The organism is Pigmentiphaga humi, assembly GCF_900606115.1.
Taxonomy (GTDB): domain Bacteria; phylum Pseudomonadota; class Gammaproteobacteria; order Burkholderiales; family Burkholderiaceae_B; genus Pigmentiphaga; species Pigmentiphaga humi.
This window is the reverse complement of the sequence record NZ_UWPJ01000007.1, coordinates 1-55,646: the sequence shown is the minus strand read 5'-3', so window position 1 is coordinate 55,646 and position 55,646 is coordinate 1. Positions and strand designations below refer to the sequence as shown.

General features: G+C 67.8%; 52 protein-coding genes (1 of these 52 running past the window's edge). 31 read left to right on the top strand and 21 right to left on the bottom strand.

All coding sequences use genetic code 11. The annotated features are described in order from the left end of the window. From PIGHUM_RS03600 to PIGHUM_RS03545, 13 genes are all read left to right on the top strand, one after another. Positions 1–491, top strand: partial view of an SDR family NAD(P)-dependent oxidoreductase gene (locus tag PIGHUM_RS03600; protein ID WP_160142140.1) — the 3' portion only. Its footprint begins 280 nt before the window's first position; 491 of the gene's 771 nt are visible here — the last part of the coding sequence; its start codon lies off the left edge, out of view; its stop codon occupies positions 489–491. A 69-nt stretch (positions 492–560) separates the two neighbouring features. After that, positions 561–1,541 (top strand): Bug family tripartite tricarboxylate transporter substrate binding protein, encoded by a 981-nt coding sequence (locus tag PIGHUM_RS03595; protein ID WP_160142139.1) that lies wholly within the window; start codon positions 561–563, stop codon positions 1,539–1,541. Positions 1,542–1,654: 113 nt separating this feature from the next. Next, positions 1,655–2,584, top strand: a complete 930-nt coding sequence (gene gcvA, locus PIGHUM_RS03590) for a transcriptional regulator GcvA (RefSeq protein WP_124077889.1) — start codon at positions 1,655–1,657, stop codon at positions 2,582–2,584. Positions 2,585–2,754: 170 nt separating this feature from the next. Continuing rightward, complete coding sequence (locus PIGHUM_RS03585; RefSeq protein ID WP_124077888.1) at positions 2,755–3,285, top strand: sigma-70 family RNA polymerase sigma factor; 531 nt, start codon at positions 2,755–2,757, stop codon at positions 3,283–3,285. 28 nt (positions 3,286–3,313) lie between these two features. Next, complete coding sequence (locus tag PIGHUM_RS03580) at positions 3,314–4,291, top strand: FecR domain-containing protein (RefSeq protein WP_160142137.1); 978 nt, start codon at positions 3,314–3,316, stop codon at positions 4,289–4,291. Positions 4,292–4,490: 199 nt separating this feature from the next. Further along, complete coding sequence (locus PIGHUM_RS03575) at positions 4,491–7,025, top strand: TonB-dependent receptor (protein ID WP_160142136.1); 2,535 nt, start codon at positions 4,491–4,493, stop codon at positions 7,023–7,025. A gap of 16 nt (positions 7,026–7,041) precedes the next feature. Beyond that, entirely contained in the window at positions 7,042–8,724 is a 1,683-nt protein-coding gene (locus tag PIGHUM_RS03570) for a choice-of-anchor tandem repeat GloVer-containing protein (protein ID WP_124077885.1), read from the top strand. Then, positions 8,721–9,959, top strand: coding sequence for a tetratricopeptide repeat protein (locus tag PIGHUM_RS03565; RefSeq protein WP_124077884.1), 1,239 nt, complete (start codon positions 8,721–8,723; stop codon positions 9,957–9,959). Before PIGHUM_RS03570 ends, PIGHUM_RS03565 begins: the two co-directional genes overlap by 4 nt. 303 nt (positions 9,960–10,262) lie before the next feature. Further along, positions 10,263–10,526: a sulfurtransferase TusA family protein gene (locus tag PIGHUM_RS03560; RefSeq protein ID WP_124077883.1), complete on the top strand. Its 264-nt coding sequence runs from the start codon at positions 10,263–10,265 to the stop codon at positions 10,524–10,526. Positions 10,527–10,568: 42 nt separating this feature from the next. Beyond that, on the top strand, positions 10,569–10,928 hold the full coding sequence (locus PIGHUM_RS03555; protein WP_124077882.1) for a DsrE family protein: 360 nt from the start codon (positions 10,569–10,571) through the stop codon (positions 10,926–10,928). 43 nt (positions 10,929–10,971) lie between these two features. Then, positions 10,972–11,514: a hypothetical protein gene (locus PIGHUM_RS24070; RefSeq protein WP_222929209.1), complete on the top strand. Its 543-nt coding sequence runs from the start codon at positions 10,972–10,974 to the stop codon at positions 11,512–11,514. Between the two features lie 44 nt (positions 11,515–11,558). After that, positions 11,559–13,118 carry a hypothetical protein gene (locus PIGHUM_RS03550; protein WP_222929208.1) on the top strand — a complete coding sequence of 520 codons (1,560 nt, stop codon included), beginning with the start codon at positions 11,559–11,561 and terminating at the stop codon, positions 13,116–13,118. A gap of 26 nt (positions 13,119–13,144) precedes the next feature. Next, positions 13,145–14,647 (top strand): 5-methyltetrahydropteroyltriglutamate--homocysteine methyltransferase, encoded by a 1,503-nt coding sequence (locus PIGHUM_RS03545; RefSeq protein WP_124077881.1) that lies wholly within the window; start codon positions 13,145–13,147, stop codon positions 14,645–14,647. 23 nt (positions 14,648–14,670) lie between these two features. Here PIGHUM_RS03545 and PIGHUM_RS03540 read toward each other — a convergent pair whose 3' ends face one another. Further along, positions 14,671–15,651, bottom strand: a complete 981-nt coding sequence (locus PIGHUM_RS03540) for a Bug family tripartite tricarboxylate transporter substrate binding protein (RefSeq protein WP_124077880.1) — start codon at positions 15,649–15,651, stop codon at positions 14,671–14,673. A 320-nt stretch (positions 15,652–15,971) separates the two neighbouring features. Between PIGHUM_RS03540 and PIGHUM_RS03535 the strand changes: the two genes are divergently transcribed. Then, on the top strand, positions 15,972–17,639 hold the full coding sequence (locus PIGHUM_RS03535; protein ID WP_160142135.1) for an amidohydrolase: 1,668 nt from the start codon (positions 15,972–15,974) through the stop codon (positions 17,637–17,639). A gap of 31 nt (positions 17,640–17,670) precedes the next feature. Then, positions 17,671–19,251, top strand: coding sequence for a gamma-glutamyltransferase family protein (locus PIGHUM_RS03530; RefSeq protein WP_124077878.1), 1,581 nt, complete (start codon positions 17,671–17,673; stop codon positions 19,249–19,251). Positions 19,252–19,273: 22 nt separating this feature from the next. On the opposite strand, the gene PIGHUM_RS03525 is transcribed toward PIGHUM_RS03530, so the two are convergent. Then, the gene (locus tag PIGHUM_RS03525) at positions 19,274–20,269 is read right to left on the bottom strand and encodes a Bug family tripartite tricarboxylate transporter substrate binding protein (RefSeq protein WP_124077877.1); all 996 of its coding nucleotides are present in this window, start codon (positions 20,267–20,269) and stop codon (positions 19,274–19,276) included. A gap of 240 nt (positions 20,270–20,509) precedes the next feature. On the opposite strand from PIGHUM_RS03525, the gene PIGHUM_RS03520 reads away from it, so the two are divergent. From PIGHUM_RS03520 to PIGHUM_RS03500, 5 genes are read left to right on the top strand one after another with little or no spacing between them, the layout of a single operon-like run. Next, positions 20,510–21,043: a 3-hydroxyanthranilate 3,4-dioxygenase gene (locus PIGHUM_RS03520; protein WP_246012888.1), complete on the top strand. Its 534-nt coding sequence runs from the start codon at positions 20,510–20,512 to the stop codon at positions 21,041–21,043. Between the two features lie 17 nt (positions 21,044–21,060). Next, on the top strand, positions 21,061–21,720 hold the full coding sequence (locus PIGHUM_RS03515) for a cysteine hydrolase family protein (RefSeq protein WP_124077876.1): 660 nt from the start codon (positions 21,061–21,063) through the stop codon (positions 21,718–21,720). Positions 21,721–21,734: 14 nt separating this feature from the next. Next, a complete protein-coding gene (locus PIGHUM_RS03510) occupies positions 21,735–22,700 on the top strand; it encodes a Bug family tripartite tricarboxylate transporter substrate binding protein (RefSeq protein ID WP_124077875.1) in 966 nt (321 codons plus the stop codon). A gap of 25 nt (positions 22,701–22,725) precedes the next feature. Further along, a complete protein-coding gene (locus PIGHUM_RS03505) occupies positions 22,726–23,646 on the top strand; it encodes an MBL fold metallo-hydrolase (protein ID WP_124077874.1) in 921 nt (306 codons plus the stop codon). A gap of 18 nt (positions 23,647–23,664) precedes the next feature. Continuing rightward, entirely contained in the window at positions 23,665–24,894 is a 1,230-nt protein-coding gene (locus PIGHUM_RS03500) for a LysR substrate-binding domain-containing protein (RefSeq protein ID WP_124077873.1), read from the top strand. Between the two features lie 28 nt (positions 24,895–24,922). On the opposite strand, the gene PIGHUM_RS03495 is transcribed toward PIGHUM_RS03500, so the two are convergent. Continuing rightward, positions 24,923–26,386: a catalase gene (locus PIGHUM_RS03495; RefSeq protein ID WP_124077872.1), complete on the bottom strand. Its 1,464-nt coding sequence runs from the start codon at positions 26,384–26,386 to the stop codon at positions 24,923–24,925. Positions 26,387–26,681: 295 nt separating this feature from the next. Between PIGHUM_RS03495 and PIGHUM_RS03490 the strand changes: the two genes are divergently transcribed. The 6 genes from PIGHUM_RS03490 (at position 26,682) to PIGHUM_RS03465 (ending at position 31,996) form a co-directional block, all read left to right on the top strand. Beyond that, a complete protein-coding gene (locus PIGHUM_RS03490; protein ID WP_124077871.1) occupies positions 26,682–27,653 on the top strand; it encodes a Bug family tripartite tricarboxylate transporter substrate binding protein in 972 nt (323 codons plus the stop codon). Between the two features lie 10 nt (positions 27,654–27,663). After that, positions 27,664–28,383 carry an enoyl-CoA hydratase/isomerase family protein gene (locus PIGHUM_RS03485; RefSeq protein WP_160142134.1) on the top strand — a complete coding sequence of 240 codons (720 nt, stop codon included), beginning with the start codon at positions 27,664–27,666 and terminating at the stop codon, positions 28,381–28,383. 29 nt (positions 28,384–28,412) lie between these two features. Continuing rightward, positions 28,413–29,174 carry an IclR family transcriptional regulator gene (locus tag PIGHUM_RS03480; RefSeq protein ID WP_124077869.1) on the top strand — a complete coding sequence of 254 codons (762 nt, stop codon included), beginning with the start codon at positions 28,413–28,415 and terminating at the stop codon, positions 29,172–29,174. 270 nt (positions 29,175–29,444) lie between these two features. After that, positions 29,445–30,770 carry an LLM class flavin-dependent oxidoreductase gene (locus tag PIGHUM_RS03475; RefSeq protein ID WP_124077868.1) on the top strand — a complete coding sequence of 442 codons (1,326 nt, stop codon included), beginning with the start codon at positions 29,445–29,447 and terminating at the stop codon, positions 30,768–30,770. A gap of 93 nt (positions 30,771–30,863) precedes the next feature. After that, positions 30,864–31,460 carry an NADPH-dependent FMN reductase gene (locus PIGHUM_RS03470; protein ID WP_124077867.1) on the top strand — a complete coding sequence of 199 codons (597 nt, stop codon included), beginning with the start codon at positions 30,864–30,866 and terminating at the stop codon, positions 31,458–31,460. 101 nt (positions 31,461–31,561) lie between these two features. Further along, positions 31,562–31,996, top strand: a complete 435-nt coding sequence (locus PIGHUM_RS03465; protein WP_124077866.1) for a MarR family winged helix-turn-helix transcriptional regulator — start codon at positions 31,562–31,564, stop codon at positions 31,994–31,996. A gap of 57 nt (positions 31,997–32,053) precedes the next feature. Here the strand turns inward: PIGHUM_RS03465 and PIGHUM_RS03460 are convergent, their stop codons facing one another. The 17 genes from PIGHUM_RS03460 to PIGHUM_RS23845 all read right to left on the bottom strand — a co-directional run bounded on the left by PIGHUM_RS03460 (position 32,054) and on the right by PIGHUM_RS23845 (position 48,444). Next, positions 32,054–33,226, bottom strand: coding sequence for an MFS transporter (locus PIGHUM_RS03460; protein WP_124077865.1), 1,173 nt, complete (start codon positions 33,224–33,226; stop codon positions 32,054–32,056). A gap of 48 nt (positions 33,227–33,274) precedes the next feature. Then, positions 33,275–33,790, bottom strand: coding sequence for a MarR family winged helix-turn-helix transcriptional regulator (locus tag PIGHUM_RS03455; RefSeq protein WP_246012887.1), 516 nt, complete (start codon positions 33,788–33,790; stop codon positions 33,275–33,277). Between the two features lie 188 nt (positions 33,791–33,978). Beyond that, positions 33,979–34,596, bottom strand: coding sequence for an isochorismatase family protein (locus PIGHUM_RS03450; RefSeq protein WP_124077863.1), 618 nt, complete (start codon positions 34,594–34,596; stop codon positions 33,979–33,981). A 12-nt stretch (positions 34,597–34,608) separates the two neighbouring features. After that, positions 34,609–35,640 (bottom strand): 2,5-dihydroxypyridine 5,6-dioxygenase NicX family protein, encoded by a 1,032-nt coding sequence (locus PIGHUM_RS03445; protein ID WP_124077862.1) that lies wholly within the window; start codon positions 35,638–35,640, stop codon positions 34,609–34,611. Between the two features lie 2 nt (positions 35,641–35,642). Continuing rightward, a complete protein-coding gene (locus PIGHUM_RS03440; RefSeq protein WP_124077861.1) occupies positions 35,643–36,470 on the bottom strand; it encodes an alpha/beta fold hydrolase in 828 nt (275 codons plus the stop codon). Positions 36,471–36,530: 60 nt separating this feature from the next. After that, on the bottom strand, positions 36,531–37,286 hold the full coding sequence (locus tag PIGHUM_RS03435) for a maleate cis-trans isomerase family protein (RefSeq protein ID WP_124077860.1): 756 nt from the start codon (positions 37,284–37,286) through the stop codon (positions 36,531–36,533). Positions 37,287–37,303: 17 nt separating this feature from the next. Then, the gene (locus PIGHUM_RS03430) at positions 37,304–38,302 is read right to left on the bottom strand and encodes an amidohydrolase family protein (RefSeq protein WP_425466665.1); all 999 of its coding nucleotides are present in this window, start codon (positions 38,300–38,302) and stop codon (positions 37,304–37,306) included. Then, positions 38,280–38,801, bottom strand: coding sequence for an aromatic-ring-hydroxylating dioxygenase subunit beta (locus PIGHUM_RS03425; protein WP_124077858.1), 522 nt, complete (start codon positions 38,799–38,801; stop codon positions 38,280–38,282). Before PIGHUM_RS03425 ends, PIGHUM_RS03430 begins: the two co-directional genes overlap by 23 nt. Before the next feature lie 136 nt (positions 38,802–38,937). Next, entirely contained in the window at positions 38,938–40,239 is a 1,302-nt protein-coding gene (locus PIGHUM_RS03420) for an aromatic ring-hydroxylating dioxygenase subunit alpha (protein WP_124077857.1), read from the bottom strand. A 16-nt stretch (positions 40,240–40,255) separates the two neighbouring features. Beyond that, positions 40,256–41,539, bottom strand: coding sequence for an NAD(P)/FAD-dependent oxidoreductase (locus PIGHUM_RS03415; protein ID WP_124077856.1), 1,284 nt, complete (start codon positions 41,537–41,539; stop codon positions 40,256–40,258). Continuing rightward, positions 41,514–41,822, bottom strand: coding sequence for a non-heme iron oxygenase ferredoxin subunit (locus PIGHUM_RS03410; RefSeq protein ID WP_124077855.1), 309 nt, complete (start codon positions 41,820–41,822; stop codon positions 41,514–41,516). The genes PIGHUM_RS03415 and PIGHUM_RS03410 overlap by 26 nt, the downstream gene beginning before the upstream one ends. Positions 41,823–41,887: 65 nt before the next feature. Then, positions 41,888–42,676 carry an SRPBCC family protein gene (locus tag PIGHUM_RS03405; protein ID WP_187697741.1) on the bottom strand — a complete coding sequence of 263 codons (789 nt, stop codon included), beginning with the start codon at positions 42,674–42,676 and terminating at the stop codon, positions 41,888–41,890. Positions 42,677–42,695: 19 nt separating this feature from the next. Then, entirely contained in the window at positions 42,696–45,059 is a 2,364-nt protein-coding gene (locus tag PIGHUM_RS03400; protein WP_124077854.1) for a xanthine dehydrogenase family protein molybdopterin-binding subunit, read from the bottom strand. Next, the gene (locus tag PIGHUM_RS03395) at positions 45,049–45,561 is read right to left on the bottom strand and encodes a (2Fe-2S)-binding protein (RefSeq protein WP_124077853.1); all 513 of its coding nucleotides are present in this window, start codon (positions 45,559–45,561) and stop codon (positions 45,049–45,051) included. Before PIGHUM_RS03395 ends, PIGHUM_RS03400 begins: the two co-directional genes overlap by 11 nt. Before the next feature lie 4 nt (positions 45,562–45,565). Further along, positions 45,566–46,429 carry an FAD binding domain-containing protein gene (locus PIGHUM_RS03390; RefSeq protein ID WP_124077852.1) on the bottom strand — a complete coding sequence of 288 codons (864 nt, stop codon included), beginning with the start codon at positions 46,427–46,429 and terminating at the stop codon, positions 45,566–45,568. A 6-nt stretch (positions 46,430–46,435) separates the two neighbouring features. Continuing rightward, on the bottom strand, positions 46,436–47,428 hold the full coding sequence (locus PIGHUM_RS03385; protein ID WP_124077851.1) for an ABC transporter substrate-binding protein: 993 nt from the start codon (positions 47,426–47,428) through the stop codon (positions 46,436–46,438). 29 nt (positions 47,429–47,457) lie between these two features. Beyond that, a complete protein-coding gene (locus tag PIGHUM_RS23845) occupies positions 47,458–48,444 on the bottom strand; it encodes a Bug family tripartite tricarboxylate transporter substrate binding protein (protein ID WP_160142133.1) in 987 nt (328 codons plus the stop codon). Between the two features lie 449 nt (positions 48,445–48,893). On the opposite strand from PIGHUM_RS23845, the gene PIGHUM_RS03375 reads away from it, so the two are divergent. Then, positions 48,894–50,711 carry an Ig-like domain-containing protein gene (locus tag PIGHUM_RS03375; protein WP_160142132.1) on the top strand — a complete coding sequence of 606 codons (1,818 nt, stop codon included), beginning with the start codon at positions 48,894–48,896 and terminating at the stop codon, positions 50,709–50,711. 58 nt (positions 50,712–50,769) lie between these two features. On the opposite strand, the gene PIGHUM_RS03370 is transcribed toward PIGHUM_RS03375, so the two are convergent. Beyond that, positions 50,770–51,798, bottom strand: coding sequence for a helix-turn-helix domain-containing protein (locus PIGHUM_RS03370; protein ID WP_160142131.1), 1,029 nt, complete (start codon positions 51,796–51,798; stop codon positions 50,770–50,772). Between the two features lie 513 nt (positions 51,799–52,311). Between PIGHUM_RS03370 and rpsL the strand changes: the two genes are divergently transcribed. From rpsL to PIGHUM_RS03350, 4 genes are all read left to right on the top strand, one after another. Next, positions 52,312–52,689 carry a 30S ribosomal protein S12 gene (gene rpsL / locus PIGHUM_RS03365; protein WP_124077847.1) on the top strand — a complete coding sequence of 126 codons (378 nt, stop codon included), beginning with the start codon at positions 52,312–52,314 and terminating at the stop codon, positions 52,687–52,689. 150 nt (positions 52,690–52,839) lie between these two features. Then, positions 52,840–53,310 (top strand): 30S ribosomal protein S7, encoded by a 471-nt coding sequence (gene rpsG / locus PIGHUM_RS03360; protein WP_087838326.1) that lies wholly within the window; start codon positions 52,840–52,842, stop codon positions 53,308–53,310. A 79-nt stretch (positions 53,311–53,389) separates the two neighbouring features. Next, entirely contained in the window at positions 53,390–55,492 is a 2,103-nt protein-coding gene (gene fusA, locus PIGHUM_RS03355; RefSeq protein WP_124077846.1) for an elongation factor G, read from the top strand. Between the two features lie 56 nt (positions 55,493–55,548). Beyond that, positions 55,549–55,646 (top strand): GTP-binding protein (locus tag PIGHUM_RS03350; protein ID WP_033453371.1); only part of this gene is annotated, 98 nt, incomplete at its 3' end.

Sequence of the window (55,646 nt, the reverse complement as noted above, 5' to 3'; positions counted from 1 at the left end):
GGCCGGGGCTGCTCGAGGACACGACCGAAGCGCAGTACGACCAGGTGATGGACATCCACCTGAAGGCCGGCTTCTTCGGCGCCAAGTATGCCGTGCCGCATTTGCGGCGCGCGGGCGGCGGTTCGATCCTGTTCACCGCGTCGGGCCTGGGCCTGAGGCCGTCCCGGCAGTCGCCGGCGTATTCGGCTTCCAAGGCCGGGCTGCTGATGCTGGCGCGAGCGCTGGCGGTCGCGCTCGGCCCGGACGGCATTCGCGTCAATGCCATCTGCCCGGGCCCCATCGACACTACGCCGCTGTGGCAGGGCGTGCTGGCGCGCCATCCCGGCATCGTTCCCGATTCCTACGCCGAAATGAACCGGCAGGTGCGGTCCATCAAGCGGCTGGGCACGCCGGAGGAGATGGCGCGCGCCGCACTATTTCTCGTGGCACCCGAAAATTCATACATCACCGGCGTGGCGCTGCCTGTCGATGGCGGAGGCGCAATGAGTTGATGCAAAGCATGGCTCCGACCGGGCAAACCCGCATCCGGCCGGACCATGACGATAACGTTGGAGACAAACATGAACGGCAAACGGCGATGGAAGCGCGCCAGCGGCGCACTGGCGATCTGTCTGGCGGTGGTGGCGGCTCCGGCCTTCGGGCAGGACTACCCGAGCAAGCCCGTCACGCTGGTGATAGGTTTTGCGCCGGGCGGCGGCAACGATATCATGGGCAGGCTCGTGGCCGAGCACCTGCGCAAGGTGCTCGGGCAACCGGTGGTCGTGGAGAACAAGGCGGGCGCCGACGGGGCGATCGCGGCGCAGTATGTGGCCAAGTCCGCTCCGGACGGCTATACCCTGCTGAGCGGCTCGAGCGGGATGATGGCCTACAACCCCGGCTTAAATCCGGCATTGGCCTACGATCCGATGAAGGATTTCGTCCCGATCACGATGATCGGGTATAGCCAGCTGCTGTTCTCGGTGCCCCAGAACCTGCCCGTGCATTCGCTGGCCGATCTGGTCCAGCTCGCGAAGTCCAAGCCCGGCCGCCTGTTCTATGCATCGCCGTCGTCGCCGCACCAGGTGGCGTTCGAAGCGTTCAAGCAAAAGACCGGAATCGATATCCAGCAGGTGCCGTACAAGGGGTCGGGGCCCGCGATCCTCGCGGCGGCGGCCGGCGACGTCCAGGTCCTGGTGTCGTCGGTCTCGGACGCGCTGCCGCAGATCCGGGCCGGCAAGCTGCGCGCCCTGGCAGTGACCGGCAAGGAGCGCAGCGGCTTCGTCAAGGACGTCCCCACGGTGATCGAGCAGGGGGTGGACTTCGAGAGCGCCTCGTGGATCGGCCTCTACGCCCCGGCCGGCACGCCGCCCGCGGTCGCGGACAAACTGTATCGCGCGCTGTCCGAGGTGCTGGCCTCGGAGAAATTCAAGGAAGGCTGTGTGGCGGTAGGCTACGAGATGAGCCCGCTCATGCCTCCGGCCGAGTTCGCCGCTTTCCAGCGCGACGAGCTGTCGCGCTGGACGAAGGTGATCAAGGATCTGAACCTGCGGATCGGCAATTGAACGCCACGGGCCCGCGCAGGCGGCGCCCTGAGGCATCCGGCAGGGCGGGGGCGCCGGCCGGATAGGCAGCGCCCATTGGCGGCGCCGGCGGCTCATGGCAATATCCGGCGACCATGAGAAAATTGCCTCCGATGAATGCCGTCCGGATGTTCGAGGTCGCAGCGCGGCACGTCAATTTCACCAAGGCAGCCGAAGAGCTGCACGTCACGCATGGCGCCGTCAGCCGGCAAGTCGCGCTGCTCGAGGCCTGGCTGGGGGTCCCGCTGTTCTTGCGGTCGGCATCGCAGCTGGCGCTCACCGACGCCGGCCGCGATTATCTCGAGCAGATAACGATGGGCCTCGATCTGATCGCGGTCGCGTCCATGCAGGCCCGGCAGCAATCCGCGGGGGCCGGCCTGCGGGTCAACGCGCCGCCGACATTCATGATGCGCTGGCTGATCCCCAGGCTTTCGCGTTTCCAGCGGGCGCGGCCCGAAATCGATGTGCGGCTGACCACGTCCATCGCGCCGGTCAACTTCCAGGACCATGGCTACGATCTGGCGATACGCACCGACTACGCGCCACTGCTGCATTGCTGCTCCATCCCCGTGATGAGCGAAGTGGTCGTGCCCGTCTGCCACGCCGACCTGCTGGAGTGGCCGGGGCTCGCGCAGCCGGAGGATCTGGCGCGCCACACGCTGCTCAGCTATGCCACGGAATCGTATTCCTGGTCCGAATGGCTGCATGGCGTCGGATGCGGCCATGTGCGGCCGGTCAACATACTGAGCTTCGAACAGATGTATTTCTCGCTGCAGGCGACCATGGAAGGCCTGGGCGTCATGCTGGTGCCGCTCTTTCTCGTCCTCGACGACATCATCGCCGGCAGGCTGGTGGTGCCTTTGGACATACCGCCGGTCAAGCGGCGCACGTATTACGTCAGTTATCCCAACCTTCCCGCGGAGCGCCGCGCCGCGCGCGCGTTCCGCGACTGGCTCGTGAGCGAGGGCGCCGACGCCGAGCGGTCTCTCGCCGCCTGGATGCGGTCGCGCGGCTGGTCCGCCTGACCCCGGCCTCGAACCGCCCGCGCGGACCCGCCTGACCGGGCGGCGCGGCATAGGCAGTCCACCGGAATATTTGCAAAATTTTTCGAACGCGCTTTTAATATGAGATTAATTCTCATTACCGATTGAGCGGCCCGGCGCCGGCCCATGGCCATGCCGCGCTCCCGAGCCCCATGTCCAGCGAACAGCTCACGTCCTTCCGCGATGTCGAAGCCCTGTACACCGAGTACGGCGATTGGCTGGACAGGTGGCTGCGCCGCAAGCTCGGGCACGCCGCGGACGCGGCCGACCTGACGCAGGATACCTTCCTGCGCGTGCTGGGACGTCTGCACGCGCAGCCCGCTGCGGCATTGATCGTGCGCGAGCCCTACCGCTACCTCGCCACCATTGCCAACGGCCTGGTGGCCGACCATTGGCGCAGGCAGCGCGTCGAGCAGGCGTACCTGGAGGAACTGGCCCGCCGCCCCGAGGCCCTGGCGCCGTCGCCGGAAGAGCGGCTCGTTGCGGTGCAGACGCTGTGCGAACTGGATGCCATGCTCGATCGCCTGCCGGCCAAGGCGCGGCGCGCCTTCCTGCTGGCCCGGCTCGATGGCCTGGGGTGCGGGGAGATCGCCGGCGTGCTGGGCGTCTCGGACCGCATGGTGCGCAAATACCTGGCGCAGGCCATGTACCAATGCCTGCTGCTGGACGTGGGCGCAGAGTGAACCGCGCATGCCGAATGGGCGATCGTCCGTGACTGCCCCGCCTCGTTCCCCCGACAAGCGCATTCTGCAGGAAGCCGCGCAATGGTTCGCCGTGCTCCATTTCGGCGACGCGCGCGAGGAGGACCGCGCGCGCTGGCGGGCTTGGCTGGGCATGCCGGGCAGCGCCCAGCACGCGGCCTGGCGGCGCGTGGAGGCCATCAGCGGACGGTTCGGCGCGGCGGCCGAGCTGCCCGGCCGCTTCGCATTGCACGCGCGCGGCGGCGCATCGCGCCGAAAGGCCCTGGGCGCGCTGGCGGCGCTGGGCGGTTCCGCCGCCGCGGCCTGGATGGGCAGCCGCACGCAAGCGTGGGAAAGCATGCGGGCGGACCTGAGCACCGCTACCGGCGAGATCCGCGAGCAGACGTTGGCCGACGGGACGCGCATCTGGCTCAATACCGCGAGCGCCATCGACGTGCGCTACGGGGTGCGCGAACGCCGGGTGCGCCTGCTGCACGGCGAGGTCCACGTGGCCACTGCGCCGGACCCGGGCCGCGCGGGGCCGCGGCCGTTCTACCTGGACACCGCGCATGCGCGGCTGCGCCCGTTGGGCACCCGCTTCACCGTCAGGCAGGGGCGGGAAACAAGCCTGTTGTCGGTCGAGGCGGGCGCGGTCGAGATCGCGCCCGCCGGCGGCGGCGCCGCCAAGGTGGTCGAAGCGGGCAGGCGCGCGCGGTTTTCCGCAAGCGGTGTGGACGCGCCCGGGCCGCTGACCGGCGTGGCGCATGGCTGGACCCGTGGCGTGCTGGTGGTCCAGGACGTGCGGCTGGACGACTTCCTCGCCGAACTGGGTCGTTATCGGCGGGGCAGGCTGGGCTGCGATCCGGACGTGGCGGGCTTGCGGCTGGCCGGGGTCTATTCGGTGCGGGACACCGACCATGCGCTGGCGGCCCTGGAGCATGCACTGCCGGTCGAGGTGCGGCGTTACGCGCCCTGGTGGGTAATGGTAGGGTCCACGCCTACGCGCTGACGCGTGTATGGACCGGGGGGACGCTTGCCGACCGGCAAGCCGGATCCGCTATGACCCGGGTCGAATGCAAGGCGGTACGGCAAAAATTTTTTCGCGGGGCGGTTCCGGTTTGACGGACTGGTCCGGCCAACAGGATGAAAGCCGCGCGGCGGTACCGCGACGGCGCTTGTTGCCCTGTTTCCCCATGAGGATCCGCCGGATGCCACGCCACATTGCGTCAACGGGACGCCGCACCCCCGAACCCTTCCACTTGAGCGTGCTGGTCCTGTCCACGCTGCTGGCCTGGGCGCCGGCCGCATGGCCGCAGCAGGCTGCGGGCCAGCAGCGGCCGGCCCCGGCCGACGCGGTGCGCAGCTACGATCTGCCGGCCGCGCCGCTGGCCGAGGCGCTCAATCGTTTTGCCGTCGAGACGGGCATCCTGTTGTCGATCGACAGCCTGCTGGCCGACGGCAAACAGGCGCCCGCGCTGCGTGGGCGCTACAGCGTCGAGGGCGGACTGGCCGCGCTGCTGGCGGGCAGCGGCCTGCAAGCCGAACGCGACGGCCAGGGCGGCTACGCGCTGCGGCGCGGCGGCGCAGTTCTGGCCGGGGAGCAGGCCGGCGGCGTCGCGCCGGGCACCCTGACCTTGCCGTCCGTGCCGGTGATCGGCGAGCGCGAGGCCCAGCGGGATGCCGGAACCGTCGACGTCGTCACCCGCGCCGAACTCGATCGCTTCGCCGTTACCAGCACCAGCGACCTGTTCAAGGGCATACCCGGCGTGACCGCGGCCAATGCCCGCAACGGGGTCTCCTTCGACCTCAACATCCGCGGCATGCAGAGCGACCGCATCAAGGTGCTGGTCGACGGCACCCAGGCCACCAGCAACACCTCCAAGAGCTATGGCGGCGAAAACAACCACAACTATGTCGATGCCGATCTGATCAGCAGCATCGTGGTCGAGAAGGGGCCCAACATCGGCCCGAACGGCGCGGGCACCGGCGGCGCCGTGGTCAACGTGAGCACGCTGACCTCGGACGACCTGATCCGCGACGGCAAAAAGTGGGGCCTGCGCCTGCGCGGCGGCTGGGCCAACCACAACAGTCCCGGCGACGGCTACATGAACTACCAGGGCACCGCGCCGCTCGACGTCAAGACGCCGGACAAGAACCTCTCCGGCAGCGTGGCCGCCGCATGGCGCGGGCTCGACGACAAGCTCGACCTGGTGTTCGCGCACAGCCAGCGGCGCACCAGCAATTACTACGCCGGCGAGCGCGGATCGTCCACCTATGCCGTCACCGGCGCGACCGGCGAGACCCGCTATCCGCTGTCGCTCTACGGGCCCGGCCAGCAGGTTTTCAATACCTCGCAAGAAACGCATTCCACCTTGTTCAAGGCGCGCCTGGAACTGCCCGGCGACCAGTGGGCCGAACTGAGCTACAACCATTTGAACAGCCGCTTCGGCGAGTCGCGGCTGACGGCCTACGACTACAACATCGAGCAGAAGCAGCCGGCCGAAGTGCGCAAGAGCACCTGGCTGGCGCGCTATGGCTGGCGGCCGGCGTCCAACCCATTCTGGAATCTGCGCGCGAACGTCTGGAGCGTCGACCTGGACGAGCTGCATCCCGAAGTGACCTACGGGGTCTCGGGCAGCACGACCACGCGCGGCCTGGAGGCCTGGAACACGTCGGAACTGAGCGTGGCGGGCAGGGAGTTGACCTTGGCCTATGGCGGCTCGGTGCAGACCGACAAGACCACCGGCCTGGGCATTACCGAACCGCGCGGCGAGCGCAAGCTCTACAGCCTGTTCGCGCGGGCCGATGCGAAGCTGACCGAGCGGCTGTCGCTGGAGGGCGGGTTGCGCCGCGAGACCTATACCACCGATGGCACGGGCAGCTTCGTCTCGTCCGTGCCCGGGCAGAACCGCATTCCCTTCAGCGTGGAGGACGGGCATAGCCGCCTCAATCCCACCGTGGGCGTGACCTTCACGCCGTGGCGCTCGACCGATCTCTATGCCCGCTACAGCGAGGGCTGGCGCCCGCCCACGGCCAAGGAGGTCGGCCTGACCTACGGGAACGCGGGCAGCGTGCTCCAGCCCGAGGTGACGCGCAGTATCGAACTGGGCGTGCGCTCCACCCAGCGCGCGCTGTGGACCACGGACGACAGCCTGACCGTGAACCTGGCCTGGTTCAACAACCGGCACAAGAACTATATGGCGCGGATGCTCAGCACGAACAGCAACACGCCGTACTACTACTTCAACATCGACGGCGCGCGTTTTCGCGGCGCGGAGCTTTCCGCCCGCTACGACAACGGCCGTTTCTTCGCCAGCTACGCGCTCACCCAATACAGCAAGGCGCAGTTCTGCGGCTTCATGGAGCCGCAGTGCACCGATTCTTTCACCAGCGATTTCGGCATCGCCATGTTCGGCGTGGTCCTGCCGCCCAAGCGCACGCAGACGCTGGTCCTGGGCGGCCGCTTCTTCGAGCGGCGCCTGACGCTCGGCGTGCGGGCCCATTTCGTCAGCGGCGCGGCCGGCCGCCTGCAGGACAGCCAGGGCAACACCATGAACCTGGGCTGGCAGCCTTATGAAGTCTTCGACCTGTTCGGCAGCTACCGGGTCAACCGGTACCTCGACGTGAACTTCAGCATCGAGAACCTGCGCGACCGCTACTACATCGAGGCCCTGAGCACGCCCGCGCTGGCGATTCCCGCTCCCGGACGCACGGCCAAAGTCACGGTCACCTATCAATTCTGATCCCGGATTCCGCATCATGACCCTACGCGTTTCCACTGTTACCGCCGCGCTGCTGGCGCTGGCCTCGGGCGCGCTCGTCGCCGCGCCGTCCGCCCACGCCGAGCTGCCTTCCGTCGAGGCCGTCATCCATTACACCGGCAACGTTGCCGCCGGCGGCAACGGCGCCTATCCGCCCACCGGCAATGCCACCATCTACTATCCGGTAGCGGCCCTGGTCGAGGGAGAGGGCGGCAGCCTGTACGGTTCGACCGCCAATGGCGGCGGCTATGACGCGGCGTACATGGATTCCGGCGGCATCGGCGGGCTGTTCTACCGCTATGCGCCCGATGCAGGCCAGACGATCCTGGAGCGCGAGGCCGACACGGGCAATGCGCGCCCCGGCCAGCTGACCTATGCCAGCAATGGCAGGCTCTACAGCATCGAGGGCGGCCTGCGGCGCTGGACCGGAAGCGGCTGGGAGCTGCTTGCACCCACCCCCAGCGGCACGCTGAGAAATGCCTGGATCGAGGGCGCCGACGGCCGGTTGTACAACTCCAACCGGGCGCGCATTCTCTACGTGGTGAACAAGGATGGTTCCGGCGGCATGGAGACCCTGTACACCATCGCCACCACCGTGGGTTCGCAGGCGGGCCTGGTGCTGTCCCACAGCAACGGCAGGCTGTATGGAGTGGCGCGCATCCTGAAGGATACGGGCAGCGGCAACGCATGGCGGCCCATGGTTTTCAGCATTCTGCCCGACGGTACGGATTTTCGCGTTCTGGCGGAGAACATCGGCGATGCCGGCAGCTATGCGGGCCTGGAGGTCACCGCGCTGGTCGAGGCAGCCGACGGCATTCTGTACGGCGCCACCTCGATGGGCGGGGCGAACGGCAACGGCACGCTCTTCCGCATCATGCCGGACGGCAGCGATTACCGGGTCCTGTACGAGTTCGGCGCCGAGACGGCCAATATCGACGGCATGCGCCCCTCGTCGCTGGTCAAGGGGGCCGACGGCAATCTGTACGGAACGGCCATGCTCGGCGGGGTGAGTGGCAATGGGCTGATCTTCCGGTTGAATCCGGCAAGCGGCGCATACGATGCCTTGTACGCTTTCAATGCGCTGAGCGCGCACGAGACGGTCGGCAACAACAGCGGCTACAACCCCGATGGCAAGAATCCGCTGGGCCTGATGCGCGCCGGCGACGGCACGCTCTACGGCATGGCGCAACTGGGCGGTTCATACGGCTGGGGCACCGTGTTCAAGTTCAACCCCGGCGACGAAGTGCCGGTGTTCAAGTTCGAACCGGTCGTCAAGCTTTCCGCGACGGCGCCCCACAATGTGGGAGGTGGAGCGGTGGACGCGCGGTCCGTCGCGCTGGGCCAGACCGTCAAGTTCGCCTGGAGCAGCCAGCTCGCGGCCAATTGCGTGGCCAGCAGCACCGAGCCGGGCAGCGCCTGGGCCGGCAGCCGCGACGCGTCGTCCAGCGGCGAGAGCTATACGCCGGGAAGGCTGGGCGCCTGGACCTATACCCTGACCTGCGACAGCACCAGCGCCGACTTTCCCGGCCAGGTGTCGTCCACCTATGCGATCGATGTCGTTCCCGTCGAGGCCGAGCCGGTGTCGGGCGGCAACGGCGGCGCGCTCGGCTGGCTGCTGCTGCCCTTGGCTGTGCTGGGCGCCGTCCTGCGGCGCCGGGCCGCCGCCTCCACGCCGGCATGACGCGCCCGGGGTTTCGCGGCATCGCGGCCGCGGTGCTGGCGGCCGCCGGCATGCTGGCAGCCGCGGCGCCGTGCGCCGCAGCTGCCAGCGGCGAATGGCAATCCCTGTACGAGCGGGCCGGGCGCCATTACGCCGGCGGCGATGCCGCGGCTGCCGAAGCGGCGGCTCGCCAGGCCTTGCGGATGGCGCGCACGGCCCAGCGCCGCAGCGACCCGCACGTGGCCAGCAGCCTGAATCTGCTCGCCCTCGCGAGGCAGGCCCAGGGCGATGCCGCGCAGGCGGCCGAACTGCTGCGCGAGGCGCTCGCGCTGAGCGAACGCGCGCTCGGCGCCCATGCCAATACCGCGGCGCTGGCGCTGAACCTGGGCGGCGCGCTGGAAGCTGCGGGCCGGGGCGAGGAGGCGATCGCTGCCTACGAGCGCTGCCTGGCGATCGGCGAGGCGCTGCCCGGCGGCGCGGACGGGCAGGCAGCCCGTTTGCGCAAGAATGCCTTGTCCGCATTGAGCGCGCTCGCGGCCGGGCTGGGCCGGCCCGAGCAGGCGCGGGCTTACGACCGGCGCTTGCTGGCCGAGGAGGACTCCACCCTGTCCGGGCGCGAGCGGGCAGATGCCCTGGCGCGCCAGGCGCAGGCCCTGCAGGAGCAGGGCGGGGCGGACGAGGCTGCCGGCCTGCACCGTGAAGCCGCGGCGCTGCGCGAGGCCGCCGATCCGGACGACCCCGCCCTGGCGGGCCACTACAACGAACTCGCGCTCTGGCACATGCAGCGGAAGGAATACGGGGAGGCCCGGCAGCGCTTCGAGCAGGCGCTGGCACAGGCGAGGAAGCGCGAAGGCGCCGCGCGCGCCCTTCCCGAGGCCGCGATCCTGGCCAGCATGGCGAAACTGGCCGAGCAGCAGGGCGGGACCGCGCAGGCCCGCCAGGCCTATGGCGCGGCCTTGGACATCTACACAGGGCTCGGCGATGCCGATGAAGCCTTGGCCGGCAGGTCGCAGATCCTCAACCAGTTGGCCGGCCTGGACTATCGGCAACAGCGCTGGGCCGATGCCGAGCGGCGTTTTCTGGAGGCGCTGCGTTTGCTGGAACAGGCGGCCGGGCCGGCTGATCCGCGCCTGCTGCCCGTGCTGGACAACCTGGATACCTACTACGCCAGCCGGGGCCAGCCTGACAAGAGCAGGGAGTTTGCGCGCCGCGCGGCCGAGCTGAGGCAGCCCGTGCCGGCCGGTTCCGGCAGTTAGCGGCCGACCCCGGGAGATAGTATAGTCACGCCAGGGGAGCGCACCGCGCGCGGTTCGCAAGCAGGCGCGTCCCCGGAGATCGCCATGCCCGCCCCCGGTTTCGACATCCGCCTGCATCCGCCTTCTTCCTGATACCCCGCCATGCGCGTGCCGCATGGTCGCCTTCAGCCAGTGCCCGTGCGGCGTTCTTGCGCGCGGGCCGGCCCGCGGCGCTGCGCGCCTTCGTCCACGCCCCATTGAATACCTGAACGATGCGATTCATCGCCATCGCGCCTCGCCCATTGGCGGCGCGCCGGATACGCCATGACTGATACGCCTCTTCCCGTCCCGGCGGGCGACATCGCCGTGGCCGACACCTGGGACGCCGGCGACATGGGCTGCGGCGCATTGGTGTCGCGCCTGCGCCGCCGCCTGCGCGCCATGCCCGGCCAGGTGCTGTACATGGTCACCCGCGACGCCGGCGCGCCCGAGGACATTCCCGCGTGGTGCCGCATGACCCGCAACGAGCTTCTGCGCTACGACGCCCAGGCCCATGGGTTCTGGATACGATCGCGCCTGGATTGGTAGTCCGCTTTCCCCGCAGTCCCCTTTTTTCTTCAGGAGTCCGACATGAGCAAATTCGTGGTTTCCATCAGCTGCGCCAAGAACGATACCGACAAGGCCACCGTGGGCTTCGTCATCGCCAATGCCGCCGTGGCGTCCGACAAAGAGACCGTGGTGTTCCTGTCGGTCGAAGGCACGCGCCTGTCGCAGAAGGGATATGCCGACGACATCCATGAAGAAGGCTTCGCGCCGCTCAAGGACTTGATGGCCAGTTTTGCCGAGGCGGGCGGCCAGATCTACGTGTGCTCGCCGTGTTTCAAGAAACGCGGGCTGGACGAAGAGAACCTGGTGGCCGGCGCCAAGATCGTCGGCGGCGCCAAGCTGGTCGAATTCATGAGCGAAGGCGCGCCGAGCATTTGCTATTGATCGCCGGGCCGCATCCAATCCCATCTTTGATCCGGATACAAGCATGATTCCGAAACGCCTGATGGCCATCGTGTTCCTGTTGGCGGCGCTCGGCTACGTGGCCGTGAGCTTTGCCGTGTTCGAAATGCCGGCCACCGAGTCCGCCGCCGAGGAGTGCGGCTTCCTGCCGGGCGAGTTCTCCGCCGCGGAAGGCCTGGCCTATGCGCGGACAGAGGCATGGAAAGTGAGCTTCGTGCGCAAGCAGGAGTACTTCACCGCGCTGACGGTGGGGCTGGCCTTCGCCTTCATGGCCTTCGCGCTGGTGGCGGGCCGCCGGGGCGGTGCGGCGTCGGCAGGTGTGGCCGCCGGCAGCGGCGTGCTGGCGGTGTCCGCGCTGTGCATCAGCTGCATCGCGCCGGCGCTTTCGGTGGTGGGGCTGGGCGTGGCGGGCAGCTTCCTCGCGGGGGTGCCGAAATGGCTGATCGCGCTCAATACCCTGCTGTTCACCGCCTGGGGAACGCTGTTCCTGTCGCGTCGTCTGGCGACCTGCGCATTGCCGCCCGCCCAGGCGGGGGGAACGGCATGCGCGCCGCAGGCGCAGCATTGAACGACGTCAATAACCGATAACGATAGACAACCGGGGGTCTCCTCATGAAACGACGCCTTGCCGCCGCCACCGCGGCGATGCTGGTGCTTGTCCAAGTCGCGCCCGCAGCGGCCGCCGACTATGCCGCGATATTGACCCCGGCGCGTCCGGGCCTGCCGCTGGCGCACCCGCTGGCCGACAAGCCTCTCGCGCCGCCGCCGCTCTCTTCCATGGCCGACCGCCCGGTCAAGCCGGCATACGTGGCCGGCTTGCCGGGCTTGCCGCAATACCGCATGGTCAGCGACGATTTCGGCCGCAAGATTCCCAAGTTCGACGGCGTGTTCATCCGCAAGAGCCGGGTCGAGAACGGCGAGGTGGTCATTCCGCCGGGCGGCCTGTATTACCACGAGGACACCTGGGGCGGCGAGGTCGCGCTGCGCGGCGAGATCGTGCCCGTGCTGGGCCGCATGGCGACCTACGTCGACTACGACATGTCCATCGAGGTGCAGGAGAACGTGACCATTCCGGCCGGCGGCAGCGCGGTCGTGGGCGGCACGGTCTACCACTATTACGCGACGGTCGGCCACGAGACCATGGCCAACCATGCGCTGCACGTCAAGACCATCGCCGGCACCGATTGGGAATGGGCCTTCGGCGCGCCCGTGCTGTCGGCCAACGAAACCAATTGGTGGGGCAACCGCTTCACGCAGCTCTACAACCAGGGGCAGGCGCGCGAGGTCTCGCCGCAGAAGCTGGAGTTCGACTGGCTCAGCGGCATACGCATGGACCGGCTGCTGCTGGCCGAGCAGAAAGTCTTCGCCGGCCTGGCCGCGCAGGGCGATTCCTGGCAGGTCGGCGCGCGCACGCTGCGCGTCGCCCAGGTCGACGAGCAGGCCGGCACGGCGACGCTGGAACTGCTCGAGAACGGCGAAGTGAAGAATACCCGCACCGTGGGTCCGGTCAAGAAAGAGCTGCTGATCGAGGATACCGCCGCGCGCAAGGCGCTGGTGTTCGAGGACGGCGACATGGTGGCGTTCCTGTCGCCCTGGCCCAACGCCTTCGAGGGCGGCAAGGCCAACCTCAAGGTCTACGGCAAGGCGTTCAGCCTGCGCTACGGCGAGGACTACGCGCCGGATCCGCGCTACGCCTCCTATCCCGTCGGCTGCCCGACCGGGCACAACTTCGGCTTCATGCTGGTCAACAAGGAAGAGATCCGGCTCAAGCCCGGCGCTTCGGCAACCGGCCCGGAGGGCTACTTCAAGATCGTGGTGGACGCCATCGACGGCGACAAGGTCACCGCCTGGCACGTGGAGGACAAGGACGGCGCGCGCTCGATCAACCTGGGCGGCCCCGAGGTGGCCAGCGTCGACCTGGTGCTGGGCCAGGGGCGCGTGGCGGGCCAGGCCATCCTGAAAGACGTCGGGCGCACCATGCTGGCACGCATGTACGATGCCGCGGCGCGCGCCGATGGCAACGCCGCGCCTGCGGGCGCGCAAGCGCCCGCGCAGCCGCAGGAACCGGCCGCGAGCGCGGGGATGTCGCCGTCGCTGATCATCGCGCTGGCGCTGCTCGCGCTCGGCTGCCTGGTCGTCGGCTTCGAACTGGGGCGCCGCCGGCGCGCCTGATTGCCACTGCATTATTGGAAACGGTCATGGAACTTTCGGCCCAACACGCGCATGCGCCGGACGTCGGCTTCGACGGCGGCGATCTCGATTGCGGCAACGGCTTGCTGCTGCTGATCCGCAAACATATCGATCCGCTGCCGCGCGGCGGCCTGCTGGAGATCCTGTCGCGCGAGATCTCCGTGGACGAGGACTTGCCGGCCTGGTGCCGCCTGACCGGCAACGAACTGGTCTCGTGGACCAAGACCGGCAAGCAGCGCAGCTTCCTGGTCTGCAAGGGCCGGCTGGCCGAGCGCGATGCGGCTGTGGCTGTCGCGGCGGTCGAACCGGCCGCGCCGGTTGCGGCGCCCATGCGCCGCCGCGAGCCCGTCGCCGCGCCGCCGGTGCCGGAGCTGGCGGTCATGGGCATAGGCAGCTGGCCCCGGCCGCGCTGGATGATCGAGGCCATGCACGCCTATGTGGAAGGGCGGCTTTCCGAGGCGGCCTTCCACGAGACGGCGGACGATGCCGTGCGCCTGGTCGTGGCGGCCCAGGAGAAGGCGGGCGTCGACGTCATGACCGACGGCGAGCAGCGGCGCGACAGCTACGCGAGTTTCGTCGCTTCGCGCCTGGACAACTGCCAGCTGATCCCGCTGGCCGACCTGCTGCCGCTGGTGGACGACCCGGAGGAATTCGCCGCCGAACTGCGCGCGCTCGACATTCCCGCCGGCGACGTCCGCCATCCGGCGGTGTTCGGCGCGCTGTCGCGTTCGCGCCCGCTGGTGGCGCACGAGGTCGATTTCCTGCGCGCGGCAAGCGACAAGCCGGTCAAGGTCGCGTTGCCCGGCCCCTACCTGCTCACCCGCACGATGTGGATGGAATGCATTTCCGACCGCGCCTACGACAGCCGCGAGCAACTGGCCGCGGACATCGTCCGGGTGCTGCGCGAGGAGCTGCAGGAACTGCTCGATGCGGGCGCCTCCATCATCCAGTTCGACGAGCCCGTGCTTTCCGAGGTGGTGTTCGCCGGCGCCAAGAACAAGCGCAGCTTCATGTGCGGAGCGCTATCCGAGTCCCTGCCTCCGGAACAGGAACTGGGCTTCGCGCGCGATCTGCTCAATGCCGTGTTCGACGGCATGCCGCGCGAGCGCACCGCGCTGCACGTGTGCCGCGGCAACTGGACTCCCGACGAAAGCGTCGCCCTCGCGGGCAGCTACGCGCCCCTGGTCGGTACGCTGGCGCAGGTGCGGGTGGGCGCCTATCTGCTGGAAATGTGCACGCCGCGCGCCGGCGACGTCGAGATCCTGAAGCAGTTGCCCGACGATGCGCGCATAGGCATAGGCGTGGTCAACCAGAAAGACTGCAGCGTGGAGTCCGTGGACGGGGTGGCGGCGCGCATCCAGCGCGGCATCGACCTGTTCGGGCGCGAGCGCCTGCTGCTGCACCCGGACTGCGGCTTCGCCACCTTCGCCGACAACGCCATCTGCTCGGCCGGACACGCGCAGGAAAAACTGGCGGCCATCGCCCAGGCGGTGGCGCGCTTCCGCGTGTAGGGCGCGCGGAAGCGCGCAGGAGCTCAATCCAGCGCGATGTTCAGCTTCTGCAGCACCTGGCCGAACTTGCGGTTCTCGTCGGCCAGCGTCTTGACGAACTCGGGGCGGGTCATCGTATAGGGTTCGTAGAACATGCCGTCATAGCGCTTGGCGATCTCGGGGTCGCGCACCACCGCGGCGACGTCCGCCTGGATCTTGTCGGCGATTTCGGCGGGCGTGCCCTTGGGCGCCAGCAGCGCCACCGAACCCATCAGGTCGTAGCCCGCCGGTCCGCCCGATTCGCTGATGGTGGGCACTTCCGGAAAACCTTCCAGCCGCTTGGGCGACGACACGGCGAGGTAGCGCACCTTGCCGGCGCGCTGCAGCGGACCGGCGCTGCCGCCGCTGCCGAAGGCCCAGGCCAGTTCCTTGTTGGCTACGGCGGTGTACAGCTGCCCCATCTCCTTGTAGGGGACGTGCATCATCTCCACGCCGGCCTCCTGTTCCAGCATCGCGCCGCCGATGTGGCCGGGGCTGCCGATGAACCAGGAGCCGTAGGTGATCTTGCCCGGCTGCGCGCGCGCGGCCTTGAGCAGGTCGCCGGTCGATTTGTAGGGGCTGTCGACCGGCACGACCAGGAAGAAGTAGTTGCGCAGCATCGGCGTGATGGGCTCGAAATCGCGCATCAGGTCGTAGGGCAGCTTCTTGAACAGATAGGGCTGGGCGCTGGTCTGCGCGTTGTCCATCTGGACCAGCGTATAGCCGTCGGCCGCGCTGCGCTTGACCGCGTCCACCGCGATGAAGCCGTTGCCGCCCGGCTTGTTTTCCACCACGACGGGCTGGCCCCATTTCTGCGACAGCTTGTCGGCCACGAGCCGCAGCGCCACGTCGGGTCCGGCGCCGACGGGAAAGGTCGAGACGATCTTGACCGGCTTGTTCGGATAGGCCTGGGCCTGGGCGGCCAGCGGCGCGGCCAGGGTCAGGAGCGTCGCGGCGAGCACGGTGGGGAGCAGCGGTGTTTTCATGGTTATCTGTCCGGAGAAAAACGTCACGAGGCGATGCTGCGCGAGCAGCTTCTAGCGCCAACTGTGCCACCGGTTGCGGCAGCCGTGTCGGGGCATAAGCGCTTTCGGCAGCGGTAGAAGCATTTTGTTGCGCCTGGCGGGAAAGGGGCGGACCCGCCGCCGTCGCCATAAGCAGATTCGTCCATGGCGTCAGCCTTTTGCTGCGCTGCCCACGTGGTGGCGGCGCCATAATGGCCCGATGCCGGAGGAGGGCGCTGCGGCCGGCGGCCGGATCGGCGACCCGATGGACCGGACGCCGCCATCAAGCAAATGGAAGGGTAATGAGGCGGGCCGATACGATTCTGCTGGGGCAGGTCTTGACGCTGGACGATGCCGGCACGCGCGCGCAGGCGCTCGCGATCGGGAACGGCAGGGTGCTGGCCACCGGCAGCCGCGAGGCGATGCTGGCGCTGCGCGGACCGGGAACCGAAGTCAGGGATTTTCCCGGTTGCGCGATCATCCCCGGTTTCAACGATGCCCATGCCCACATGGACTCCATCGGCACGCGGCTCATACGGCCGACCCTGGAGGGGGCGCACGGCATCCCCGAGATACTCGCGCGCATCCGCAGCCTGGCGCAGCGCACGCCGCCCGGGCAGTGGATCGTCACGATGCCGGCGGGGCAGCCTCCCTATTATTTCGACGCGCCATCGACGCTGCGCGAAGGCCGGCTGCCCAATCGCTACGAACTGGACAGCGTGGCGCCCGACCATCCCGTCTACATCCCGTCTCCCAGCGGGTATTGGGGCCAGCCGCCCTGCCATGCCGCGATGAACTCGCTGGGCCTGGCGCTCAATGGCGTCGGACGCGGCACGGTGCCGGCGACACCCGCGACCATCATCGAGAAAGACGCCGATGGCGAGCCGCTGGGCCTGTTCACGGAGCTGGGCTTCGTCAACACCCTGGAGCCGGACCTGCTGCCGGCGGTGCCCCGCTTCAGCTACGAACAGCGGCGAGAGGGCATCGTCCGGGCGATGGATCTCTATCATCGCGCCGGCATCACCAGCATCTACGAGGGCCACGGCAGCGCTCCCGAGGTGATCGCCGCCTACCGGGACATGTGGGAGCGCGGCGAGCTGACGATGCGCACCGCGATGACCGTCAGCCCACGCTGGCGCAGCCTGGAGGAGGCGGCCGCCGCGATGCGCGACTGGGCGCCGCTGCTCAGGGGGCGGGGCGTAGGCGATGCCGTGTTCCGGGTGTCCGGCGTGTTCCTCGCGCATGGCGGGGACCCCTGCGTCCAGGCCATCCAGCGCCGCGAACTCGACTACATGGGATGGTCGGGCTACGTGCAGCAGGCCAATTCGACCGAAGAGTTCGAGACCTTGTGCATGCTCGCCGGGCAGTACGACCTGCGCGTGCATACGGTGGTGTCCGACAAGCTGTCGCAAATCGTCCCGGTCATGGAGCGGCTCGCCGGGCGTTTCCCCATCGGCGAGCGGCGCTGGGTGCTGGAGCACATCAGCCGGTCCACGCCGGACGAACTGGCTGCGCTGCGACGCCTCGGGGTCGGCACGACGCTGATTCCCGGCCAGTACCTGTGGAAGCATGGCAGGCCGTTTCTCTCCATCGATCCGCAGGCCATGGACTACGTTTCGCCGGCCCGCCAGTTGTTCGAGCTGGGCGTGCCGGTGGCTGCCGGGACGGATTCCGTGCCCTACGATCCCCTGTTCTGCATGTGGGCCATGGCTACCCGCCGCGAGCGGACCACGGGGCGGGTCATGGGGCCGGGCGGCATTGCGTCGAACGAGGTGGCGTTGCGCCTGGTGACCCGGGGCGGTGCCTGGCTCACGTTCGAAGAAGGCGAAAAAGGGCAGCTCGTTGCCGGCCATCATGCCGATCTCGCCGTATTGTCCGGCGACCCGCTGGCGACGCCGGCCGAGGCGCTTCGCGATCTGAGGTGTCTGGCCACGATGGTGGGCGGCCGATGGGTGTACGCGGAAGGGTAGCGCGCAGCAACGGCGCGCCGGAGGAAGGGCAATGAATTGGGATTTTCCTTATGCGTCCCGGCGCATGCCGGTGCTGGCCGAGCACGTGGTCGCCAGCTCGCAGCCGCTGGCGGTACAGGCCGGGCTGTCGATGATGGCGCGCGGGGGCAGCGCCGTCGATGCGGCGATCGCCGCTGCGGCCGTGCTGACGGTGGTCGAGCCGGTCATGAACGGCCTGGGCTCGGACACGCTGGCCATCGTCTGGGACGGATCGGCGGTGCGCGGCCTGACGGGCTGCGGCCGGTCGCCGCGCGCCTGGACGCCCGAGCGCTTTGCCGGACGCTCCCGCATGCCGGCGGAAGGATGGGACAGCGTAACGGTGCCGGGCGGGGTGTCGGCCTGGATGGCGCTTGCCGAGATGGGGGCGAGGCTGCCGTGGCCCGTGCTGATGGAGCCGGCCATCCGCTATGCGCGCGAGGGATTCCTGGTTTCCCCGCAGATCGCGCGGCTGTGGGCCCGGCAGGTTCCCCGGCTGCGCGGGCAGCCCGGGTTCGCCGCGGCATTCCTGCCGCAAGGCCGGGCGCCGCTGCCCGGCGAGCGGTTCCGCTTGCCCGTGCTGGGCGACACGCTCGGCCGTATCGCCGATACGCAGGGGCGCGATTTCTACGAAGGCAGGTCGGCGCGGTTGCTCGCCGCGCACGCGCGGGAGCACGGCGGCGCGTTGAGCATGGACGATCTGGCGGCCCAGCGCGCCGAGTGGGTCGTGCCCATGCATGGCGACTATCGCGGGCTGCGTGTCCATGAACTGCCGCCCAATTCGCAAGGCCTTGCCGTGTTGATCGCGCTGGGAATCCTCGCCCATTTCGAGCTGGGGCCGGACGTGGCGCCCGATCAGCGCGCCCACCTCCAGATCGAGGCCATGAAAATGGCGTTCGCCGACGTCTACGCGCATCTGGCCGATCCTGACGCGATGGCCGTCCCGCCGGACTGGCTGCTCGAGCCCGCGTACCTGGCCCAGCGCGCCCGCGAGGTATCGCTGCACAGGGCGGGCAATTACGGCGCGCGTCCGCTGCCGGGGGGCGGCACCGTCTATCTGGCTGCGGCGGACGGCGGCGGCCTGATGGTCTCGCTGATCCAATCCAACTACCACGGCTTCGGGTCGGGCGTGGTCGTGCCGGAGTCGGGCATCAGCCTCAACAACCGGGGGTCGGGCTTCGTGCTGCAGCTGGGGCATCCGAACCGGGTGGCGGGCGGGAAGCTGCCGTTCCACACCATCATTCCTGCCATGCTGACCCGCGGCGGCCGGCCGCTGGCCGCCCTGGGCGTGGTCGGGGCCGATATGCAGCCGCAGGGCCAGGTGCAGGTGATTTGCGCGCTGGCCGATCTGGGCCTGAATCCCCAGGCGGCGCTGGACATGCCGCGCTGGCGCATCGACGACGCCGGCATGCTGCGGCTGGAAGCGCATTTCGACGCCGGCGTGGCCCAGGCCCTGGCCGCGCGCGGCCATCCGGTCAAGAGCGCGAGTGCGCTGGACGACCTGGATTTCGGCGGAGCGCAACTGATCGTGCGCAGCGGCGAGGGCTACGTGGGGGCGTCCGAGCCGAGGCGCGATGGCGCCGCCGCCGGCTTCTGATCCGGCGGTCCGCGGGCCGGAGCTATTGGCGCAAATCGAGCTTGAGCGTACGGATGAGGGCGCCGAATTTGTCGATCTCGGAACGCTGGAAGTCGGCCAGTTCCTTGGGCGTGCCCGCCACCACCGTGACGCCGTCGCGGACCAGCGGATCGCGCACCGCCGGATCGGCGAAGATGCGGGCGGTTTCCTTGTGCAGGCGTTCGACGATGGCCTGCGGCGTCCCGGCCGGCGCATAGAGCGCGAACCATAGCAGCAGCTCGTAGCCCGGCACTCCCGCCTCGACCATGGTGGGCATCTCCGGGAGGGCCGGCGAGCGCTGCTGCGAGGTGACGGCCAGGCCGCGCAGACGGCCGTCCTTCACGACGGGGGCCGACAGCGCGATGCTTTCGATCAGCATGTCGACGTGTCCGCCCATGACGTCCTGCAGCGCCTGGGCGGGGCCCTTGGCGGGAACGTGCAGGAACGCCGTGCCGGTGGTCGACGCGAGCATTTCCATGCCCAGGTGCCCGGTGGTGCCGACGCCGGCGGAGGTATAGGTGATCTTGTCCTGCCGGCTCCTGGACAGGGCCAGCAGGTCGGCGACGGTCTTGACCGGCAAGCTGGGGTTGACCATCAGGACGCTGGGCACCGCCGCGACCAGGCTGATCGGTTCGAAGCTGGCGACCGGATCGTAGGGAAGCTTCATGAACGCCACGTTCACCGCATGCGACGCATTGGCGCCCAGCAGGATGGTGTAGCCGTCGGGCTTGGCCTTGGCGACGTGGTCGCTGCCTATGGTCGCGCCGGCCCCGGGACGGTTTTCCACGACCACGGACTGCTTCAGGCTGGCCTCCAGGTGCTGTGCCAGGACGCGGCCGATCCGGTCGGTCACGCTGCCCGCCGGAAACGGAACCACCAGCTTGATCATGCGGTCGGGCCAGCCGGCGGCCTCGTTGGCATGGGCCGGGGCGGCCAGGACGGCCACCGGAAACGCGGCCGTTGCCAGGATGCGATGCATGGTGTTGCGCAGATGTTTCATGCTCTGTTCCTCGTTGTGATCAACAGCGGGGCACGGTGCCTTCCCGTAAGGGCATTCTCGGGCGGATGCCCGATCCCTGCGCGGCAAAATGGTTCTGCCGCGGCGCAATTTCTTTATGTGCCGGGGTGACCGGGGGCAGCGCGGCGCGGCATAAGTTTTTTAGTCCGACAAAGAAGCGTTACCGGCTGGCATGGCCGGGCCGGCGCGCCGAGAATAGGCGGACTATCCGAGGACATCGAGATGAAAATCTTTCCCAGCCTGCAATTGCACATGCCGCAGGTTGACCTGCAGGAAATCATGGATTACCTGTCGTCGACCGACGAGCGGCGCACCTACCCGCTGTGGCAGGAGGACGACTGCCTGTGCTTCGTGGCGCGCGGCCGCGAGTACCGCAGCGAATTCCACCTGAATCCCAGCCACGAGCTCCAATACTCGCTCAAGGGCGACCTGCACCTGCATTACCGTACGCCCGAAGGCGTCGAGAAGGTGGCCGTCGTGCCCGAGGGGCACTGCCTGTACCAGCCTCCGATGGTGCCGCATTCGCCGCGTTTCCCGCCGGATGCGTTCCAGCTCGTGGTCGAGCGCATGCGGCGTCCCGGCGAAGTGGACCGTTTCCATTGGTTCTGCCCGTCGTGCGACAACCTGCTGCACGAAGAAACGTTCATCGTGAACGACTACGGAACCGACCCGGTTTCCCGAGCCTACGACAATTTCTGGGGCTCGCTCGAATTCCGCACCTGCAAGAAGTGCGGCACTGTCATGCCGGAACGTTGAGCGCACAGAGGCAATTCATGAAAAACATCCCAAGCACGCTGTCGGAACAGCTGCAGCCCAGCCAGACGGCGTTGGTGATCGTAGACATGCAGAACGACTTCTGCGCCGAAGGCGGCTACCTGCACCGCACGCGCGCAGAAAGCGGCCGCAATCCCATCCGCGTGGACAGCAACGCGCGCATCGCCGATCGCATCGGGGAGCTGGCGCAGGCGGCCCGCCGCGCCGGGGCGACGGTGGCCTGGCTGCGGTCCGTGTACGACTTCAAGTACCTGGCCGACGCGCACATCGCCATGCGCGAGGGCGAAGGCTGCTGCATGGAAGGCACCTGGGGCGCGGATTTCTTCCGCATCCAGCCCGAGCCGGGCGACGTGCTGGCCGACAAGCACACCTTCAGCGGCTTTCACGAGACTACCCTGCATGCCCAACTGCAGGCGCGCGGCATCCGCACGCTGGTGCTGACGGGCGTGGCCACCAACGTATGCGTGGATTCCACGCTGCGCCATGGCTTTTTCCTGGGCTACCACATCGTGGTCCTGGAGGATTGCGTGGGCAGCGGCAACCCGACCGGGCACGAGGGCACCCTGTCCACCGTCAGGGTCAACTTCGGCTCGGTCATTTCCTCCGCCGAGTTCCTGCAAGTGCTCGGCGAACACGCGCCGGCCCTGCAGGCGCTCTGAACCGGGAGATTCCCATGTTCCTGCTGCGCTACCTCCTCGCTCCTTTGCTGCTGATCGCCGGCGCGGCCGGCGCGCAGGACTTCCCGCAACGGCCCGTGCGCATCGTCGTGCCCGTGCCGGCGGGCGGCGGAACCGACGCGCTGGCGCGCAAGCTCGGCGAGCGCATGGCCGACTCGCTCGGCCAGCCGGTCGTCGTCGAGAACCGGACCGGCAGCGCCGGCCTGATCGGCGCCGCCGCGGTGGCCAAGGCCAAGCCGGACGGCTATACGCTGCTGCTGGGCTTCACCGGCATCCTGGCCATCAGCCCCAGTCTTTATCGCAGCCTGCCGCTGGATCCGCTGCGCGAACTCGAGCCCGTGACCATGCTGGTGCACTCGCCGCTGTTGCTGGTGGGGCGGGAAGGCGGGCGCGTGGCCGGATTCGACGACCTGCGGCGCCTGGGCCGGGAAACCCCCGGGCCGAGCTACGGCACGCCCGGGAACGGCTCGTCCATGCACCTGACGGGCGAACTCCTCGCGCGCTCGGCCGGCATCCACATGCTGCACGTCCCGTACCGCGGCAGCATCGATGCGCTGCAGGCCCTGCTGGGCGGACAGATCGACAGCGCGATCAGCGACGTGCCGTTCTACCTGCCTTATCTGCAGGCTGGGCGGGTCAAGGGCGCCGCCATCACCGGAACGCGCCGCCATCCGCTGTTGCCCGGGGTGCCGACCTTCGCCGAACTCGGCGTGGCGCAGCTGGACGAGGTGCTCAGCTGGCAGGGACTGTTCGCGCCGGCGGGAACCCCGCCGGCGGTGCTCGAGCGGATACGGTCGGCGGCGGTGGCGGCCATGCGCAGCCAGGAGCTGCGCGCGATGATGGTGGGGCAGGGGTATACCGTCGATACCACGAGCGGGAAGGATTTCAAGCAATTCATCGCCGCGGACGCGGCGCGCTGGGGGAAAATCATCAGGGAGGCGGGAATCCGCCTCGATCAATGACGGGCGTTCCTGCAATAATGCAGCCATGACCGCGCACCCCCTGCCCGCCTTCGATCCGGGCCTGCGTGGGCTCCGCGTCGGGGACGTCTCGATCACGCGCATCGAGGATTATCACGGCCCCGGCCTGACCGGCACAGGCATGTTCCCCGCGCTGCTTCCCGACATGTGGGAGGCGCAGCGGGATTGGCTGGTGCCGCACTTCTACGATCCGCAGAGCAGCCGCCTGCGCACCAGCATCCACAGCTGGCTGGTCGTCACGCCGCACCACAAGATCCTGATCGACTGCTGCATCGGCAACCACAAGAACCGGCCGTCCGACCCGCGCTTCCACATGCGCGACGAGCCCTGGCTGCAGCGCCTGGCGGCCGCCGGCGCGCACCCGGACGAGATCGACTTCGTGATGTGCACGCATTTCCACGCGGATCACGTCGGCTGGAATACCTGTCTGCGGGACGGCCGCTGGGTGCCGACCTTCCGCAACGCCCGCTATCTGTTCAAGCGCGCGGAGTTCGACCGCTGGGACGAACGCCGTCCGGACCACGTGCCGCGCGAGTCGCAGCGCTTCGTGTTCGCGGACAGCATCCTGCCGGTCGTCGAGTCGGGCCAGGCGGTGCTGATAGACGACGGGCACGTGGTGGACGACCGGCTGACGGTCGAGCCCGCCCCGGGGCATACCGCGGGGAACGCGACGATCCGGTTGCGGGCCGGCGGCGACCAGGCCCTGTTCAGCGGCGACGTCATCCATCACCCGATCCAGCTGCCTTACCCGGCGCTGTGCTCGATATTCGACGACGACCCCGTGGTGGGACTCCAGACCCGGCTGGACCTGCTGGCTGCCGCGGCGCAGGATGGCCTGCTGTTGCTGCCGACGCATTTCGCGGCGCCGTTCCATTGCCGGGTCAGGGCCGCGGGGGCGGGTTTCCTGCCCTCCTGGCCGGGCGCCTGAGCTCCCGGTCCGCGCCGCATGCTTCACACCAAACACCTCAAGCCCTTTCTCGCCGTCGTGCGCCACGGCAACCTTACGCGCGCCAGCGAAGAATTGCGCCGCGCGCAATCCGCGGTGTCGCGCTCGGTCCAGGAACTGGAGGCATGGTTCGGGGTGGCCTTGTTCGAACGGGGCGCGCGCCAGTGGCTGCTGACCAATTTCGGCCAGGCCCTGTCGCGGCGCACGGAAATGGCCTTTGCCGAACTGCAGAGCGCCTGCGACCTGTTGTGCGAGCGCCATCCTGCCTCGGCCGCGCGGCTGCGGGCCGCGCCGTTTTTCTCGCTGTCGGTGCACGAACGCCGGCTCGAGCTGCTGTTCGCCTTCACCGAGCGCAAGCACATCAGCACCGCGGCCGCGTCGGTGGGCGTGTCGCAGCCGGCCGCCAGCATGGCGCTCTACGATCTCGAGTCCAGCGTGGGCGTGCCGCTGTTCGACCGGGCCCATGCGGGCGTGGCCTTGAACGAATGCGGCGAATTGCTGCTGGCGCACGTCAAGCGCGCGCTGGCGCAGCTAAGGCTGGCGGCCAGCGAAATCTCCGCGCTGAAAGGGGTGATCGAGGGGCAGGTGGTGGTGGGCGCGCTGCCGTTCAGCCGGCCCTTCGTGCTGCCGGTGGCGATCGGGCGGGTCTTGCGGGAACATCCGCGCCTGCAGGTGCGAACGCTGGAGGCGCCCATGGATGCGCTGATCGCCGGGCTGAGGCTGGGCGACGTCGATTTCCTGACCGGCGCGCTGCCGCTGGAACCGGTGGAAAGCGGCCTGGTGGTCGAGCAATTGATGAGCGAGCCCATGGCCGTGCTGGCGCGCGCGGATCATCCCCTGGCCGCGGCCTCCGCGCTGGACCTGGCCGACCTGCTGGACGCGTCGTGGGTGCTGTCGCGGCCCGGGACGCCGAGCCGCGAGGCGCTGAGCTCCTGCCTGGCCCAGCAGGGGCTGACCGAACCGCAGGTGGCGGTGGAGTCGTCGGACATCTCGGTGATCCGCGGCCTGCTGCTCGAGACCGACATGATCTCGGCCGCGTCGCGCCAGCTGTTCTCGCATGAACTGAAGGCGGGCGTGCTGGTGACGCTGCCGGTGAGCCTGCCGGGCACCGAGCGCCCGATGGGCATCCTGCGGCGCACGTCGGAGCATTCGTCGCCGGGGGCGCAGCTGCTGATCGACGAGGTCCGGCAGGTCTGCCGCAACGAGGCCTCGGTGGCGGAACAGGCGTGACGGCGCGGCGCCGCCACGCCTGAGGGGCTCAGCTGCTCTTCTTGCAGGCCTCTTCGATGCGCTGGCCGATGCCGGCATCGACGTTCTTCCAGTACTCGAACACCCGTTCCAGCACCGGCGAGCGTACGCCGGACTTGAGCGTGCCGACCACGGTCTGGACCAGGCGCTCGCGCTGCGCGTCGTCGAACACGCCGCGCACCAGGGCGCCGGCCTGGCCGAAATCGTCGTCGTCCCTGCGCAGCTTGTAGGCTTCGCGGACCAGGTTGCCGTCGTTCTCCCAGCTGTCTTCCATGGGGCCCGTCTCGTCGGCCCAGGCGCGGCCGCTGCTGTTCGGCACGTAGGTCGCGGCGTTGCCGGCGTGGTGGTAGGTCATGTGGCCGTCGAACATATAGGTATTGACGGGCACCTTGGGCTGGTTGACGGGCAACTGGTTGAAATTGGTGCCGATGCGGGCGCGCTGGGCGTCGTTGTAGGCGAAGGCGCGGCCCAGCAGCATCTTGTCGGGCGACAGGCCGATGCCCGGCACGGTGTTGCCGGGCGAGAACGCCGCCTGCTCGATCTGCGCGAAGAAGTTCTCCGGGTTGCGGTTCAGCGTCATCACGCCGACCTTGATCAGCGGGTAGTCCTTGTGCGGCCAGACCTTGGTCAGGTCGAAGGGGTTGAAGCGGTAGGTCTTGGCCTCGGCGTAGGGCATGACCTGCACCGACATCACCCACTTCGGATGATCGCCCCGGGCAATGGCCTCGAACAGGTCGCGGCGATGGTAGTCGGCGTCCATGCCGGCGATGCGGGCGGCCTCTTCGTTGGTGAGGTTCTTCTCGCCCTGCTGGTTGTGGAAGTGGTACTTGACCCAGAATTTCTCGCCCTGGGCGTTGATCCACATATAGGTGTGCGAGCCGAAGCCGTTCATGTGGCGCCACGACTGGGGCAGGCCGCGGTCGCCCATCAGGTAGGTGACCTGGTGCGCGCTTTCGGGATTGTTGGTCCAGAAGTCCCATTGCATGTGGGCGTCGCGCAGGCCGGAGTCGGGCAGGCGCTTCTGGCTGCGGATGAAGTGGGGGAACTTCATCGGGTCGCGCACGAAGAAGACAGGCGTGTTGTTGCCGACCAGGTCGTAATTGCCTTCGCTGGTGTAGAACTTCAGCGAGAAGCCGCGTACGTCGCGCCAGGTATCGGGGCTGCCGGACTCGCCCGCCACGGTCGAGAAGCGGGCCAGCGTTTCGGTCTTACAGCCTTTCTGGAACAACGCGGCCCTGGTGTAGCGCGAGACGTCCTCGGTCGTCTCGAATTCGCCGAAAGCGCCCGACCCTTTGGCGTGCGGCTGGCGCTCGGGCACTTTTTCGCGGTTGAAGTGTGCCATCTGCTCGAGGAAGTGCACGTCGTGCAGAAGGATGGGGCCATCGCTGCCCACGGTCAGCGAATTGCGGTCGCTGGGTGCCGGGGCGCCGAAACTGGTGGTGGAATGGCCGGGAAGCGCGTTCTTGTCGGTCATGTCTGACTCCTGTTGGCTCGGGGAAGGATGGGCGGGCGGAGCCGCCTCTGCGTTCATTGTCCGGGCCAAGCAGCTCAAGCGTCAACCTGGATGCGCCGCCAGTATCCGCCGCTATTGCCCGGCGGCCGGACGCGGTCGGTGTCCGGTTCTGCGGCGGGGTCGCAAGGCGCGTCAGAATTATTTATCGGCCGAATTCCGCGACGCGGGATTTCAATATTGCCGATTCCTCCCCGTTGCGTAGACTCGTCTCCGAAATTTGAACAACGTTCCCAAGCGGACGCAGGCGGAGACAAGCATGACACGGAATCTTTTTCGCTCTTTGACCTTGATCGCGATGGTTGCATGCACGGCATCGGCCGGCGCGGCCGGCTACCCCGACCGGCCCATACGCTTCATCGTGCCGACCGGAAGCGGCGGCCCGTCGGACCTGTGCATGCGCACGGTGGCGCAGGCGATGCAGGCCCGTCTCGGCCAGACCGTGATCGTCGAGAACGTGACGGGCGCCACCGGCAACATCGGCCTCGTCCGCGTCGCATCCGCCGAACCGGACGGCTATACGGTGTCGGTCCCGAGCGCGGCCAACACGGCCAACTTCATCACCCGTCCCAAGCTGTCGTTCGATGTGGAAGGCAAGCTCAAGCCGGTCGGCAAGATATGCGTGTCGGGTCTTTCCCTGGTCGTATCGCCGAAGCTGGGGGTGAACACCGTGGCCGATCTGGTCCGCTACGGCCGCGACAATCCGGGCAAGCTGACTTTCGGCAGTATCGGTTCGGGTTCCAGCCAGCACTTGATGGCCGAGATGTTCGCGGCGGCTACCGGTCTTTCCCTGGTTCACGTGCCGTTCCGCGGCGAAGCGCCTGCCGCCGCGGAGATCGCGTCGGGCCGGGTGTCGATGATGTTCATGGCGGGCGCCAAGCCATTTCTCGACGGCGGCCTGGTGACCGGGGTCGCCACCACCAATCATGAAACCTGGCCGCCCATCCCCGACCTGCCTCCCATCCAGGGCACGCTGCCCGAACTGGCCGGCTTTTCGTTCAACGGCTGGAACGGCCTGATGGTGCCGCAGGGTACGCCCGACTCGGTGGTGCGCAAGCTCAGCGACGCGCTGCAGTATGCGCTGAAGGACGAGAAGACCCGCCGGGTCATCGCGACCATGGGGAATGTGCCCGGCGCAGGTACGCCGGAAGACCTGGCAGGGCAGCTCCAGTCCGATCGCAAGATGTTCCAGGCCATTATCGACAAGCGCAAGCTGTCGTTCGACGAGTGAGGGGGACGGCATGAGCGAATTCGACTTCCAGATCACCCGCGAAGGCGCGGTTGCCAGGCTCGACCTCAACCGCCCCGGCGAGGGCAATGCACTGACGCGCGCGATGATGCGCCGCCTGGCCGCGGCGATTCGCGAGCTCGGCAGCGACGAAACGATCCATGTGATCGTCGTCGAAGGCCGCGGCCCGCAGTTCTGCACGGGCCGGGACGGCAAAGGAGAGGACCGCAGCGGCATGACGCCCTACGACGTCCGCGTCCATATGATGGGCGCCGTCCTCGACGCCTACCAGGCCGTGGCCGATGCGCAGGTGCCGGTGGTCGCGCTCGTGCACGGCGATGCGCTGGGCTTCGGCGCGGCGCTCGCCGCCGCCTGCGACATCACCCTGGCAGCGGCCGATGCGGCGTTCGCGTTTCCCGAGATCGAGCACGACATTCCGCCGACGATGGCGATGTGCGCCGCCCTCGGCAAGGTGCCGGAGAAGGCGCTGGCCTACCTGATCTACTCGGCCGAGAAGATCGATGCCGCATCGGCGGTGTCGCTGGGGCTGGCCAGCAAGGTGCTGGCCGCGGAAACTTTTCGCGGCGACGGCCTGGCCTTCGTGCGGCAGCTGGCGGCGCGGCCCCGCCGTGTGCTCGAGATCATCAAGCGCTATCAGGGCAAGGCCGGGCGGCTGCCGCCCGACATGGCGGCCGAATATGCCGGCACCCTGCTGGCGCTGGTACGCTCGTAGACGAAAGCGTTTGCTCAAGGAGGCTTTTCATGGCGGCACAGCGAATCAGCGGCGGCGTGGTGGCGCGCGCCAAGGCCATCATGGAGATGCTGGCGGCCAGCCCCGAGCCGTTGGCGATCGTCGAGATCGCGGATTCGCTGGGGCTGGCGACCAGCACCGTCCATCGCCTGCTCAATGAACTGGTCAATGTCGGCTGGGCCGACCGCGCGCCCATGCGCCGCTACCGCGCCAGCGTCGAGTTCTACCGGACCAGCGCCACGGCGGGGCGCAGCGTGCCGGGAATGACGCTGGCGCGCCAGTTCCTGCTCGACACGGTTCGACAGTGCGACGAGACCTGCCTGTTCGCGACTGCGCTGCCGTCGTCGCACGCGATGATGCTGGCCGAACGGGTGGATGCGACCAAGCCGCTGCAATACCGGTTCCTGATGCAGCAGCCGCTGTCGCTGCTGCGGGGCGCCCCCGCGCGCGCGATCCTGGCTTCGCTGCCCACCGAGGAAGCGAAAGCTGCGCTGGCCAAGGGCGACGAGACGATGCCGCGTCCCGCGCGCCCGATCCCCGACATCGAACAGGAATTGGACAAGGTGCGCGCGCGGGGCTACTCGCTGACGCGCGGCGAGATCCTCGAATCGGCGGTCGGGCTGGCCAGTCCTGTCTATGGGCCGGGACGCAGGGTGGTCGGCGCGATCGCGCTGGTGATCCCGGCCATGCGGTTCCGCGATTCGTCCGAGGCGGCGTATGCGCGCCTGATCGCGTCACAGGCGCGGCGGCTGTCGGCGGCAATTGGTATGTAACCCCCTGAATATAGACCCCCCTACGCGCTGACGCGCGCCCCCCAGGGGGCGGCACTGGCGGACCGGAAGGAGAGACCACCCCCTACCCGCTACGCGGGCCCCCTCAAGGGGGCGGCATTGGCGGACCGGCAAAGCCGGATCCGCTGTGCCCTGGGTCTAAGTGGCATCTGTTTTATGTGTTGCGGATAGGTTGCCACGTGACCTGGAATATCGAAGTGCAAGGAATTTAGTTGACTTTAGTCAATCAATAACCACCAATGGAGCAAGGCGATGGCTGTAAAGAATTCTTCGATGATCCTGTCCGCGTCGGTGATGCACGGGCTCGGGATGCATTTGGGGGCATGGGCGGCGCGCGATGGCGAGGTGACGGATTATCTGCGGCCCGAGATGTACCTGCAGATCGCCCGGACCGCCGAGGCCGGCAAGCTGCATGCGATCTTCCTGGCGGACGGCATGACCAATGCCGAGGCGGGCACCGAGCGGCCCTGCGGATCGATGGATCCGGTCACGATCCTGGCGCTGATGGCGGCGGTGACCAATCGCATCGGCCTGGTCGGCACCGCTTCGACGACATACAACCAGCCGTACGATCTGGCGCGCCGTTTTGCGACGCTGGACCACCTCACGCGCGGCCGCGCGGGCTGGAATTCGGTGGCTACCTTCCTGCCGGCTGTGGCGAGCATGTTCGGCGGCGGCACCTTGCCCGATCATGAGAGCCGCTATGCCCGCGCCGACGAATTCATCGACGTAACGCTGAAGTTGTGGGATAGCTGGGAAGACGACGCACTGGTAGGCGACAAGGCGAACAAATTGTTCGCCCATGCCGGGAAGGTGCACGAAATCAATCATGCCGGGGAATATTTCTCGGTGCGCGGCCCGCTGCCGTTCGCCCGCCCGCCGCAGGGCCGGCCGGTCATTTTCCAGGCGGGCGCTTCGCCGGAGGGGCGCGACCAGGCGGCCAAGTACGCCGACGTGGTCTTCACCGCCCAGCATCTGCTGGAAGGAGGCGTGGAGTTCCGCTCCGACATGCGCCGCCGCGCGCAAAGCTATGGCCGCCACCCCGACCAGATCAAGATCCTGCCCGGGATCCTGCCGGTGCTCGGCGCGACCGAGGCGGACGCATGGCGGCGCAAGGACATGATGGATGAAGCGCTGGGCCTGGGCCCCGAACTGCTCAAGCTCGCGCGCCGCGTAGGGCTCGATGTGGAGGTGCTCAAGCTCGACGAGCCGTTCCCGGCCCACCTTCTCGGTCCCGATGAGGCGTTCTCCGGCTCGATCGGCTTTCGTCGCACGCTGGTGAACCTGGCCGTTAAGGAGAAGCTGACGGTGCGCCAATTGCTGGCGCGCTACGGCGGCGGCCACCAGCAGATCGTCGGCACCCCGGAGCAGGTGGCCGACATCATGGCTACCTGGCTGGAGGCCGGCGGGGCGGACGGCTTCAACCTGATGGTGGACATGCTTCCCTCGGGCTTCGACGACGTGGTCGGCATGCTGGTGCCAGAACTCCAGCGGCGCGGCATGTTTCACCGGGAGTACGAGCACGCGACGCTGCGCGAGAACCTGGGTTTGGGAGAGGGTCCCTTCCCGACGCGCTGACGCGTGCCCGGCATGGTAGGCCCCAGCCGCTGCGCCCCGGGTCGGTGGCGTATTTTCACGTGCGCTATGGATATCTGATATGGAGTCACTGTTATGAATGATCTGTCTTTCGGCCAGGGCCGTCCGCCCGTGATACTGGGAATCGGCGGTACGCTGCGGCCGTATTCTTCGTCGGAACTGGCGTTGCGCCTGGCATTGGAGGAGGCGCGCCGCCTGGGAGCGGAAACCGAACTGCTGGTCGCGGCGGATCTGGGCCTGCCGATGTACGACCCGGCCCAGGCGCACCACGTCGAGGCGGCCAACCAGTTGTTGGAGGCCGTGCGCCGGGCAGACTGCGTGATCTTCGCCACGCCGGGCTATCACGGCGGCATCTCCGGCTTCCTGAAGAATGCGCTGGACTATTTGCAAGGGCTTGCCGACGACCCCGATCCCTACCTTCACAACAAGGCGGTGGGGTGCATCGTATCGGCGGCTGGGTGGCAGGCGGGCGCCACGGTGCTGGCGTCGGTGCGCGCGACCATCCACGCGCTGCGCGGCTGGCCTACGCCGCTGGGGGTCGCCATCAACTCGGCCCAGGCGCCTTTCGGGGCGGACGGCAAGGTGGCCGACGCCAAGGTAGGCGAGCAACTGGCGGCGCTGGCAGGGCAAGTCGTGACCTTTGCCCGTGCCAGGGTGGGCGTCCACCTGTAGGCGGTTCTTGCCTTGATCCGCGCGTCGACGCACTATTCGTCTGCTCCTGCCAGGCTCCCGTTTTCCTGCGCAGAAGCGATGTCCACAGACGGAGGTGGCGATTGAACACGAATCCGCGCGCGGTTGCGGTGGCCGATGCGCGTTATCTGATGCGCCTGGCCTTCCGGATGATCGATGACGAGGCGCGGCGGGCAGGCGTCGAGCCTCTGGAGCACCAATTGCTGGTGCAGCTGCAGGGGAGCCGGGACGGCACCCGGTCGGTATCCGAGCTGGCGGTCCGGCTCGACGTCTCGCTGGCGCTGTCGTCGCGGCTCGCTGCCCGGCTGGAACGGCGCGAGCTGGTCGTGCGGATTCCCTCGTCGGCCGACCGGCGCGTCACCCTGATCCGCGCCACGGCCGCCGGCAACGACGTGGTGCACACCGTGTCCGCCGCGGTCCAGCGGCGCTTCCGCCATCTGCGGGCCGAGTTCAGCCCGCAGATGCGCCAGGCGGCGCTGACCGTCTGGGCCAACAATTTCGGCGTCCGGCCATCCTGATTCCGTATCCCGGGGGCACGAGCCTGTCGGGTTGCCGCGGGCGGGGCAAGAACGTGCCTACCCCCGGCGGCTGTCGCTCACCAGCCGGTAGATGCACCAGGCCAGCGGCAGGGCCAGCATGGCGAAGCCGGTCCGGTAGCTGTCGGTGAGGTCGGACACAATGCCGAACAGGGGCGGCCCGGCGACGACGCCCAGGAAGGTGATGGCCGAGGCGCCGCCGGTGATGCTGCCGGCCGAGCCGGCCGGCGCGCGGCGCGCCAGTTCGGCCAGGTAGACGCCGTTCCAGCCGATGGCGGCCGCGCCGAATATGCACAGCAGCACGATCAGCAGCCGCACCGGCACGGCCGTGGGGACGAGCGCCACGGCGACGCAGCAGGCCAGACTCAGCAGGCCGAGCAAGGCCAGCGTGCGCAGCGCTCCCAGGCCGCGGTCCGCGACCCAGCCCCAGCCTATGCGTCCCACCACGCCGGCGAACTGGCAGGCGGACGAGGCCAGGCCGGCGGCGACCAGCGTCAGCCCGAGTTCGACGTGAAGAAAGGTGACCAGGTAGGTGGTGAGCGAGACCTGCACCGCCGAATACAGCAAAGAGCAGATGGACAGGATCCGCAGCGGCCGGCGCGACCAGACTTGCCGGAGCGGCGCGAGAACGTTGCGCAGACGGCCGCCCGGGCCGGCGGCGTGCGTGCCCACGTCGAGCGCGGCGCGCAGGGGCTGCGCGGCCAGCGCGCAGAGGGCGCAGGCCGCCGCCACGACGAGGATGCCGGCCTGCCAGCTGCTGTGCATGGCGATCGGCGGTACCAGCGCGGCGGCCAGCATGCCGCCCAGCGGCACGCCGGTCTGCTTGAGCGAGAAGATCAGCGACATGTGGCGCGGCGAACTGGTGCGGGCCAGCAGGTGAGAACTGGCCGGCGTGATGGGGCCGTAGCCCATGCCCAGCAGCAGCGCGCCCGCCAGCATCGGGCCCAGTTGGGCGGCGCTGGACAGCGCCAGTCCGCCTGCGATCAGCAGCAGGCCGAACTGGCTGGCCCGGATCGCGCCCAGCCGGGGCACCAGCGTGCCGGCGGCCAGGCTGCCGATCACGGCGCCGATGTAGGCGATGCTGATGTAGTAGCCGACGAATACCGCAGAGAGTCCGAGGGTGTCGCTGACCGCGGGAGCGACCATGGGAAGTGCGAGCAATGCCATCGAGGCCGTGGCCTGGATGGCAAGCGTCAGGATGAGCCCGAGCATGCATCGATCCGTGTTGCGGCGGCGCGGGCGCAGCCCGGCCGCGGGAAATCAGAGGTCGGCCGCGGCCCGGCCGTAGTGATTGTTCGCCTGGACCAGTTTGGCCAGCAGCCGGACGAAGGTATGCTGGTCTTTCTTGTTCAGGGGCGAGATCAGGCGCTGCTGGGCGCGGTTCATGCCCTCCTGCAGCAGCCCCATCACCCGCAGGCCCTCGTCCGTGATGAAGGACTGGCGCGAACGGCGGTCGTCGGGATCGACGCGCCGCGTGACGTAGCCCTTGCGCTCGAGCCGCTTGAGCACGTCGGCGGTCGTGGTGCGGTCCAGGCCGAGTTCCCTGCCTATGGTCTTCTGGTCGCTGCCGGGCTGGAGGGACAGCGCGGTGAGTATGCCATATTGGACTGGCGTGATCTCATTGCTGCATTCCTCGAAGAACATTGCATAGTGGATCTGGTTCAGGCGGCGGGCCAGGTAGCCGGGGCGAGACCAGAGCACTTGTTCGGCGGGATCGAAGGCAGGCGAGGGTACCTCGTTGTCGGTAGCTCCCGATGGGGCTTCTTGAAGAGTCATCTTGGGGTGCATCGTCGATAGTATCCGCACCGGCAACCCGGCGCGTTTTGATCAGTATACTGCCGATCCTCGCCTGCCTTCCTCCACGGTGTCTCGCGCCATTTCCCGACCCAGGGCGCCGCGGATCCGGCTCCGCCGGTCCGCCAGCGCCGCCCCTGGGGGGCGCGCGCAAGCGCGTAGGGGGGCCTCTACCCCAGTGCCGCCAGCACTTCGTCGCGCGGCAGGACGGCGGCGTACTTCTGCTGCATGTCGAACAGGTTGGCCTCGTGCGGGCCGAGCGCGCGGTCGCCGACGCAGTCCGCGGCCACCACCGTGCGGAAGCCGTGGCACATCGCATCCACCACGCTGGCGCGCACGCAGCCGCTGGTCACCGCGCCCGCCACCACCAGCGTGCGCACGCCGCGCTGGGTCAGCCAGGCGGCCAGCGTGGTGCCGAAGAAGGCCGACGGCAGGGTCTTGCGGACCACCAGTTCGCCGGGCGCCGGGGCCAGTTCCGGCACGATGGCGCTGCGCGGATCGTGCTCCGTGAGCACCAGCAGGCCGGGAACCTTCTCGCTGAACACGTTCTGGTCGCCGGCATCGTCGGCGAACACGATGCGGGTATGGGCCACGGGCCACCCCCGCTGCCGCGCCTGGGCCAGCAGTACCGCGGTGCGCTCGATGGCCTCGCGGATGTTGCCGCCGCCGAACACCTCGGGGTCGGCAAAGCCGTTGACGAAGTCGATGATGAGCAGCCCGGCCGGGCCGCGCAGTTCGAGGTCGGCGCCGAATCCCTGGCGCTGGTAGGTCGAGATTTCCTTGTGCATGACGATTCCGGTTCAGTCGAGGACCTTGCCGCCGGCCACCACGTCCTGGCCGTCCAGGCTCACGGTGCAGTGGCGCAGCGGGATGTCGATATGGCAGGTGGTCGTGCGCGAGCCGCCCGCTTCGTTGTTGGGGCCGAGCGAGAACAGGAAATTGCCCTCGAAGGCGCGTGCATCCATGCCTATAGTAGCCTCGCGGTCGTAGAGCCCGAGCGTGGACCAGCGCGCGCGCGGCTGCAGCCCCCAGCCGATGTGCGAAATGGCATAGGCCTCCGGATCGTCGAACGAAGCCATGTAGTCGCGCAGCAGGTCGGCCGACAGGCCGCCCTCGATGCGGGTCGCGTAGCCTTTTTCCACCGTCAGCGTGATCGGATCCTGCACGTAGCATTTCTGCGGCAGCAGGATGTCGCCGCGGTCGATCACGATGCGGCCGCTGGCGCCGCCCTCGTCGGGCCAGGTCAGCGCAAAGCCGCTGGGCCAGTGGTCCCAGCGGCCCGGCTCGTCGACGAAGCCGTACTCGCTGATGGCGGGGAACTCGCCCAGCGGGCAGGCCAGGTCGGTGCCCGCGTCCGAGCGCACGCGCATCTGCCTGGCGGCCGCGATGCGGGCCGCCGCGGCCGTGACCCGCGCCTTGTCCTGCAGCGTCGGCACCATGCGCATCAGCACCTCGGGCGGCTCGACCGCCAGCAGGATCTTGGTGCCGGTCTGCAGGATCTCGTGCTGCTCGGGCGAGAACAGCAGCGTCATCAGGTCCAGCACCAGGTCGCTGGCCTTGAGCGCGGCGATCGCGGCGCGGTTGCCCGTCAGCGGCGTGGTGCCCAGGTAGGCCAGCGAGTCGCGGCTCAGCGCTTTTTCGCCGTTGATCGGCGGCAGGTCCAGCCGGTTGACGATGGCGCCCAGGGACTGCGCGGCAATGGTGGCGCAGGACAAGGTCTGCGGATGGGTGGAAGCGGACGTCAGGATGGTGACGGTCTGCCCGGCCTCCAGCCGCGACAGCGTCAACACCTCGCGCCAGGCCTCGATGAAGGCATAGTCGCTAATGGCCATGGTCAGACCTCCTCTCCCAAGAAGTTGCCGAAGGCCGCGTAGAAGCCTTCCTCGTTGTCCCACGGAATCATGTGGCCGGCGCCGGGCACGCGCACCGTCTGCATCGAGGCGAGCAGGCTGCCGATCTCCTCGACGTCGCCATCCTGCACCACGTCGCCGCGCTCGGCCGTCATCAGCAGTACTGGCTGTTCGACCTTGGGCAGGTCGGCATGGATGTCGTCGGTGTGGAAGCCCTCGAAGCTGGCCAGCACCGCTTCCTCGTCGCAGGTGTGCAGCCACTCGGCGCGCAGCCGCAACTGCTCTTCGGTCCAGGTGGGGCAGAACTCGCGCATGGCCTGCCAGTCCATGCCGGCGCGGGCGGCCTTCATGGAATCGACGTACCAGGGCAGCTTGGCCGGATAGGCGCGGCGTCCGGGCCCGGACACCGGCGGATCGACCGCGACCAGGCGCGCCATGGCCGGCATGCCGATGCGGGCGGCGCGCAGGCCGATGCGCGCGCCCATGGAGTGGCCGACGACGCTGGCGCGCGCCAGGCCCAGCGCCTCGGCCAGCGCGATCAGGTCCTCGGCCTGGGCGTCCAGGCTGTAGTCCAGGCCGGGCGCGGCGGTGGACAGGCCTCGTCCCCGCACGTCGAGGATGTAGGTGTCGAAGCGGCGGCCCAGCCGCTCGCCCACGAAGCCCCAGGTGATGGCGGGGCTGGTGATGCCGGGCACCAGGATGACCGGGTCGCGCGCGGCGCGCTCGCCCTGGTCCCCGCCGTACCGCAGATAGTGCTGGCGGATGCCGTTGGCGCGGACGTTGGCGCCGTAGAGGAAGTTGCTGTCTGACATGGCTGGCTCGCTGGATGCGTGAAAGGGGCAGGCGCGGCCGCTCCGGCGGCCGCTGCCGGATCAGTAGGCGCCTGAGAGCAATGCGCCCGCGCCCGGCACGATGGGCTCCAGGCCCAGCGCCTTGAGCATGGCGTAGGTCGTGGCGACGGCGGCGGTGATCACCGGCTTGCCGGTCAGCGCCTCGACCTTGGCGATCACCGGCAGCGAGGGCATCTGGACGCAGGCCGACAGCACGATGGCATCGACATCGCCGGTGTCCATCTGCGCGACGATGGCGGGCAGGTTCTCCGGGTCGTGCCGGCCCACTTCCAGGTTGTCGGGAATCTCCAGCGCGCGATAGTCGGCCACGTCATAGCCCTCGTGGCGGATATAGTCCACCACCAGCTCGGTCAGCGGCTTCATATAGGGGGCCACCACCACGATGCGCTTGGCGCCGATCACCTTCAGGCCGTCGATCAGGGCGCCGGCGCTGGTGATCACCGGGGCGTCGCCGCCGTTGGCGGCGGTGTGCTTCTTGAGCCGGCTCTCGGACTGGCGGTGATAGCCGCGGCCCATGGCCATGATGGCCACCAGGCAGGCATAGCCCAGCACGTCCACGCGCGCGTCGCTCAGTTCGACCGCGCACCGGTCGGATTCCGCGTCCATGGCGGCCAGCTCTTCCTTGACCACGTGCTTCATGCGCATGCGGCTCGAATGGAAGGTGAAGCGCTCGGGCCGGATCTGCTGGCGCGCGGTCAGCATGGCCGGTATCTCGGTTTCCATCGTGGTGTTGGAGCTCGGCACGATCTGGCCGATGCGGAACAGTTGCTTGGTCATGGTCTTGTCGTCCAGATTCAGAGCTTGAGTAGGCGGGCGGCGTTGCCGTGGCAGATGGCCTCGAGCTGGTCGGGCGGCAGCGGCGCGCTGTCGATGAAGGCGGCGGCCGCTTCGGTCGATTCATAGGGGTAATCGACCGAGAACATCACCGCGTCGGCGCCGATTTCTCCCACGGCGCCGAGCAGCGTGGGATGCGAGCAGACGCCGGAGGTGGTGATCACCAGATTGCTGCCGATGTACTGCGAAGGCTGCCGCTCGAGCTCGATGCCGAAGGGATAGGCGGCGAAGCGGCTGTCCAGGCGCCAGCGCTGGAAGGGCAGGAATTCGCCCATGTGGCCGAGGATCACCTTGAGACCGGGGAAACGGTCGAACACGCCGCCGAACAGCAAGCGCAGCGCGTGGCTGGCCGTCTCCACGCCCCAGCCCCAGCTGGCCCCGGTCAGCACCGGCATGCCTTCCAGCGCATGCAGCGGACGCCAGGGGTAGGCCGGGTGCAGGTACATGGGCACGTCCAGTTCCTGCATGCGGGCCCAGAACGGATCGTAGTCGCGTGACTCGTAGTAGCGGCCCAACGTATGGCCGTTGACCAGCGAACCCTTGAAGCCCATCTGCGCGACGCAGCGCTCGAGTTCGCGCGCGGCTTCGAGCGGATCGTGCATGGGCAGCATGGCAAAGCCGGCGTAGCGTTCGGGATGGCGGGCGATGCGCTCGGCCAGGAAGTCGTTGTTGGCGCGCGCCTTGGCGATCGCGGCCTGCCCGTCGGGCTCGGCCTGGACTCCGGGGCCCGATTGCGACAGCACGACCAGGTCGATGGCCGCGCGGTCCATTTCGTCCAGGCGCAATTCGTCGAAGTCGTTCAGGCGCTGGGCCAGTTCCTTCTGGGTGGCCGGGTCGATGAAGCTGAGGAAACTGTTCGAATATTCCTCGAAGCCGGGCATCATGAAGTGTTCTTCGAGCGCGATCTTGCGGTGGGTTTGCACTTGGATACTCCCTTTAGACTGGATAGACCAGGTCATTGGCAATGACCGACGATTCGTAGACGACCTGGCGCTCCTGCAGCAGCAGCTCGTCGCCGTCGCGCTGGAAACGGTCGTAGTAGGTGCCGGCCAGGTGCAGGGTGGTGGGGCCCTCGACCAGGGTCTGCAGCAGCACGAAATTGCATTGCGCCACGATCGTGTCGTCGCTGCCGTCGACCACGCGGGCGTTCGAGAGCACGTGGAGCATGGTGCGCGGCGCGAACATCTGCGTGCGCGAGATCGCCACCGCGCGATCGTGCAGCATCGGCCGCCCCTCGGCGTACACCAGCCCCACCGGCAGGTTCAGATCGGCATTCTCGCGCGCAGTGATGCGATAGACGCAGTCTTCCGTGAAGAACTCGGGCCAGCGCTCGATATCGCCGCCATCCAGCGCCGCGCAATACTCCGCATTGAAATGCTCCACCAACGGCCGCAGCGCCATCGCCCGCCGCGCATCCACCCGCGCCGCCTGATATCCAGAAATCTTCAATTCGCTCATCACAAAATCCTTCCATACCTGATCAGCAGAGGATCAAAAGAACACATCACCTCTATCCAAGACACCCTCCCCAGACCCAGGGCACCGCGGATCTGGCTCTGCCAGTCCGCCAGGGCCGCCCCCTGGGGGGCGCGCGTCAGCGCGTAGGGGGGAGCTCCATTACTTTTCTGTAGTACTGATACATCCCGCGGATCGCCGCTTCCGAAATCAGCGAATTCGACGTGCCGGTATTGGCCGCATCGAGCTTGACCACGTTCATGTCGGAGCTGCTGCGGCGCACACCTTCCTGCACGAATTTCATGGCCTCGTTGTCCTCCAGGCCGAGGAAGCCGGCCGGCCCCATCAGGTTGCCCTGGCGCAGCCGGTGGCGGATCATCTCGGGGGTGTCGTCTTCGTAGCCGAACATGGTCCAGAGCATGATCATGCTGTTGGGACCGTTGGGCACGATCTGGCGCACGCCCAGCGTGTTCATTTCGCGCTGCACGATCAGGTTGGGCCAGATCGTCTGCATCGTCACGGACCAGGGCGAATCGAACTCCTTGACGAACTCCAGGAAGCGGTCGTCCTGCAGACGCATGCCGTCATGGAAGGAGCGCATTTCCTTCTTGGTGTCGTCGCTGATGGCGGCGTACTTGTCTTCTTTCTTGGCCGAGGCCATGGTGCCGTGGCGATGGTGCACGGGGTCGGCGATCATGGCCGAGTCGTTGCCCGCCACCAGCAGGCCGAACACCACCAGGAAAGAGTGCAGCAGCGTGGCGTGGTACGGATCCTTCAGGTTCTCGTGATACATCTTCCAGTTGCAGGGCAGCTCGTTCTTGTAATAGCCGAGAATCTTGAGCGGCTTGCCTGGGAACGCGACGTCGAAATCCTTCAGGATCTCGGGCGTGAGGTACTCCTCGATGGGCTCGACCTCGTCCGAGTACGAAGCGAAGATCACGCCGTTGCGGGTGGTGACGCGCAGCTTGAGCAGCCCGTGGTCTTCGTTGCGGAAATCCTTGGGCATGCCGCCCTGCTTGGCCACGCCGCGCTTGAACGGGATGCCCTGCAGGTTGCCTTTCAGGTCGTAGGACCATTGGTGGTAAGGGCAGACGAATTCCTTGGCATTGCCCTGGCTGGTGCGGCAGAACTCGGCGCCGCGGTGCGCGCAGCGGTTCTCGAACACGGTGATCGCGCCGTCTTCGGCGCGCGAGACCACGACCGGGACCGGGCCCACGTACGAGCGCTTGTAGTCGCCCGGGTTGGGAATCTCGGCCTCCAGCGCGACGAAGTTCCACGTCTTGCCCTTGAAGATGCGTTCCATCTCGCGGTCGTAGACGGACTGGCTGGTATAGACCCAATCGGGGATCAGGTGTTCGCCGTCCTCCGGCCACGCGTAGTCTTCGGCCGGGCCGTTCTTGGCGCCGACGGTGTAGTCGAGGATTTCCTGGTTCTTGTACATGATGTGTCTTTCCTTGCTAGGAGCGCGCCTGGCCGAGCGCCAGGCGGGCGAGCTGTTTGGCGGGGATGGCGGCGTCGCCGAGGGCCTCGGGCGCGCAGGCGAGCGGCTTGCCTACCAGGTCGCGGAAGGCGCGCAGATCGCCGCCCGCGTTGATCGCGATCAGTTGCGCGAGCAGGCCGTCGCGGACGCCGAAAATCAGCGCCTTGCCGCCGTCGCGGCCGGGGGAAAGATCGCCGCGCGCGACGTAGCGCGTGCCGCTGCCGCCATGGCCCATCATCTGGATGTTGCAGTCGAACTGGTCGGTCCAGAACCAGGGCTGGGGCGCCGGGTGGGTCTCGACGCCCAGCATGGCGGCCGCGGCGATGCGGGCCTGCTCGTTGGCGTTCTGCCAGGACTCCAGGCGCAGCCCGGCGTCGCTGCCGACTTCACGGCGGCTGGCGCAGTCGCCCGCCGCGTAGATGCCGGGGGCGCTGCTGCGGCAGCCGGCATCGACCAGTACGCCGCCGTTGCGCGCGTCGATCACCAGCCCGGCAGCCTGCGCCAGGGCGACCTCGGGCACCAGCCCGACCGACACGACGGCCAGCGGCGCACGCAGGGTCTCGCCATCGGCCAGGACGGCGGTCACGCCGCCATCCCGCGCTTCCAGCGACCCGATCCGGGCGTCCAGGCGCAGGTCTATGCCGTAGGCGGCCGCGCGGCCGGCCAGCCAGGCGGATACCTCGGGCGGCACGGCGCGCCCGAGCAGCATGGGAGCCTGTTCCACCAGCGTGACCGCCATGCCTTGCGCGCGCGCGGTGGACGCGACTTCCAGGCCGAGGAAGCCGCCGCCGATGACCAGCATGCGGTCGGCCGTCCGCATGGCTTGCCGCAGGCGCAAGGCGTCGTCCAGCGTGCGCAGGTAGTGCACGCCCGGCGTGCCGGGCGGCAGGGCGGGGAGCGTGCGGACCTGGCCGCCGGTGGCCAGCAGGCAGGCGCGAAAGGGCAGCCAGGCGCCGTCGTCGAGCTGTATGCGCCGGCCTTGCGGATCCAGGCGCGCCACGCGCCTGCCGGTCAGCAGTTCCATGCCCTGCTCGGCGGGAAAGCCGGTGGGCAGCAGGTCCAGCGCGGGCGGTTCGGGCTCGGACAGCACGGCCTTGGACAGCGGCGGGCGTTCGTACGGGGCATGCCGTTCGTCGCCGATCAGCAGCAGCCGGCCGGCGTAGCCGGACTCGCGCAGCGCGCGCGCCGCCATGGCGCCCGCCTGTCCGGCGCCGACGATGATCAGCGGCGCCTGTTCATTCGATGGCGACGTAGATGTCATCTTCTTCCACCTTGATGGGATAGACCCGGATGGGCTGCGTGGCGGGGGCGCACTTGGCCTCGCCCGTGCGCAGGTCGAACTGGGCCTGGTGCAGCGGGCATTCGACGCAGCCGTCCTCGACGTAGCCGTCGCTCAGCAGGGCGTACTGGTGGGTACAGACGTTGTCGGTGGCGAAGAATTCGCCGTCGCTGCGGAACAGCGCGAGTTCCTTGCCGTCCAGGTTGAAGGGCATGCCTTCGTCGTCGCCGACATCGGCGACCTTGGCGATTCGTGTCCAGTTCATGGCGGGTTCCATTTATCAGTATGCTGAGTATGTGGGCAGGGCTCGCGGCCGTGGCGCCCGAATCCTTAGCGGCGGCCGAACAGCCCTCCCAGCGACATCTTGAATTGCGACCACATGGCCTTGAGCCCGATGGAAAGCATGTTCAATTCCTTGGGCCGGGCAGCCTGCCGGGCGGCGCCGCGCTGCGACTGGTGCAGCGCCTGCTGGGTCGCGGCCAGGACGGCCTGGGCCTGGGCCAGCACGGCCTGCGCCTGCAGCATGAGCGCCTGGGCTTCGGGCGTGCTGACGGCGACGGCGGCAGGCGCCGCGGGTTGGGCGGCGTCTGCCGGCCGGGGCATCGCGCCAGCCGGCAGGCCCGCCCCGGCAGGAGCGGGAGCCGGAGCGGCCGGCGCCGGCGCGTCGTCGTGCAGCGAGGCGGCCAGGTTGGCTTCGAATTGCTTGAGGATGTGCCCGGCCACTTCGGCGATCATGCCGCTGCCCCGGCCGTACTGAGCCACCGCGCCGGACAACTGCAGCTGCGTGGTGACGGTGACATCGGTGCCGCCGGCCGCGGCGGGCGTCAGCGCGAAGCTGAACTCGGACTGCGCCGAGCCGCGCCCCTTGGGGTCCAGGCCGGAGCCGCGTAGCCACGCGATGTGCTGCTCGTCATCCTGGCGCACCAGTTCGGCCTGGCCGTCGAACGACAGCTTGATGGGGCCGAGCTTGACGGAGACGGAGCCCAGGTACTTGTTCTCGCCGAGGGTGTCCTTGAGGCTGGCGCCGGGCAGGCAGGGCAGGATGCGCGGAACGTCCAGCATCAGCTTCCAGGTTTCTTCCAGCGGCAGCGGAACGTGAAATCGATTGGTGAATTCCATGAGTCGGTTCTCGGATGCGTCAATGCTTAGGGCTGGCGGAGGCGGCCTGGTCCAGCAGTTCGACCAGGCGCACCGGCGTGAGCGGAAATTCGGTGATGCGCACCCCATGCCCGGCCAGTGCGTGCTCGACGGCGCCGATCACGGCGGCGGCCACGGGAATGGTGGCGACCTCGCCTATGCCTTTGACGCCCAGCGGGTTCAGTTCCGTGGGCGAGGGCTGGAAGATCACCTCGATAGTCGGCACTTCCGGCGCGGTGGGCAGCAGGTATTCGGCAAAGGTCGTGGTCAGCGGCTGGGCATTGGCGTCGTAGCCCATCCATTCGAACAGGGCGTTGCCGATGCCGTGGACCACGCCGCCGTGGACCTGGCCGTGCGCGATCTGCGGGTTGATGATGTTGCCGCTGTCCTGCACCGCCACGTAGCGCCGCACGTGGACCGCGCCGGTGAGCGGATCGACCTCGACTTCGCAGGCATGCGAGGCGCCGGCGTAGGCCTGGGCGTCGCACTGGAAGTGCACGGTTTCCTCCAGCCCCGGCATGCCCGGGACCGGCAGCGCATAGCCCGGCACGCCCTTGAGCAGCATGGCCAGGCGCGCCAGCGGGACGCGCTGGCTGAAGTCGGCGGTGTGGACTTCGCCGTTGGAGATGTCCAGTTCGCCCTGGTCCACCTTGAGCACGGCGGCGGCGGTGCAGAGCGCCTTGGCGCGCACCTTGGCGGCGGCCTCGGACACGGCCGAGCCGGCCATCATGGCCTGGCGGCTGGCGAAGCCGCCCATGCCGTAGGCGATGTGCCCGGTGTCGCCGGCCACTACGTCTACCGCGACCGGGTCCAGGCCCAGGTGCGCCGCGCACAGTTGCGCCAGCGTGGTCTTGATGCCCTGGCCCATGGCCAGCGCGCCGGTGTGCACCACCACTCGGCCGGACGGATGGATCTTCACCCGGGCGGTCTCGTAGGGGCCGCGGCCGGTGGGCTTGACGCTGTTGGCCAGCGCCACCCCTCGCAGCATGCCGGTCTCGGCCGAGCGGGCACGGCGCGCTTCGAAGCCGTCGTAGTCGATGGCCTCGGCGGCGCGCGCCTGCAGCGCGGGAAAGTCGCCGCTGTCGATCACCAGCGGGACGCCGGCGCGCGATTTCAGCGGCTTGGTATAGGGAATCTTGCCGGGCGGAATCAGGTTGCGCCGGCGGCATTCGAGGCGGTCCAGCCCCAGCTCCAGCGCCAGCTTGTCCATCATCCGTTCCATCACGAAGGCGGCCTGCGGATAGCCGGCGCCGCGTATGGTGGCCACCGGCACCTTGTTGGTATAGGCCACCCGCGCCCGCAGCGAGAAGGCCGGGACCACGTAGGGGCCCGTCATGGACGAGGCGGCGTTGTAGGGCACGTTGGTGCCCTGCGGGGTATAGGCGCCGTGGTCGTGGATGAAGCCGCCGCGCACGCCCAGCAGCTTGCCGTCGCGGTCGGCGGCGACGGAGATGGACCAGAACTGGTCGCGCTCCTGGATGGTGGTCAGGAAATTCTCGCGCCGGTCTTCCACCCATTTGACCGGGCGGCCGAGCGCGCGCGCCACGGCGGGGACGACCACCTCCTCGGGGTAGATCATGAACTTGGCGCCGAAGCCGCCGCCCACGTCCGGCGTGATGATGCGCAGCTGGTCTTCGGGCTGGTCCAGCATGTGGGCAATGGTGTAGTGCAGTTCGTGCGCCATCTGGGTGGAGGACCAGACGGTCAGCACGCCGGTGGCCGGATCGGGCGCGGCCACCACGCCGCGGCCTTCCATCGGGTGGCCGCAGCCGCGATGGACCCAGAAATCGTCGTGCAGGACGACCGCCGCCTGTTCGAAGGCCGCGTCGTGGTCGCCGTAGGCCAGGGTGTAGTCCTGCAGCACGTTGCCGGCGATTTCGCTGCGCACCAGCGGGGCATCCGGCTCGACGGCGCGGCGGCAGTCCGAGACGGCGGGCAATACGTCGAATTCGGCCTGCACCGCGGCGGCCGCGTCCTCCGCCTGGTGGCGGGTGCGCGCCACGACCACGGCGTAGGCTTCCCCGGCGAAGGCGACTTCGTCGCCGGCCAGCGCGAACGGGGTCGTGTCCTCGGGCAGGACCGCCAGCGGAAAGCCCAGCGGCATGCGCCACGACGTGATGTGGCCGAACAGGTCCTGGCGGGCGTAGACCGCGACCACGCCCGGCATGGCGCGCGCCTGCGCCGCGTCGACCGACAGCAGGCGGGCGTGGGCGTGCGGGCTGCGCACGAAGCAGGCGTGCAGCGGATCGGGCACGGCCACGTCGTCCAGGAAGCAGGCTTTGCCGCGCAGCAGTTGTTCGTCCTCGAGCCGGCCGGGGCTCATGCCCATGCCGGGATGGGTGACCAGGCCCGGATCAGCGTGCATGGCTGCCTCGCTCGCGCATGATCTGCGCCGCGCGCTTGGCGGCGGCGACGATGTTCTGGTAGCCGGTGCAGCGGCACAGATGGCCCGAGAGCACGTCGCGGATGGTGTCTTCGTCGGGATCGGAATTGTGGTCCAGCAATTCCTTGAGCGACATCAGGATGCCGGGGGTGCAGAAACCGCATTGCAGCGCATGCAGTTCGTGGAAGGCCTGCTGCAGCGCGTGGGGGGCGCGTTCGTCGGCCGACAGCCCCTCGATGGTGGTGACGGCGCAGCCGTCGCTCTGCACGGCCAGCATCAGGCAGCTGCGCGCCGAGACGCCGTCCACCAGGACGGTACAGGCGCCGCAGACGCCGTGTTCACAGCCGACGTGCGTGCCGGTCAGCTTCAGTTCGCCGCGCAGGAAATCGGCCAGGTGCACGCGCGGTTCGGCCATGCCCTGGCAGGGCTGCCCGTTGACCGACAGGCAGACCGGCCGCGCTTGGGAGTTTTGCGTCATTGCCATGTTCTTATCTCGTCGTGCGCGCGAGCGCGCCGGTAATGGCGCGGCTGGCGAGGACCCGGGCCAGCCGCTGGCGGTACCAGCCAGGCACGTAGGAATCGGTGCTCGCTTCCACCTCGGCGCACAGGCCCGCGGCGCGCTCGATGTCGCCCGGCGCCGCCGGCGTGCCCAGCAGCGCCTGCTCGGCGCGCGGCATGCGCACCGGCGCCGAGGCGCAGCCGCCCAGCGTGATCGAGCAGCGCGCGATCCTGTCGTCCGGTCCGAACTGCAGCAGCACCGCGGCCGAAGCGATCGCGAAATCGCCATGGCGCCGCGAGAACTCCAGGAAACAGGAGCCGTGGCCCGGATCCCAGGGCCGGAGGGAGACGCCCAGCACCATTTCGTCGGGCTGCAGCGCCGGCGTCATATAGCCGGCGGGGAAATCGGCCATGGCGATGCCGCGGCGCCCGGCGGCGCTGCCGACCTGGACTTCGGCGTCCATCGCCATGGCAATGGTGGGGATTTCCGCCGAAGGGTCGAGCTGGCACAGGCTGCCGCCCACGGTGCCGCGGTTGCGCGTCTGCCGGTGGCCCACGTTGAGGATGGCCTCGCGCAGGATGGGCAGCCGGGACGCCACCAGGTCCGAGAACTCCACCTCCCGCTGGCGGGTCATGGCGCCGATATGGACGGCATCGCCGTCATCCCGGATATAGGAAAGCTCCGGGATGCGGTTGATGTCGACCAGGCAGTCCGGAAACGCGAAGCGCATGTTCAGCATCGCCATCAGCGACTGGCCGCCGGCCAGTACGCGGGCGTTGTCGATGCCGCCCAGGCACTGCAGGGCTTCATCCAGGCTGGCGGGCCTGACGTACTCGACGGCGGGGGCTTTCATGCGGCCTCAGATCTTGGACAGGTCCAGGGAAGAGGCGGCGAACAGCTCCTCGGGCGCCACCTTGCGCTTGGACAGGCCCTGCCCGTAGTGATAGCGCGCGAAGGTTTCGATCACGTGCCGGTTGGCATCCAGCCCATAGGGCCAGTAATCCTCGCCCATCAGCTTCTTGGCCTCGTTGTGGTGGTGCACCATCCAGGGCAGCGTCACCGCCAGGTGGCAGATCTCGTCCAGCTCCTTGACCGCCAGCATCTTGGCCTTCAGGAAGGCCTTGTAGACGCTGACCGGCAGCCACGGGTTCTCGGCCACCAGCGACTTGCGGATGCCCACCATGTGCATGATCGGGAAGATCCGGGTGCGGCGGAAATAATCCTTCTCGGCCTCGATGTAGTCGCCGAACAGGCGGCCCACGTTGGGCACGCCGCGCAGGAAGCAGGACGGCGCGCGGGCGCCGATCACGGCATCGATCTCGCCGGACTCCAGCATGCCCGACAGGGTCTTGTCGTCGGGAATCTGCTGCAGGTCGATGGAGGGATCGAGCTCGATCGGAGCGCGTTCGCCGCGGCCGGGCTCTTCCACGCCGCCGCGGCGCCACTTGATGTCGGCCGGCTTGACGCCGTACTCGTCTTCCAGGATGCCGCGGATCCACACATTGGCGGTGATCTGGTATTCCGGCACGCCTATGGTCTTGCCGCGCAGGTCTTCGGGCTTGTCGATGCCGCGGTCGGTGCGCACGTAGATGCCCGACTGGCGGAACACGCGCGACAGGAAGGCCGGAATCCCGATGTACTGGTTGTCGCCGCGCGCCGTGGTCATCATGTGGCTGCTCATCGAGATTTCCGTCACGTCGAATTCTTCGTAGCGGAAAGCGCGGTGGAAGGCTTCCTCCGGCTCGAGCGGGACGGCGCGCACGTTGCAGCCCTCGATGTCCACGCGGCCGTCGAACAGGGCCTGGGTGCGGTCGTAATTGCCTACGGAGAGGCTGATGTTGAGTTTGTTCACGAATGCGTCCTTCTTGTTTTAATGAATGCTCAGTCCGCCCTCAGGCCGATTTTCTGGGCGAGGGTGGCGAAACGGTCGATGTCCTCGTTGACGATCTTCTGGAACGCGGCCGGACCCTCGTCGGCGGTGGTGTAGCCCAGGTCCAGCAGGCGCTTGCGCATCGCGTCGGTCTTCATGATGGCGGAGATCGTCTTGTAGACGTCCATCTTGATGTTCTCGGGCGTGCCGCCCGGCACGGCCAGGCCTTGCCATTGGCTCAGATTGAAGCCGGGCGCGCCGCTTTCGGCGATGGTGGGGACCTCGGGCACGGCCTTGGAGCGGTCGGCCGAGGTGATGGCCAACGCGCGCAGCTTGTTGCCCGAGATGTAGGTCAGGGCGCCGGAGATGGTGACCACGGCGAAATCGACCTGCCCGCCCATGGTGTCGACCAAGGCCGGGCCACAGCCCTTGTAAGGCACGTGGACGTTCTGCATCTTGAAATCGATGTTCATCATCTCGCCGGCCAGGTGCGGGTCGGTGCCGGCGCCGCAGGAGCCGTACGACAGCTTGCCGGGCGCCTCGCGGCCGGCGGCGACCAGGTCGGCCAGCGTCTTGAACTTGGAGGTGGTGGGCACGACCACGAGCATGGGCGCATAGGCGACGTTGATCACCGCCTCCAGGTCCTTCTTGGGATCGTAGCCCAGGTTCTTATATATAGCGGGCGCCAGCGAATAGGCGTCGTTCATCATCAGCAGCGAATGGCCGTCCTTGGGCTTGCCTGCGACGATGCGGGTTCCCACCGTGCTGCCGGCGCCCGCCTTGTTGTCGACGATCACCGGGTGGCCGAGCTTGCCCAGCTGTTCGCCGATCAGGCGCGCGAGCATGTCCACGCCGCCGCCTACGGCATACGGGACGGTAATCTCGACCTGTTTGACGGGAAAGGTGGGAGCGGGTTTTATTTCCGCCGCCGCGGCCTGTTGGATAAAGGTGGTTAGAGCCAGGGAGAACAGCAGATTGATGGGCAGCTTGGTCAGCATGGTCGGACTCGCTTGGAGAAGGATTGGTCGGACGGCAAACTTGCACCGCAAGGGTGCCGGCGATGCACCAAAATACTCAGTAGGCTGAGTAATATGATCACTGTACTGAGTAATTTTGCGCGACTTAATTAGGGAATTCACTAGTGAATGGCTAGCGGAAGACTCTGCAAAGGTGCGCACGGCGCCGCACGGCAGAATTAAGCAATCTTCGGGCCAGGTTTTGCCGAGTGCAATGTTCAATGGTCGACCGGCCTTCGCGCGCCCCCCTCGACAGGCGTCAAGCCCAGGGGGCCGTGGCCAATGTTGCCGGCGTGCGCGCGCGCTTCGGGACGAATTCGAAGAAACCCGAGACGCTTGGGAATGCCGCGCGATCCCGGGCCGGGACAATGCACGCAACCCGGCACCTTTTCGGAGCGAGCCGGCTTTCTTTCTTCTGGAAAACCTGGACCATGACAACATTTTCGCTGGCGCCCGCCACCTCGCCGTGGCGGCTGCACATCTCCTGGCTCCGAGCCTGTGTGCTTTGTTTTGCCCTGGCCGGATGCGGCGGGGATTCGGCCGTGACCGGCGCATCGGACGCCGGCGGCACAACCGCCACCCTCGTTCCCGGGCCGGTCTTCGGCAAGGTCAGCCTGGACGGGCCCGTGGCGGGCGCGACCGTCTCGCTGCAGGCGGCGAACGGCAGTGCTTGGCCGGGCAGTGCTGTCACCGACGAGGAAGGGATGTTCGAGATCCCGGCCGAGCAGGTGCCGCAAGGGCTGCGCATCCTTGCCTCGGGCGGCACGCTGCCGGACGGCAGTGCGGTATCCGCAACGCTGTCCACGTATGTCGAGCCATTCGGCGCGGGGCTTTTCGGCGAGCAGATTACCGCGGTCTCGACGCTGCTTGACCGCCTGCATACGGCCGGATGGGACCTGGAGACCGCACAGGTCAGGCTTGCCGCGTACCTGCAGCTCGAGCCGGGGCGTTCGCTCTATAGCGGCTTTGCCGATGCCAGCGATTTCAACAGCGCGGCCTTCCAGCGGGCGGCGCAGGAAAGCGGCCTGGGCCTGGACGGATTCATCGATCAACAGGTGGCGCAGGCGATGGTTAGCGCCGAGAGCCGGCAGGCCTTCACGGGCGGGCTGCGGCTGTCCCCGTTCGGCACGACGGTCGCGCTCGGGCTGATCAACGGTGCCGTCAGCAAGCTGAGCGGCACTGCTACCGGCGAACTCCTGAGCGGACTCGGCGTCGGGCAAGCCGATCATGCCGAAGTCATGGCTCAATTGCGCCTGATCGAAAGCAAGCTCGATGAAGTGCGTGCCACCGTGGACGAAGCCGTCAAGCGCATCGCTGCCCTGCAGGTGGAGATCAAGCAAGGTTCCTTGGACACCCTGATCTCCCGTATACGGGGCTTGATGAAGGACTTGCGCAACATGGCAGGCTACAGCGGCGACCGGGCGAGCAAGCAACTCGAGGTCGAGAACGCGATCCTGTCGCTGTACGGGCTGCGTACGGCGTTCGCCGATGTGCTGAATGGGGCGTTGGCCAAGGAATCCATCATCCAGGCCTATGCGGAAAGCCTGCATGTAGGCCAGCGCTTCTATTCGGTGGAGCATTACCGTCGTCTGATCGACTTCGTGGAGCTTTTCGATTCGTACAATTTGCAAATGCACTACCTGCTGATCGAAGCCTTCCGCTCGCGTGAGGCACGCACCGGCAAGTCGGCGCAGGGAGACATCGAGATGCTCGTCCGGGACATGGAAGAAGAGCGTGACTTGTACATGGGGCGTTTGCCCAGGGCGCTGCCGGACGATACGACTTTCATACACGCCGACACGCTGCGCATGTGGCACAGTTCACGCGACTATTACGTGCTGCACGACGAAATCCCCAGGCTGCCTGCCGCCGTCGCCGCCAAAGGCGGCTGGCGCAAACCCGAGCTGTCTGTCGTCACTCAGGCTTTCAAGCAGACCGACCGCAACCGCATCGACGGCAACGTTTTCGCCCTGCAGCAGGGAGCGCCGTCGAAGCTGTTTGCCGGTGGCGGAATCAACATGTGGACGTCAGAGTGTTCCTGGGATGTGAGGTTCGTGTCCATCGGGACCTGCTGGGTCTACCATTTCGCCGACGACAACCCGATGTACATCGGCGTGACGAGAAATAATGACTCGCTTCCCTCGGACCTTGTATCGACCAACCGCGCGCACTATGCCGTCTGGCGTCCCATGGAGCAGGCCGAAGCCGCGATGTATCTGCCTTGGCTCTACAGTCAGCGGCAACGCTAGGAAGAGGCGCGTCGCCGGTTCCCGGTCTGTGCGAACCTCCTTTTGGCATGAACAGGCTTTAGCCGGCGGAAGGGAGGTGTGGCTGGTACGGCCTGGCGGCCGGGGCTGGCCGCCGCCGGCCCGTGGGTGCCTGCGCCTGCTGGCGCAATTGCAGCGGCGAGGCGTGATACATGCGCCGGAAGGCCGTGCTGAAGCCGGCCGGCGTGGCAAAGCCGGCGGCATACGCGATCTGCGCGATGCTCAGGTCGTCGCGCTGCACCACGTCTTGCAGCGCGGTCTTGAGCCGATAGTGCCGGATCAGGGCGGCGGGCCCGTCTGGATCGCCGGCGAACAGCCGGTATAGTTGCGAGCGCGATATCCCGAAATGTGCCTGGACCTGGGCGATGTCCAGTTCGGGGTCGTCGCGGTGGGCATGGATGTAATCGAGCACATGCCGCTGTCGCGCGCCGCCGCGGCCTGTGGCCCCGCCCTCTGCGCGCGCGTCGGGCGCCAGGCTGGCCGCCAACAGCGGAAGCAGGCTGGACAGCGCGAGGTTCGCGCCGGCCTCGTTCAGGAAGGGGGTCTGCCTGAGCAGCGCGAGCGCCCAATCCGTTGCCGTGGCTGCCATCGCGTGTTCGCGGTGCGCGATGCAGCAATGTTCTCCATTTGCTGACAGATGAGGCGCCAGCATGCGCTTGGGCACGAACAGCCCGATCGCGCGGTAGGCGGCGCGCTCGATGGCGATGGGTCGATCGAAGTCCATCAGCATGATGTCGCCGGGACCGCTGGGCACCTCGCTGCGGCCTGAAGTGACACGGCCTGCGCCCCCGCTCAGCACGATCTGTATCATGTAATAGTCGATGTCGTCGTGGGCGATGCGGTCCAGGCTGCGCCGGACCGTCATCGCGGTGCTCTCGCAATGAGAGAGCACGACGCCGTCGGTGGTGTAGGCGATCAGGTTGCCGTGAAAGGGGCCGCCTCGGCGCGGTACATCGATATCGACCATGTGCGCCATCCACTGGCGCCATTGGGCCACACGCGCGGTTTCTTCGACGCCGGCGAGAGACAGGGTGCAACGGGGCAAGCCGGCGGAAGCGGGAGCGGGCATGAGGTGCTGTCGACAGGCGGGGAGGGGGCGGATAGGCTGTGGAGGGCGATCGCGCCATATGTGAGCGAGAGTAACAGGTTCGCTGGCGCGCCGGGGCGGCGGGCCGATGACGTCCCCCGCCTGACGTTGCGCGCCGGCCACGATGGCGCGCCAATGGAAGGCGCGGGCGTGCATTGACAGTTCTCGCGGGCCCAGGTTATTATCGCAAGCTCTCTGGAGTCGGCTCGCCCGGGCCGCGCGTTCTTTGATGTGCAGAACTGCAATATCCGGCAGGCAGCATTGCCCGGATCCCCGCAGTAGCTGCCTTTCTCAAGAGCCGCGTCGCGGCGTTCCTTCCCCAGCAGTAGATTCCATGCCGCACGATTGCGCGGCCCGTGCATGTTCCTCTTCCGGCTACCCGGTGGCGGCTTCCTGCTCGGAGCCGGTCGGGCGGTTTGTTGCAGCTGTCTGCGCCTTGTGACGAAGGTCGCAGACCGGATCCCAAAGACCCCCAAAGGTTACGGAAGAGGGCTTATGCCAACTATCAGCCAACTCGTGCGCAAGCCGCGCGAATCCAGCCATGCCAAGAGCAAGTCTCCCGCTCTTGAGAACAGCCCGCAGCGTCGCGGCGTCTGCACCCGTGTCTACACTACGACCCCGAAGAAGCCGAACTCGGCTCTGCGTAAGGTCGCCAAGGTGCGCCTGACCAACGGTTACGAGGTCATCTCGTACATCGGCGGCGAAGGCCACAACCTGCAAGAGCACTCGGTCGTGCTCGTGCGCGGCGGCCGGGTGAAGGATCTCCCGGGTGTGCGCTATCACATCGTGCGCGGTTCCCTCGACCTGCAAGGCGTCAAGGATCGCAAGCAGTCGCGCTCGAAGTACGGCGCCAAGCGTCCCAAGAAGGCCTGATCCCGGGCTTTCCCAGCAGCATCGTCCCGTCGCCGTCGTCCTGGTTTGCAGGGCGGGCGCGAGTAAGGGGCCGGTCGGGCGCAAGCCCTCAAGACAGGCCGCGGCCGCAGGCGCTAGCCGGCGGTTCAACTGAAGACATAGGAAGTAGAAATGCCTCGTCGTCGCGAAGTACCCAAGCGTGAAATCCTGCCCGATCCCAAGTTCGGCAGCGTGGAACTCGCCAAATTCATGAACGTCGTGATGCTCTCCGGCAAGAAAGCCGTTGCAGAGCGCATCGTTTACGGCGCCCTCGAACAGATCCAGACCAAGACCGGCAAGGACCCCATCGAGGTGTTCGGTCAGGCGATCGGCAACGTCAAGCCCATCGTCGAGGTCAAGAGCCGCCGTGTCGGCGGCGCCAACTACCAAGTGCCGGTTGAAGTGCGCCCCGTGCGCCGCCTGGCCTTGGCAATGCGTTGGGTTCGCGAGGCAGCCAAGAAGCGTGGCGAGAAGTCCATGGACCTGCGCCTGGCGGGCGAACTGATGGACGCGTCCGAAGGACGCGGCGGTGCCGTCAAGAAGCGTGACGACACCCACAAGATGGCCGAGGCCAACAAGGCCTTCAGCCACTTCCGCTGGTAAGCAGCAGCACCCTTCGTTTTTAATGGCCCGCGGCTGATCGTCGCGGGCCGACTAGCCCAGTCATCAAGGAAATCCGATCATGGCCCGCAAGACCCCGATCGAGCGCTATCGCAATATCGGCATCTCTGCGCACATCGACGCAGGGAAGACCACCACCACCGAACGTATCCTGTTCTATACGGGCGTCAACCACAAGCTCGGCGAAGTGCACGACGGCGCCGCGACCATGGACTGGATGGAGCAGGAGCAGGAACGGGGTATCACGATCACCTCCGCTGCCACGACCTGCTTCTGGAAGGGAATGGCCGGCAACTACCCGGAACACCGTTTCAACATCATCGACACCCCGGGGCACGTGGACTTCACCATCGAAGTCGAGCGCTCCATGCGCGTGCTCGACGGCGCCTGCATGGTGTATTGCGCCGTGGGCGGCGTGCAGCCCCAGTCGGAAACCGTCTGGCGCCAGGCCAACAAGTATGGCGTGCCCCGTCTTGCGTTCGTCAACAAGATGGACCGCACCGGCGCGAACTTCTTCAAGGTCTACGAGCAGATGCGTCTGCGCCTGAAGGCCAATCCGGTCCCGCTGCAAGTGCCGATCGGGGCCGAGGATTCGTTCAAGGGCGTGGTCGACCTGGTCAAGATGAAGGCCATCCTGTGGGATGACGCCAGCCAGGGTACCAAGTTCGAATACGGCGACATTCCCGCCGAGCTGGTCGACACCTGCAACGAATGGCGCGAGAAGATGGTCGAGGCGGCTGCCGAATCGTCCGAAGAGCTGATGGACAAGTATCTGGAATCCGGCGAGCTGTCGGAAGACGAGATCAAGTTCGCCATTCGCCAGCGCACCATCGCCGGCGAAATCCAGCCCATGCTGTGCGGCACCGCCTTCAAGAACAAGGGCGTGCAGGCCATGCTGGACGCGGTCATCGACTACCTGCCCTCGCCGGTCGACATCCCGCCCGTGGATGGCACCGACGAGAACGACCAGCCGGTGGTCCGCAAGGCCGACGACAAGGAAAAGTTCGCCGCGCTGGCGTTCAAGCTGATGACCGACCCGTTCGTCGGCCAGTTGACCTTCATCCGCGTGTACTCGGGCGTGCTGAATTCCGGCGACACCGTCTACAACGCGATCAAGGGCAAGAAAGAGCGCGTCGGCCGTATCCTGCAGATGCACGCCAACCAGCGTGAAGAAATCAAGGAAGTTCTGGCGGGCGACATCGCCGCGGCCGTGGGCCTGAAGGACGTCACGACCGGCGAAACGCTGTGCGATCCGGAATCGATCGTCACGCTGGAAAAGATGGAGTTCCCCGAGCCCGTGATCGCGCAGGCCGTCGAACCCAAGACCAAGGCCGACCAGGAAAAGATGGGCATCGCCCTGAACCGCCTGGCCGCCGAAGATCCGTCGTTCCGCGTGCGCACCGATGAAGAATCGGGCCAGACCATCATCGCCGGCATGGGCGAGCTCCACCTGGAAATCCTGGTGGACCGCATGAAGCGCGAGTTCGGCGTGGATGCCAACGTGGGCAAGCCGCAGGTGGCCTACCGCGAAACCATCCGCAAGGTCTGCGAAGAATCCGAAGGCAAGTTCGTCAAGCAGTCGGGCGGCCGCGGCCAGTACGGCCACGTCGTGCTCAAGGTCGAGCCGCAAGAAGCGGGCAAGGGCTTCGAGTTCGTCGACGCGATCAAGGGCGGCGTGGTGCCCCGTGAATTCATCCCGGCGGTGGAGAAGGGTTGCATCGACACCCTGTCCGCTGGCGTGATGGCCGGCTACCCCGTGGTCGACGTCAAGGTCACGCTGTTCTTCGGTTCGTACCACGACGTGGACTCGAACGAAAACGCGTTCAAGATGGCTGCCTCGATGGCTTTCAAGGACGGCATGCGCAAGGCCAGCCCGGTCCTGCTCGAGCCCATGATGGCCGTGGAAGTCGAAACCCCCGAAGACTACGCCGGTACAGTGATGGGCGATCTGTCCTCGCGCCGCGGCATGGTCCAGGGCATGGACGACATGGTCGGCGGCGGCAAGACCATCAAGGCCGAAGTCCCGCTGGCCGAGATGTTCGGTTATTCCACCTCGCTGCGTTCCGCGACCCAGGGCCGCGCCACGTACACGATGGAATTCAAGCATTACGCCGAAGCGCCGAAGAACGTCGCCGACGCGATCATCAGCGCCCGCGCCAAGTAATTGGCTGCTGGCAAGTAATTCGTTAAACCTCCAGGCACACTGCAGGAAGAGAGAACATGGCAAAAGGCAAGTTTGAGCGTACGAAGCCGCACGTAAACGTGGGCACGATCGGTCACGTTGACCACGGCAAGACGACGCTGACGGCGGCGATCAC

What these genes read in the sequence shown, in the direction of transcription:
- PIGHUM_RS03595 (WP_160142139.1), top strand. Translation starts at nt 561, where the DNA reads ATGAACGGCAAACGGCGATGGAAGCGCGCCAGCGGCGCACTGGCGATC.
- gcvA (WP_124077889.1), top strand. Translation starts at nt 1,655, where the DNA reads ATGAGAAAATTGCCTCCGATGAATGCCGTCCGGATGTTCGAGGTCGCA.
- PIGHUM_RS03585 (WP_124077888.1), top strand. Translation starts at nt 2,755, where the DNA reads ATGTCCAGCGAACAGCTCACGTCCTTCCGCGATGTCGAAGCCCTGTAC.
- PIGHUM_RS03575 (WP_160142136.1), top strand. Translation starts at nt 4,491, where the DNA reads ATGCCACGCCACATTGCGTCAACGGGACGCCGCACCCCCGAACCCTTC.
- PIGHUM_RS03570 (WP_124077885.1), top strand. Translation starts at nt 7,042, where the DNA reads ATGACCCTACGCGTTTCCACTGTTACCGCCGCGCTGCTGGCGCTGGCC.
- PIGHUM_RS03565 (WP_124077884.1), top strand. Translation starts at nt 8,721, where the DNA reads ATGACGCGCCCGGGGTTTCGCGGCATCGCGGCCGCGGTGCTGGCGGCC.
- PIGHUM_RS03560 (WP_124077883.1), top strand. Translation starts at nt 10,263, where the DNA reads ATGACTGATACGCCTCTTCCCGTCCCGGCGGGCGACATCGCCGTGGCC.
- PIGHUM_RS03555 (WP_124077882.1), top strand. Translation starts at nt 10,569, where the DNA reads ATGAGCAAATTCGTGGTTTCCATCAGCTGCGCCAAGAACGATACCGAC.
- PIGHUM_RS24070 (WP_222929209.1), top strand. Translation starts at nt 10,972, where the DNA reads ATGATTCCGAAACGCCTGATGGCCATCGTGTTCCTGTTGGCGGCGCTC.
- PIGHUM_RS03550 (WP_222929208.1), top strand. Translation starts at nt 11,559, where the DNA reads ATGAAACGACGCCTTGCCGCCGCCACCGCGGCGATGCTGGTGCTTGTC.
- PIGHUM_RS03545 (WP_124077881.1), top strand. Translation starts at nt 13,145, where the DNA reads ATGGAACTTTCGGCCCAACACGCGCATGCGCCGGACGTCGGCTTCGAC.
- PIGHUM_RS03540 (WP_124077880.1), bottom strand. Translation starts at nt 15,651, where the DNA reads ATGAAAACACCGCTGCTCCCCACCGTGCTCGCCGCGACGCTCCTGACC.
- PIGHUM_RS03535 (WP_160142135.1), top strand. Translation starts at nt 15,972, where the DNA reads ATGAGGCGGGCCGATACGATTCTGCTGGGGCAGGTCTTGACGCTGGAC.
- PIGHUM_RS03530 (WP_124077878.1), top strand. Translation starts at nt 17,671, where the DNA reads ATGAATTGGGATTTTCCTTATGCGTCCCGGCGCATGCCGGTGCTGGCC.
- PIGHUM_RS03525 (WP_124077877.1), bottom strand. Translation starts at nt 20,269, where the DNA reads ATGAAACATCTGCGCAACACCATGCATCGCATCCTGGCAACGGCCGCG.
- PIGHUM_RS03520 (WP_246012888.1), top strand. Translation starts at nt 20,510, where the DNA reads ATGAAAATCTTTCCCAGCCTGCAATTGCACATGCCGCAGGTTGACCTG.
- PIGHUM_RS03515 (WP_124077876.1), top strand. Translation starts at nt 21,061, where the DNA reads ATGAAAAACATCCCAAGCACGCTGTCGGAACAGCTGCAGCCCAGCCAG.
- PIGHUM_RS03510 (WP_124077875.1), top strand. Translation starts at nt 21,735, where the DNA reads ATGTTCCTGCTGCGCTACCTCCTCGCTCCTTTGCTGCTGATCGCCGGC.
- PIGHUM_RS03505 (WP_124077874.1), top strand. Translation starts at nt 22,726, where the DNA reads ATGACCGCGCACCCCCTGCCCGCCTTCGATCCGGGCCTGCGTGGGCTC.
- PIGHUM_RS03500 (WP_124077873.1), top strand. Translation starts at nt 23,665, where the DNA reads ATGCTTCACACCAAACACCTCAAGCCCTTTCTCGCCGTCGTGCGCCAC.
- PIGHUM_RS03495 (WP_124077872.1), bottom strand. Translation starts at nt 26,386, where the DNA reads ATGACCGACAAGAACGCGCTTCCCGGCCATTCCACCACCAGTTTCGGC.
- PIGHUM_RS03490 (WP_124077871.1), top strand. Translation starts at nt 26,682, where the DNA reads ATGACACGGAATCTTTTTCGCTCTTTGACCTTGATCGCGATGGTTGCA.
- PIGHUM_RS03485 (WP_160142134.1), top strand. Translation starts at nt 27,664, where the DNA reads ATGAGCGAATTCGACTTCCAGATCACCCGCGAAGGCGCGGTTGCCAGG.
- PIGHUM_RS03480 (WP_124077869.1), top strand. Translation starts at nt 28,413, where the DNA reads ATGGCGGCACAGCGAATCAGCGGCGGCGTGGTGGCGCGCGCCAAGGCC.
- PIGHUM_RS03475 (WP_124077868.1), top strand. Translation starts at nt 29,445, where the DNA reads ATGGCTGTAAAGAATTCTTCGATGATCCTGTCCGCGTCGGTGATGCAC.
- PIGHUM_RS03470 (WP_124077867.1), top strand. Translation starts at nt 30,864, where the DNA reads ATGAATGATCTGTCTTTCGGCCAGGGCCGTCCGCCCGTGATACTGGGA.
- PIGHUM_RS03460 (WP_124077865.1), bottom strand. Translation starts at nt 33,226, where the DNA reads ATGCTCGGGCTCATCCTGACGCTTGCCATCCAGGCCACGGCCTCGATG.
- PIGHUM_RS03455 (WP_246012887.1), bottom strand. Translation starts at nt 33,790, where the DNA reads ATGACTCTTCAAGAAGCCCCATCGGGAGCTACCGACAACGAGGTACCC.
- PIGHUM_RS03450 (WP_124077863.1), bottom strand. Translation starts at nt 34,596, where the DNA reads ATGCACAAGGAAATCTCGACCTACCAGCGCCAGGGATTCGGCGCCGAC.
- PIGHUM_RS03445 (WP_124077862.1), bottom strand. Translation starts at nt 35,640, where the DNA reads ATGGCCATTAGCGACTATGCCTTCATCGAGGCCTGGCGCGAGGTGTTG.
- PIGHUM_RS03440 (WP_124077861.1), bottom strand. Translation starts at nt 36,470, where the DNA reads ATGTCAGACAGCAACTTCCTCTACGGCGCCAACGTCCGCGCCAACGGC.
- PIGHUM_RS03435 (WP_124077860.1), bottom strand. Translation starts at nt 37,286, where the DNA reads ATGACCAAGCAACTGTTCCGCATCGGCCAGATCGTGCCGAGCTCCAAC.
- PIGHUM_RS03430 (WP_425466665.1), bottom strand. Translation starts at nt 38,302, where the DNA reads ATGACCTGGTCTATCCAGTCTAAAGGGAGTATCCAAGTGCAAACCCAC.
- PIGHUM_RS03425 (WP_124077858.1), bottom strand. Translation starts at nt 38,801, where the DNA reads ATGAGCGAATTGAAGATTTCTGGATATCAGGCGGCGCGGGTGGATGCG.
- PIGHUM_RS03420 (WP_124077857.1), bottom strand. Translation starts at nt 40,239, where the DNA reads ATGTACAAGAACCAGGAAATCCTCGACTACACCGTCGGCGCCAAGAAC.
- PIGHUM_RS03415 (WP_124077856.1), bottom strand. Translation starts at nt 41,539, where the DNA reads ATGACATCTACGTCGCCATCGAATGAACAGGCGCCGCTGATCATCGTC.
- PIGHUM_RS03410 (WP_124077855.1), bottom strand. Translation starts at nt 41,822, where the DNA reads ATGAACTGGACACGAATCGCCAAGGTCGCCGATGTCGGCGACGACGAA.
- PIGHUM_RS03405 (WP_187697741.1), bottom strand. Translation starts at nt 42,676, where the DNA reads ATGGAATTCACCAATCGATTTCACGTTCCGCTGCCGCTGGAAGAAACC.
- PIGHUM_RS03400 (WP_124077854.1), bottom strand. Translation starts at nt 45,059, where the DNA reads ATGCACGCTGATCCGGGCCTGGTCACCCATCCCGGCATGGGCATGAGC.
- PIGHUM_RS03395 (WP_124077853.1), bottom strand. Translation starts at nt 45,561, where the DNA reads ATGGCAATGACGCAAAACTCCCAAGCGCGGCCGGTCTGCCTGTCGGTC.
- PIGHUM_RS03390 (WP_124077852.1), bottom strand. Translation starts at nt 46,429, where the DNA reads ATGAAAGCCCCCGCCGTCGAGTACGTCAGGCCCGCCAGCCTGGATGAA.
- PIGHUM_RS23845 (WP_160142133.1), bottom strand. Translation starts at nt 48,444, where the DNA reads ATGCTGACCAAGCTGCCCATCAATCTGCTGTTCTCCCTGGCTCTAACC.
- PIGHUM_RS03375 (WP_160142132.1), top strand. Translation starts at nt 48,894, where the DNA reads ATGACAACATTTTCGCTGGCGCCCGCCACCTCGCCGTGGCGGCTGCAC.
- PIGHUM_RS03370 (WP_160142131.1), bottom strand. Translation starts at nt 51,798, where the DNA reads ATGCCCGCTCCCGCTTCCGCCGGCTTGCCCCGTTGCACCCTGTCTCTC.
- rpsL (WP_124077847.1), top strand. Translation starts at nt 52,312, where the DNA reads ATGCCAACTATCAGCCAACTCGTGCGCAAGCCGCGCGAATCCAGCCAT.
- rpsG (WP_087838326.1), top strand. Translation starts at nt 52,840, where the DNA reads ATGCCTCGTCGTCGCGAAGTACCCAAGCGTGAAATCCTGCCCGATCCC.
- fusA (WP_124077846.1), top strand. Translation starts at nt 53,390, where the DNA reads ATGGCCCGCAAGACCCCGATCGAGCGCTATCGCAATATCGGCATCTCT.